This is a genomic window from Methylobacterium sp. E-025, from assembly GCF_022829705.1.
Classification (GTDB): Bacteria; Pseudomonadota; Alphaproteobacteria; order Rhizobiales; family Beijerinckiaceae; genus Methylobacterium.
Window position 1 is genome coordinate 1 of the sequence record NZ_JAKSYR010000195.1, and the last position, 55,895, is coordinate 55,895.

At 70.7% G+C, this 55,895-nt stretch carries 49 protein-coding genes, 1 tRNA gene and 2 pseudogenes (1 of these 52 running past the window's edge); 28 read left to right on the forward strand and 24 right to left on the reverse strand.

Annotated elements, in window-relative coordinates:
* Both MKK64_RS27160 and xth read right to left on the reverse strand, forming a co-directional pair.
* Window positions 1-1,050, reverse strand: a 1,050-nt coding sequence (locus tag MKK64_RS27160; protein ID WP_243938835.1) for a DUF2252 domain-containing protein, incomplete at its 3' end; no start/stop codon positions are given.
* A 138-nt stretch (window positions 1,051-1,188) separates the two neighbouring features.
* Window positions 1,189-1,983, reverse strand: coding sequence for an exodeoxyribonuclease III (gene xth / locus MKK64_RS27165; RefSeq protein WP_243938837.1), 795 nt, complete (start codon window positions 1,981-1,983; stop codon window positions 1,189-1,191).
* A gap of 101 nt (window positions 1,984-2,084) precedes the next feature.
* On the opposite strand from xth, the gene MKK64_RS27170 reads away from it, so the two are divergent.
* From MKK64_RS27170 to glpX, 3 genes are all read left to right on the forward strand, one after another.
* Entirely contained in the window at window positions 2,085-2,765 is a 681-nt protein-coding gene (locus MKK64_RS27170; protein ID WP_243938839.1) for a ceramidase domain-containing protein, read from the forward strand.
* Between the two features lie 169 nt (window positions 2,766-2,934).
* Window positions 2,935-4,257, forward strand: coding sequence for a homoserine dehydrogenase (locus MKK64_RS27175; protein ID WP_147726670.1), 1,323 nt, complete (start codon window positions 2,935-2,937; stop codon window positions 4,255-4,257).
* 147 nt (window positions 4,258-4,404) lie between these two features.
* The gene (glpX, locus tag MKK64_RS27180; protein ID WP_243938841.1) at window positions 4,405-5,400 is read left to right on the forward strand and encodes a class II fructose-bisphosphatase; all 996 of its coding nucleotides are present in this window, start codon (window positions 4,405-4,407) and stop codon (window positions 5,398-5,400) included.
* A gap of 58 nt (window positions 5,401-5,458) precedes the next feature.
* Here the strand turns inward: glpX and MKK64_RS27185 are convergent, their stop codons facing one another.
* Window positions 5,459-6,445, reverse strand: coding sequence for a L,D-transpeptidase (locus MKK64_RS27185; RefSeq protein ID WP_243938843.1), 987 nt, complete (start codon window positions 6,443-6,445; stop codon window positions 5,459-5,461).
* Between the two features lie 445 nt (window positions 6,446-6,890).
* On the opposite strand from MKK64_RS27185, the gene MKK64_RS27190 reads away from it, so the two are divergent.
* The 5 genes from MKK64_RS27190 to MKK64_RS27210 all read left to right on the forward strand — a co-directional run bounded on the left by MKK64_RS27190 (window position 6,891) and on the right by MKK64_RS27210 (window position 12,581).
* Window positions 6,891-7,154 carry a hypothetical protein gene (locus MKK64_RS27190; protein ID WP_243938845.1) on the forward strand — a complete coding sequence of 88 codons (264 nt, stop codon included), beginning with the start codon at window positions 6,891-6,893 and terminating at the stop codon, window positions 7,152-7,154.
* Between the two features lie 400 nt (window positions 7,155-7,554).
* Complete coding sequence (locus MKK64_RS27195) at window positions 7,555-8,808, forward strand: MFS transporter (RefSeq protein WP_147728409.1); 1,254 nt, start codon at window positions 7,555-7,557, stop codon at window positions 8,806-8,808.
* A 418-nt stretch (window positions 8,809-9,226) separates the two neighbouring features.
* Window positions 9,227-10,519 carry an MFS transporter gene (locus MKK64_RS27200; RefSeq protein WP_243938846.1) on the forward strand — a complete coding sequence of 431 codons (1,293 nt, stop codon included), beginning with the start codon at window positions 9,227-9,229 and terminating at the stop codon, window positions 10,517-10,519.
* Window positions 10,520-10,529: 10 nt separating this feature from the next.
* Entirely contained in the window at window positions 10,530-11,750 is a 1,221-nt protein-coding gene (locus MKK64_RS27205) for a CaiB/BaiF CoA transferase family protein (protein ID WP_147858916.1), read from the forward strand.
* A gap of 21 nt (window positions 11,751-11,771) precedes the next feature.
* Window positions 11,772-12,581: an enoyl-CoA hydratase/isomerase family protein gene (locus MKK64_RS27210; RefSeq protein ID WP_243938847.1), complete on the forward strand. Its 810-nt coding sequence runs from the start codon at window positions 11,772-11,774 to the stop codon at window positions 12,579-12,581.
* 274 nt (window positions 12,582-12,855) lie between these two features.
* Here MKK64_RS27210 and MKK64_RS27220 read toward each other — a convergent pair whose 3' ends face one another.
* The 3 genes from MKK64_RS27220 to dctP all read right to left on the reverse strand — a co-directional run bounded on the left by MKK64_RS27220 (window position 12,856) and on the right by dctP (window position 16,035).
* Window positions 12,856-14,208: a TRAP transporter large permease gene (locus tag MKK64_RS27220; protein WP_243938850.1), complete on the reverse strand. Its 1,353-nt coding sequence runs from the start codon at window positions 14,206-14,208 to the stop codon at window positions 12,856-12,858.
* The gene (locus tag MKK64_RS27225) at window positions 14,205-14,900 is read right to left on the reverse strand and encodes a TRAP transporter small permease (protein WP_147726681.1); all 696 of its coding nucleotides are present in this window, start codon (window positions 14,898-14,900) and stop codon (window positions 14,205-14,207) included. Before MKK64_RS27225 ends, MKK64_RS27220 begins: the two co-directional genes overlap by 4 nt.
* A gap of 112 nt (window positions 14,901-15,012) precedes the next feature.
* A complete protein-coding gene (gene dctP / locus MKK64_RS27230) occupies window positions 15,013-16,035 on the reverse strand; it encodes a TRAP transporter substrate-binding protein DctP (protein ID WP_147726682.1) in 1,023 nt (340 codons plus the stop codon).
* A gap of 160 nt (window positions 16,036-16,195) precedes the next feature.
* Here dctP and MKK64_RS27235 point away from each other — a divergent pair, with 160 nt between their 5' ends.
* Together MKK64_RS27235 and MKK64_RS27240 are read left to right on the forward strand one after the other, a co-directional pair.
* On the forward strand, window positions 16,196-16,852 hold the full coding sequence (locus MKK64_RS27235) for a GntR family transcriptional regulator (RefSeq protein ID WP_147843307.1): 657 nt from the start codon (window positions 16,196-16,198) through the stop codon (window positions 16,850-16,852).
* A gap of 157 nt (window positions 16,853-17,009) precedes the next feature.
* Entirely contained in the window at window positions 17,010-17,936 is a 927-nt protein-coding gene (locus MKK64_RS27240) for a class I SAM-dependent methyltransferase (protein ID WP_243937582.1), read from the forward strand.
* Between the two features lie 4 nt (window positions 17,937-17,940).
* Here the strand turns inward: MKK64_RS27240 and MKK64_RS27245 are convergent, their stop codons facing one another.
* Window positions 17,941-18,642 carry a GntR family transcriptional regulator gene (locus MKK64_RS27245; RefSeq protein ID WP_147726689.1) on the reverse strand — a complete coding sequence of 234 codons (702 nt, stop codon included), beginning with the start codon at window positions 18,640-18,642 and terminating at the stop codon, window positions 17,941-17,943.
* Between the two features lie 56 nt (window positions 18,643-18,698).
* On the reverse strand, window positions 18,699-21,656 hold the full coding sequence (locus tag MKK64_RS27250) for an FAD-binding and (Fe-S)-binding domain-containing protein (protein ID WP_243938852.1): 2,958 nt from the start codon (window positions 21,654-21,656) through the stop codon (window positions 18,699-18,701).
* 114 nt (window positions 21,657-21,770) lie between these two features.
* On the opposite strand from MKK64_RS27250, the gene MKK64_RS27255 reads away from it, so the two are divergent.
* Window positions 21,771-22,862, forward strand: coding sequence for a threonine aldolase family protein (locus MKK64_RS27255; protein ID WP_243938855.1), 1,092 nt, complete (start codon window positions 21,771-21,773; stop codon window positions 22,860-22,862).
* 136 nt (window positions 22,863-22,998) lie between these two features.
* On the opposite strand, the gene MKK64_RS27260 is transcribed toward MKK64_RS27255, so the two are convergent.
* Complete coding sequence (locus tag MKK64_RS27260) at window positions 22,999-24,417, reverse strand: TadE/TadG family type IV pilus assembly protein (protein ID WP_243938856.1); 1,419 nt, start codon at window positions 24,415-24,417, stop codon at window positions 22,999-23,001.
* 301 nt (window positions 24,418-24,718) lie between these two features.
* Window positions 24,719-24,979: a PepSY domain-containing protein gene (locus MKK64_RS27265; RefSeq protein WP_147729719.1), complete on the reverse strand. Its 261-nt coding sequence runs from the start codon at window positions 24,977-24,979 to the stop codon at window positions 24,719-24,721.
* A gap of 125 nt (window positions 24,980-25,104) precedes the next feature.
* Between MKK64_RS27265 and MKK64_RS27270 the strand changes: the two genes are divergently transcribed.
* The 3 genes and pseudogenes from MKK64_RS27270 (at window position 25,105) to MKK64_RS27280 (ending at window position 27,360) form a co-directional block, all read left to right on the forward strand.
* A complete protein-coding gene (locus MKK64_RS27270) occupies window positions 25,105-26,637 on the forward strand; it encodes a YifB family Mg chelatase-like AAA ATPase (protein WP_243938858.1) in 1,533 nt (510 codons plus the stop codon).
* Window positions 26,638-26,789: 152 nt separating this feature from the next.
* Window positions 26,790-26,933, forward strand: a pseudogene (locus tag MKK64_RS28525) (type II toxin-antitoxin system RelE/ParE family toxin); the annotation flags it as partial.
* Between the two features lie 94 nt (window positions 26,934-27,027).
* Complete coding sequence (locus MKK64_RS27280) at window positions 27,028-27,360, forward strand: DNA-binding protein (RefSeq protein ID WP_147729593.1); 333 nt, start codon at window positions 27,028-27,030, stop codon at window positions 27,358-27,360.
* A 52-nt stretch (window positions 27,361-27,412) separates the two neighbouring features.
* Here the strand turns inward: MKK64_RS27280 and MKK64_RS27285 are convergent, their stop codons facing one another.
* From MKK64_RS27285 to MKK64_RS27305, 5 genes are all read right to left on the reverse strand, one after another.
* Window positions 27,413-28,135 (reverse strand): glutathione S-transferase family protein, encoded by a 723-nt coding sequence (locus tag MKK64_RS27285; protein ID WP_243938860.1) that lies wholly within the window; start codon window positions 28,133-28,135, stop codon window positions 27,413-27,415.
* Between the two features lie 24 nt (window positions 28,136-28,159).
* On the reverse strand, window positions 28,160-28,582 hold the full coding sequence (locus tag MKK64_RS27290) for a hypothetical protein (protein ID WP_147843604.1): 423 nt from the start codon (window positions 28,580-28,582) through the stop codon (window positions 28,160-28,162).
* A 182-nt stretch (window positions 28,583-28,764) separates the two neighbouring features.
* Window positions 28,765-29,151: a hypothetical protein gene (locus MKK64_RS27295; RefSeq protein WP_243938861.1), complete on the reverse strand. Its 387-nt coding sequence runs from the start codon at window positions 29,149-29,151 to the stop codon at window positions 28,765-28,767.
* A 109-nt stretch (window positions 29,152-29,260) separates the two neighbouring features.
* Window positions 29,261-31,132 carry a methylmalonyl-CoA mutase subunit beta gene (locus MKK64_RS27300; RefSeq protein ID WP_243938863.1) on the reverse strand — a complete coding sequence of 624 codons (1,872 nt, stop codon included), beginning with the start codon at window positions 31,130-31,132 and terminating at the stop codon, window positions 29,261-29,263.
* A gap of 112 nt (window positions 31,133-31,244) precedes the next feature.
* The gene (locus MKK64_RS27305; protein WP_147727639.1) at window positions 31,245-32,048 is read right to left on the reverse strand and encodes an undecaprenyl-diphosphate phosphatase; all 804 of its coding nucleotides are present in this window, start codon (window positions 32,046-32,048) and stop codon (window positions 31,245-31,247) included.
* On the opposite strand from MKK64_RS27305, the gene MKK64_RS27310 reads away from it, so the two are divergent.
* The 4 genes from MKK64_RS27310 (at window position 32,032) to MKK64_RS27325 (ending at window position 35,026) form a co-directional block, all read left to right on the forward strand.
* Window positions 32,032-32,232 (forward strand): hypothetical protein, encoded by a 201-nt coding sequence (locus MKK64_RS27310; protein ID WP_243938865.1) that lies wholly within the window; start codon window positions 32,032-32,034, stop codon window positions 32,230-32,232. The two genes, MKK64_RS27305 and MKK64_RS27310, sit on opposite strands and share 17 nt — an antisense overlap.
* Window positions 32,233-32,307: 75 nt before the next feature.
* On the forward strand, window positions 32,308-33,000 hold the full coding sequence (locus MKK64_RS27315) for a glutathione S-transferase family protein (protein WP_147727635.1): 693 nt from the start codon (window positions 32,308-32,310) through the stop codon (window positions 32,998-33,000).
* Between the two features lie 29 nt (window positions 33,001-33,029).
* Window positions 33,030-34,160, forward strand: coding sequence for a tRNA epoxyqueuosine(34) reductase QueG (gene queG / locus MKK64_RS27320; RefSeq protein WP_279593401.1), 1,131 nt, complete (start codon window positions 33,030-33,032; stop codon window positions 34,158-34,160).
* Window positions 34,157-35,026: an SDR family oxidoreductase gene (locus MKK64_RS27325; protein WP_243934971.1), complete on the forward strand. Its 870-nt coding sequence runs from the start codon at window positions 34,157-34,159 to the stop codon at window positions 35,024-35,026. Before queG ends, MKK64_RS27325 begins: the two co-directional genes overlap by 4 nt.
* A gap of 16 nt (window positions 35,027-35,042) precedes the next feature.
* Here the strand turns inward: MKK64_RS27325 and MKK64_RS27330 are convergent, their stop codons facing one another.
* Entirely contained in the window at window positions 35,043-36,107 is a 1,065-nt protein-coding gene (locus tag MKK64_RS27330) for an esterase (RefSeq protein ID WP_243938870.1), read from the reverse strand.
* A 103-nt stretch (window positions 36,108-36,210) separates the two neighbouring features.
* A complete protein-coding gene (locus MKK64_RS27335; RefSeq protein ID WP_147843403.1) occupies window positions 36,211-36,774 on the reverse strand; it encodes a DUF533 domain-containing protein in 564 nt (187 codons plus the stop codon).
* 171 nt (window positions 36,775-36,945) lie between these two features.
* Between MKK64_RS27335 and mdcB the strand changes: the two genes are divergently transcribed.
* Together mdcB and MKK64_RS27345 are read left to right on the forward strand one after the other, a co-directional pair.
* Window positions 36,946-37,815 (forward strand): triphosphoribosyl-dephospho-CoA synthase MdcB, encoded by an 870-nt coding sequence (gene mdcB, locus MKK64_RS27340; RefSeq protein WP_243938872.1) that lies wholly within the window; start codon window positions 36,946-36,948, stop codon window positions 37,813-37,815.
* A complete protein-coding gene (locus tag MKK64_RS27345) occupies window positions 37,812-38,732 on the forward strand; it encodes an acyltransferase domain-containing protein (RefSeq protein ID WP_243938874.1) in 921 nt (306 codons plus the stop codon). Before mdcB ends, MKK64_RS27345 begins: the two co-directional genes overlap by 4 nt.
* Before the next feature lie 126 nt (window positions 38,733-38,858).
* Here MKK64_RS27345 and MKK64_RS27350 read toward each other — a convergent pair whose 3' ends face one another.
* Window positions 38,859-39,218: a hypothetical protein gene (locus MKK64_RS27350; RefSeq protein WP_243938876.1), complete on the reverse strand. Its 360-nt coding sequence runs from the start codon at window positions 39,216-39,218 to the stop codon at window positions 38,859-38,861.
* A gap of 253 nt (window positions 39,219-39,471) precedes the next feature.
* Here MKK64_RS27350 and MKK64_RS27355 point away from each other — a divergent pair, with 253 nt between their 5' ends.
* A complete protein-coding gene (locus MKK64_RS27355; protein WP_147843400.1) occupies window positions 39,472-40,359 on the forward strand; it encodes a transglutaminase-like domain-containing protein in 888 nt (295 codons plus the stop codon).
* Between the two features lie 94 nt (window positions 40,360-40,453).
* Here MKK64_RS27355 and MKK64_RS27360 read toward each other — a convergent pair whose 3' ends face one another.
* Entirely contained in the window at window positions 40,454-41,491 is a 1,038-nt protein-coding gene (locus MKK64_RS27360) for an alpha/beta hydrolase (RefSeq protein ID WP_243938878.1), read from the reverse strand.
* 420 nt (window positions 41,492-41,911) lie between these two features.
* Between MKK64_RS27360 and meaB the strand changes: the two genes are divergently transcribed.
* Window positions 41,912-42,901, forward strand: a complete 990-nt coding sequence (gene meaB / locus MKK64_RS27365; protein WP_147843398.1) for a methylmalonyl Co-A mutase-associated GTPase MeaB — start codon at window positions 41,912-41,914, stop codon at window positions 42,899-42,901.
* Window positions 42,898-43,557, forward strand: a complete 660-nt coding sequence (locus tag MKK64_RS27370; protein ID WP_243938880.1) for a peptidase C15 — start codon at window positions 42,898-42,900, stop codon at window positions 43,555-43,557. The genes meaB and MKK64_RS27370 overlap by 4 nt, the downstream gene beginning before the upstream one ends.
* Before the next feature lie 36 nt (window positions 43,558-43,593).
* Here the strand turns inward: MKK64_RS27370 and MKK64_RS27375 are convergent, their stop codons facing one another.
* Both MKK64_RS27375 and MKK64_RS27380 read right to left on the reverse strand, forming a co-directional pair.
* Entirely contained in the window at window positions 43,594-44,505 is a 912-nt protein-coding gene (locus MKK64_RS27375; RefSeq protein ID WP_243934987.1) for a response regulator transcription factor, read from the reverse strand.
* On the reverse strand, window positions 44,498-47,932 hold the full coding sequence (locus tag MKK64_RS27380; RefSeq protein ID WP_243938882.1) for an ATP-binding protein: 3,435 nt from the start codon (window positions 47,930-47,932) through the stop codon (window positions 44,498-44,500). Before MKK64_RS27380 ends, MKK64_RS27375 begins: the two co-directional genes overlap by 8 nt.
* A 285-nt stretch (window positions 47,933-48,217) precedes the next feature.
* On the opposite strand from MKK64_RS27380, the gene htpG reads away from it, so the two are divergent.
* Window positions 48,218-50,047, forward strand: a complete 1,830-nt coding sequence (gene htpG, locus MKK64_RS27385) for a molecular chaperone HtpG (protein ID WP_243938884.1) — start codon at window positions 48,218-48,220, stop codon at window positions 50,045-50,047.
* Window positions 50,048-50,154: 107 nt separating this feature from the next.
* A tRNA-Ser gene (locus MKK64_RS27390) sits at window positions 50,155-50,244 on the forward strand.
* A gap of 298 nt (window positions 50,245-50,542) precedes the next feature.
* Here the strand turns inward: MKK64_RS27390 and MKK64_RS27395 are convergent.
* Both MKK64_RS27395 and MKK64_RS27400 read right to left on the reverse strand, forming a co-directional pair.
* Window positions 50,543-50,799 (reverse strand): annotated as a pseudogene (locus MKK64_RS27395) (hypothetical protein).
* 64 nt (window positions 50,800-50,863) lie between these two features.
* Window positions 50,864-51,082 carry a hypothetical protein gene (locus MKK64_RS27400; protein WP_243938886.1) on the reverse strand — a complete coding sequence of 73 codons (219 nt, stop codon included), beginning with the start codon at window positions 51,080-51,082 and terminating at the stop codon, window positions 50,864-50,866.
* A gap of 373 nt (window positions 51,083-51,455) precedes the next feature.
* Between MKK64_RS27400 and MKK64_RS27405 the strand changes: the two genes are divergently transcribed.
* Both MKK64_RS27405 and MKK64_RS27410 read left to right on the forward strand, forming a co-directional pair.
* On the forward strand, window positions 51,456-51,818 hold the full coding sequence (locus tag MKK64_RS27405; RefSeq protein ID WP_243938888.1) for a hypothetical protein: 363 nt from the start codon (window positions 51,456-51,458) through the stop codon (window positions 51,816-51,818).
* A gap of 100 nt (window positions 51,819-51,918) precedes the next feature.
* A complete protein-coding gene (locus tag MKK64_RS27410; RefSeq protein ID WP_243938890.1) occupies window positions 51,919-52,890 on the forward strand; it encodes an alpha/beta fold hydrolase in 972 nt (323 codons plus the stop codon).
* 14 nt (window positions 52,891-52,904) lie between these two features.
* On the opposite strand, the gene MKK64_RS27415 is transcribed toward MKK64_RS27410, so the two are convergent.
* Window positions 52,905-53,912, reverse strand: a complete 1,008-nt coding sequence (locus MKK64_RS27415) for a dienelactone hydrolase family protein (protein WP_243938892.1) — start codon at window positions 53,910-53,912, stop codon at window positions 52,905-52,907.
* Between the two features lie 416 nt (window positions 53,913-54,328).
* Between MKK64_RS27415 and MKK64_RS27420 the strand changes: the two genes are divergently transcribed.
* A protein-coding gene (locus MKK64_RS27420; protein ID WP_243938894.1) for a DUF3320 domain-containing protein crosses the window boundary here: on the forward strand, window positions 54,329-55,895 show its start. It continues 4,376 nt past the right edge of the window; the window shows 1,567 of its 5,943 coding nt (coding positions 1-1,567); its start codon is at window positions 54,329-54,331; the stop codon falls past the right edge of the window.

The window sequence follows — 55,895 nt, forward strand, 5'->3', positions numbered from 1 at the left end:
GAGCACGTCCTGGTCCGAGTTGCCGCAGAGCAGCGCCACGTAGGCGCGGGTCCCGACGCTGCCGACCCCGACGACGCGGTGGGCGACGTCGACCACGTGGTAGCGGCTCAGCATGAACCGGCGCTCGCGCGGCAGCGTCTCGGCGTAGTGCTCGAGCCCGGTGATCACCGACTCGCGGGTGTCGTCGTCGACGCGCGTGAGGATCGGGGCGTCCTCGCGGAAGCGCCAGCCTCCGTCGACGCGGCGCTCGCCGACGCGGGCGAGCAGGCTCTGGTTGTTCTTCTTGCGCGCCTTCTCCACCGCCTTGCGCACGACGGCCTGGGACGCCTCGTCGATGCGGACGCCGGAAAAATCGAGCTCGTCGGCGCGGGTGGCCTGCTGCCAGACGTCGAGGGACCCCTGCGGCGCGAGGTCCAGCATCGTGTGCTGGTAGCCGCCGACGGCGGCCATCACCGCCTGCCGGCGCTGGTCGGCGGGCACCCCGTCCTCGCGGGCCGCGACCTCGATGCTGGCGACGAGGCGCTTCAGGTCCCACTCCCAGGGGCCGATCGTGACCTCGTCGAAATCGTTGAGATCGAGCACGACGTCGCCCTGCGGCGTCCCGAACAGGCCGAAATTCGAGATGTGCGCGTCGCCGTTCATCACCACCATGATCTCGCTGCGCGGGCTGTGCGCGAGATCCCAGGCCATGACGTGGGCCGCCCCGCGCAGGAAGGCGAAGGGCGAGCTCGCCATGCGGGCGACGCGCAGCGGCACCAGCTCGGGCTGCCGCCCCTCGTGGGCGCCCGCGATCAGGTCGACCGGATCGGGCCGGTCGGCGGGCAGGTCGAGGGCGGCGTGAGCTGCGTGGTCCACCACCTCGCGCAGACGCTTGCCGGCGGCGCGGCGCTTGTCCCAGGGCTCGCCGCCTGCGCGGAGATCGATGTGCGGGTAGTCGGCCAGCGGCTCCAGGACGCCGGCTTCGGCGGCCTCGTCCGCGGCCGCGTGGTCCTGGCCGGTCTCGGCGCCGGCGGACGCGTCCTCGCCGTGGATGGGGTTCGGTCGTTCCATGGCTGCCTGCGACTCCGATCGACCGGGGACAACCTTGACCGCATAAGTTCGTTGCGGCGGCGGGGATTATGTCGCCATCGAATCCGTAGGGCGTAGCGCGGAAGGGTTACGATATCGGACGCCGGGCCGATCCGGCCTTCACGTCAGCTCCACCGTCACGGGCACGTGGTCCGAGGGCTTCTCCAATCCGCGCAGGTGCTTCTGCACCGAGGCCGCGACCAGGCGGTCGGCGGCCTGGGGCGAGAGCAGCAGGTGGTCGATGCGGATGCCGAAGTTCCGCGACCAGGCGGCAGCCTGGTAGTCCCAGAAGCTGTAGAGGCCGGGGCGCGGGTCGCAGGCGCGGACCGCGTCGGTCAGCCCTTCGGCCAGCAGCGCGCGGAACGCCGCGCGCGTCGTCGGCAGGTAGAGCGCGTCGTCGGCCCAGGCTGCGGGCTCGGCCGCATCCTCCGGCTCGGGAATGACGTTGTAGTCGCCGGCCAGCACCAGGGCGGTCTCCTCGCGCATCCGCGCGCGGGCATGCAGGCGCAGGCGCTCGAGGAAGGCGATCTTGTAGGGGTATTTCGGGCTCGCCACCGGGTTGCCGTTCGGCAGGTAGATCGAGGCCACCCGAACCGGCGCGACGCCGTCCCCGGCGACCAGCGCCTCGACGTAGCGGGACTGCTCGTCCTCGGCGTCGCCCGGAAGCGCGCGCAGAACGGTGTCCGGATCGTAGGTCAGCGGCGCGCGCACCAGCAGCGCGACCCCGTTATAGGCCTTCTGGCCCACGGCCTCGACCGCGTAGCCCGCCGCCTCGATCTCGGCGCGCGGAAACGCCTCCTCCTGGCACTTCAGCTCCTGCAGGCAGACCACGTCCGGCTTGGCCTCGTCGAGGAAGGCGAGCAGGTGCCCGACCCGCTGCTTGATCGAATTGACGTTCCACGTGGTGATGCGCATCGCTGGCGTCCTGGAGAGCGGAGCCCGTCATCGGGCCTTCGCACCGCCCTGACAAGCGGAAGGCCGGACGCATCGTCGTCCGTCCCGCAACGAGGTCGCCGGTGGACTGGTTCGAGCCGATCGCCGGCTATTGCGAGCGCGGGAGCGCGGCGTTCTGGGCCGAGCCGGTCAACGCCGTCTCCAACGCCGCCTTCCTCGTCGCCGGCACCGTCGCGTTCCGGCGTACCCGCGCGGTGGACGATCGGCCCGCCGCCGCTCTCGCGCTCCTGACGGCAATCGTCGGCGTCGGATCCTTCCTGTTCCACACCCTCGCCGTGCGCTGGGCGATGCTCGCCGACGTGGTGCCGATCGCCGTGTTCATCCACGCCTACTTCTTCCTGGCGATGGTGCGGTTCCTGCGATTCGGGCTCGTGGCGGCGGCGGCGGCGACCCTGGCGTTCGCGGGCTTCGGCTTCGGGCTCGTCCCCGCCCTCGATGCCGCCGCCGGGCGCTCGGTCGAGGCCCTCACCAACGGCTCGGTCGACTACCTGCCGGCCGTGCTGGCGCTCCTCGGCGTCGCGCTCGGGCTGCGATGTCTCGGCGACCCGTCGCCGACCGGCGAGCGGCTCGTTGCGCTGGCGCTCCTGTTCGGCGTCTCACTCGCCCTGCGCACGATGGACCGCAGCGTCTGCGCGCGCGTGCCCGTCGGCACCCACTTCCTCTGGCACCTGCTGAATGCCGGCATCCTCTTCGGCCTGGTCGTCGCCGCCGTGCGGCATCGGGCGGCGTCGCGCCGCCGGTGACGGGGGGCGCCCGGAGACGACCGCGCGACCGGCCGATTTCTTGCGCCTCCCGGCAAATCGAGGCAGAAGGACGCCGCCGCAGCCGATGGGGCGCGCGGCGTACCCCGCGCCCGTCCGCGCTGGCCGACAGGCCGCCGACGGCGCAGGGCAGAAGGCTACGAAAACCAGCATGTCCCAGAGCTTCCGCCTCGGTGTCGCCGGTCTCGGCACGGTCGGTGCCGCCGTCGTCCGCATGATCGCGCGCCGCTCGGCGGCGCTCGCCGCCGCCACCGGCCGCGACATCCGCGTCGTCGCGGTCTCCTCCCGCGACCGGACGCGCGACCGCGGTTTCGACGTCGCCGGGCTGCACTGGTTCGACGACCCGGTGGAGATGGCGCGCTCGGCCGAGGTCGACTGCGTGGTCGAGCTGATCGGCGGTTCGGAAGGGCCGGCCAAGGCGGTCGTCGAGGCGGCGCTCGCCGCCGGCAAGCCGGTCGTGACCGCGAACAAGGCGCTGCTCGCCCTGCACGGCGCGGCGCTGGCGACGTCCGCCGAGACCGCGGGCGTGGCCCTGGCCTACGAGGCGGCGGTCGCCGGCGGCATCCCGGTGATCAAGGCGCTGCGCGAGGGGCTGGCCGGCAACGCGGTGAGCCGCGTCTACGGGATCATGAACGGCACCTGCAACTACATCCTCACCCGGATGGAGCGCGAGGGCCTGACCTTCGAGGCCTGCCTCAAGGACGCGCAGGCGCTGGGCTACGCCGAGGCCGACCCGACCTTCGACGTCGAGGGCTTCGACACCGCCCACAAGCTCGCGATCCTGACGAGCCTCGCCTTCGGCACCGCGATCGACGCCGAGGGCGTCTCGGTCGAGGGCATCTCCGGCGTGAAGCCGCTGGACCTGCTGATGGCCGAGGAGCTCGGCTACCGGATCAAGCTGCTCGGCGTCGCGCAGGCGACGGAGGCCGGGATCGAGCAGCGCGTGCACCCGACCATGGTGCCGAAATCCTCCAGCATCGCCCAGGTGATGGGCGTGACGAACGCGGTGACGATCGACGCGGACGCCGTCGGCGAGCTGACCCTGATCGGCCCGGGCGCCGGCGGCGAGGCCACGGCGTCGGCGGTCGTCGCCGACATCGCCGACCTCGCCGCCGGCCTGACCCGCCCGACCTTCGGCTGCCCGACCGCGCAGCTGCGCCCCGCCGAGCGGGTCGAGATGCAGCGCCACGAGGGCGGCTATTACATCCGCCTCACGGTCCACAACCGGCCCGGCGTCGCGGCGGGCGTGGCCACCCGCATGGCCGAGCGCGAGATCTCATTGGAGAGCATCCTGCAGCGCCGCACCGGGGAGACGGCGGAGAGCGATCCGCACGGGCGCTCCGGGCAGCCGGTGCCGCTGGTGCTGATCACCTACGCCGCGACGGAGGGCAACATCCGCGCGGCGCTCGACGCCATCGCCGCCGACGGGCTGCTGGCCGAGGCGCCGCAGCTCATCCGGATCGAGCGGGAATAAGCCTCCTCGGCACTCGAAGGATAGGCACTATCGTTCCTCTTCGCTGGAAATTCGGAAACCTGAGTTATTTTCGTGCATCCTGCCTGCGCTAAGCTGTAGGAGCAGGGCACCGAAAACGTTCGGGCCGCGGGAAGGGCTTGGGAAACGATGGACGAGGCGCTCATGCAGGGCTCGCGGAGCGTCGTCGCGCGCACGCTCACCCTCGAACTCGCGCGCGTGACCGAACGCGCTGCCATCGCCGCGGCGGCCCTGCGCGGGCAGGGCAACGAGAAGGCCGCCGACCAGGCCGCCGTCGACGCGATGCGGGCCGAGCTGAACGCGCTGCCGATCGACGGCACCGTGGTGATCGGCGAGGGCGAGCGCGACCAGGCGCCGATGCTGTTCATCGGCGAGCGCCTCGGCAGCGGCGGCGGGCCGCGCGTCGACCTCGCGGTCGATCCGCTGGAGGGTACGACCCTGTGCGCCAAGGACATGCCGGGCGCCATCGCGATCATGGCGATGGCCGAGCGCGGCTCGCTCCTCGCCGCCCCCGACGTCTACATGCAGAAGATCGCGATCGGCCCGGGCTATCCGCCGGGGGTCGTCGACCTCGACGCCAGCCCCGCCGACAACATCGCTGCGCTCGCCCGCGCCAAGGGCGTGCCGGCCTCGCAGATCGTGGCGATCGTCCTCGACCGGCCGCGCCATGCCGACCTCGTCGCCGCGATCCGCGCGGCGGGCGCCGGGGTCCGCCTGATCTCGGACGGCGACATCGCCGGCATCATCTTCACCAACTCGCCCCACGAGACCGGCGTCGACATCTATCTCGGGACCGGCGCGGCGCCCGAGGGCGTGATCGCGGCCGGCGCGCTGCGCTGCATCGGCGGCCAGATGCAGGGCCGGCTGATCCTCGACACGCCCGAGAAGCGCCGGCGGGCGCAGGACATGGGCATCGGCGACCCGAACCGGAAATACGAGCTCACCGACCTCGCCCGGGGCGACGTCATCGTGGCGGCGACCGGCGTCACCGACGGCGCGCTGCTGCGCGGCGTGCGCTTCAGGCCCGGCGTGATCGAGACCGAGACCGTGGTCTATCGCTCGGCCACGGGCACGGTGCGGCGCATCCTCGGCGAGCACCGCCGCACGGAGCGCAACGTCGACTGAGCATGCGCGAACGCCGTCCGCGGAGTCTCCCCCTGCGGACGGCGCGGTCGTTCCCCGCTCAGTTCAGGACGACGACCTTGGTGCCGACGTTGACGCGGCTGAACAGATCGATCGCATCCTGATTGATCATGCGGATGCAGCCCGACGAGACGCTCTTGCCGATCGAGTTCGGATCGAGGGTGCCGTGGATGCGGAACAGCGTGTCCTTGTTGCCCTGCCACAGGTACATGGCCCGGGCGCCGAGCGGGTTGCGGTTGCCGCCGGGAACGCCGACGCCGCTCGGCAGCGTGTCGACCTCGCGGGCGAGGTGCGGCGTCCGGGCGATCATCTCCTTGGGCGGGTACCAGTCGGGCCAGGCCTGCTTCAGGTTCACCGTGGCGGTGCCCGACCACGAGAAGCCCTGCTTGCCCACGCCGACGCCGTAGCGCCGCGCCCGGCCGTCGGCCTGGACGAGGGTGAGCTGGTGCGCCCGCGGGTCGACGATGATCGTGCCGGGCTCGTAGGGCCCGGTATAGGCGATCTCCTGGCGCAGGAACGCCGGGTTGGTCTTCTTCCAGTTGAACGCCGCCACCGGGAACGCGTCGTCGGCGATCGCGGCATAGGCCTTGTCGTAGCTGATCGGGCCGTTGTCGATCGGCCGGTTGATCGCGGCGGCCATGGCCGGGGAGAGCTGGTTGGCGCCGGGCTTCGGTCCGACGGTGAGCGGCGCGGCGGGCGCGTCGGCCGGGCTCTCGGCCAGCGTCTCGGGCGGGCGCTCGGCGAGCTGCTGGCGCTCGGGGGCGAGGCGGCGCTCGGACGTCGCCGCGCGATCGGGAACGGCGCGGCCGAACTCGACGCGGCCGGCATAGGGCTCGTAGCGGCCGGCGCGGAGGCGGTAGAGCGCGCCGGTCTGGTCCTGGAACAGGCGGTCGTCGTCGCCGACGCCGTCGATGGCGCTCGAGGCGAGGGTGGCCCGTCCCTGGGCGTGACCGGGCGCGGTCGCGGACAGGCTCGCGAGGCTGGTCATCGCGCCGACGAGCAGAAGGCTTCGCAGGGTATTCGACATGGCGGTTCGAAACGTCCTTGATCCGAGGTCCCCGGGTCGGCGCGGGGCCGGCACGGAACCTTGAGTCACGCGGTCGTGCAGCGGCGGCCGCGATCCGGTGGTGACGATCCAAGGCTTAGCAAGTCCCGGCCCGTCGCGTCATCCTCCGCAGCGTCCCGGACGCCGTTTCATCGCGTGCCGTCGATTCCTTGCAACGGTCGGCGCAGAGCGCGCGCTCGTCTATCGAGAATCTGCCGGGTCGCGAGATCTGCAGTGCAGAGCCGGTGCGTGGCCGGAACGGGAGGCGAGAGCTGGATCGCAGCATCCGGGCGCCCGTCGGCACCCGCCCTTTACCATGCCCGATCGTTCCCGGCAGAGCGGGGACAAGTTGCGGAGACGCGATTGATTTGTCGCCCGTCTTGGCGCCAACAGTATCGCAGATCACACCATCTTCGGACATCGACCCGTGTCATCCGCTTCGAACTTGCGCGCGCGCCTCGCGGCGTCGCTCCTGGCGCTCGCCTGCGTCGTCGCGGTCCCGGCCGTCGCGCGGGACGCCGCGAAGCGTCCGGAGCGCCCGCCCCCGGTCCAGACCGTCGAGCCGGACGCGTCCGAGCCGAAGGCCGCCTGGACGGCGGGGACCGCGCCGCCGGATTGCACGCGTGCCCGCCGCAAGTTGTGGCAGCCCGAGCAGGGCTGGATCGTGAAGGCCATCACCACCTGCCATTGAGGCTGCGATCCGGCATCCGATCTCGGAGACGTGATCGGTTGATCCGTGGGCCATGCACCCGCACGGGATGCCCGTGGATTGGGCGGATTCCGGCGATCGCATCCTGCCCAGGCATCGTTGCCTTGAAACCCGGCATCGGGTGCTCGCGGGACGGCCGCATCCCGTCCCGTCGCCGGGCCCATTGCACCCCGAAGGTCCGACCCTCCGGAGCGCCGGTTCGTCAGGCCGGGGGCATCCGGCGACGCGTCCGCGTCTGGCACGGTTGCTGCTTGGGGTGGTGCGCTGCGCCATGCGCGGCACGCTGGGCAACGAAGCCTCGCAATGCGGACGGTGTGAGTCCGGTTCCTCCGGCATGAGCGGCTGCGCCCGAGCGCCCGCCTGATCAAGACGAGCACCCACGATGGCCTCCTTCAAGACCGTGATGAAGTCGGGACATCCCCCGACGCTGTTCGCCGCCTTCCTCTACTTCGACTTCTGCTTCGCGATCTGGGTCCTCAACGGCGCCATGGGGCCGTTCATCACTGAGACCTACAAGCTCTCGCCGGCCCAGACCGGGTTCATGATCTCGCTGCCGATCCTCGCCGGCGCGATCATGCGCTTCCCGCTCGGGGTGCTCGCCCAGTACATCGGCCGGAAGAACGCCGCCATCACCGAGATGAGCGTCATCATGCTGGCGATGGCCTACGGGTTCTTCTTCATCTCCAGCTACAACGACGTGCTCGCCATGGGCGTGCTGCTCGGCATCGCCGGCGCCTCGTTCGGCGTGGCCCTGTCGCTCGGCTCGGGCTGGTTCCCGCCGGAGCACAAGGGGCTCGCGATGGGCATCGCCGGCGCCGGCAATTCCGGCACCGTGCTCGCCGTGCTGTTCGCGCCGCCGCTCGCCCAGGCCTACGGCTGGCAGGCGGTCTACGGCTTCGCCGGCTGCGTCATGGCGATCCCGCTCATCGTGATGATCGTCCTCGCCAAGGAGCCCCCGGATCTCGAGCACCAGTCCTTCAAGGACCACATCTCGTGCCTGTTCACCAAGGACGGCTGGGCCTTCTCGCTGATCTACGTCATCACCTTCGGCGGCTTCATCGGCCTGTCGAACTTCCTGCCGACGTTCTTCTACGAGCAGTTCGCGGTGACCAAGGTCGAGGCCGGCCGTCTCACCATGCTCGCCGCCTTCATGGGCTCGGGCATCCGCATCCTCGGCGGCTACTTCGCCGACCGGCTCGGCGGCATCGCCGTGCTCTCGGTCGTCCTGCTCGCCTCGATCGCCTCGTTCCTGGCGCTGACCGCGACGCCGTCGCTGGCCGCGACCACGATCCTGTTCATGCTCTGCTTCGCCGCGCTCGGCGCCGGCAACGGTGCGCTGTTCCAGCTCGTGCCGCTGCGCTACCCCACCAACACCGCGGTGTCGGGCTCGATGATCGGCGAGATCGGGGCGCTCGGCGGCGCGATCCTGCCGAACGTCATGGGCTTCTCGAAGCAGTATACCGGCGCCTTCGCCACCGGCTTCGTCGTCTACGCCGTCTTCGCCGGGATCGTGCTCGGCTGCCTGTTCCTGTGGCAGCGCAAGTGGGTCGGCACCTGGGTCGGCCCGCGCGGCAAGGTGCTCGATCCGTCGGCCACCCCGGCCGCGAACGACGGCATGCGCGCCGCCACGGCCTGAACCCTCTACCATCGTCACGGATTAGCACGGGGGCTTCGGCCCCCGTTTTTCGTTTCGCCACCAGCCGACGACGAGAAGGGCGAGCGGGGACGGCGAGACGCGACCGTCGCGGTCGCTGCCTCAGCCCGGCGCGAGGGACGCGCAGTCCGGTGCCGTGCTCGGCCCGCCACGGGTGCGATCGACCCGCCCCCGCCTCGCTCGCGCTGCCCGAGCCATCCCGGCGCCGCCGTCGGCCGACGTCGCGGTGGATTGCGCCTGCGGAAAAAACCAGGTCTTTGTCACCGACGGTTGCACTCCGGCATCGGCCGAGCGTACTGAATACCTAATGCGAAACGTCGCATCCGGTCGCGAGGCCAGGGTGCCGGCGAGGACCGCCACAAGGCGGCTGCGACAAAAATCCTGCCGGAGGATCGACGCCATGATCAAGCGCCTGAGCGCCACGAATAGCGTGCTGTTCCTGCTCTGCCTGATGTACTTCATCACCTATCTCGACCGCGTGAACATCGCCACCGCGGGCGCCGTGATCATCAAGGATCTCGGCATGTCGAATACTCAGTTCGGCCTGATCCTTTCGGCCTTCGCCTACCCCTACGCGATCTTCCAGGTGATCGGCGGCTCGGTCGGCGACAAGTTCGGCGCGCGGCGCACGCTCCTAGTCTGCGGCCTGATCTGGGCCACGGCGACGATCCTCACCGGGTTCGTCGGCGGCCTCGTCAGCCTGTTCCTCGCCCGCGTGCTGCTGGGCTTCGGCGAGGGCGCGACCTTCCCGACCGCCACCCGCGCCATGCAGAACTGGACCGCGCCCGGACGGCGCGGCTTCGCGCAGGGCATCACCCACGCCTTCGCACGGCTCGGCAACGCGGTCGCGCCGCCGATCGTCGCCTTCCTGATCTACCATTTCGGCTGGCGCTCGAGCTTCGTCATCCTCGGCGCGATCAGCTTCGTCTGGGTCGTGGTCTGGTACCTGTACTTCCGCGACGACCCGTCCGACCACAAGTCGATCACCCAAGCCGAGCTCGACCAGCTGCCGCCCCCGCGCAAGGTCGGCGCCAAGCAGTCGGTGCCGTGGGGCGCGCTGACCAAGCGCATCCTGCCCGTCACGATCACCTATTTCTGCTACGGCTGGACCCTGTGGCTGTTCCTCGGCTGGCTGCCGAGCTTCTTTAAGCAGAGCTACGGCCTCGACCTGAAGAACTCGGCGCTGTTCGCCTCGGGCGTGTTCTTCGCCGGCGTCGTCGGCGACACGCTGGGCGGCGTGCTCTCCGACCGGATCTTCGAGAAGACCGGCAACCTCAAGCTCGCGCGCCTCTCGATCGTCGTGATCGGCTTTCTCGGCGCGGCAGCGAGCCTGACCGGCGTGTTCTTCACCCGCGACCTCACCTACGTCGCGCTGCTGCTGTCCTCGGGCTTCTTCTTCGCCGAGCTGGTGATCGGGCCGATCTGGTCGGTGCCGATGGACATCGCGCCGAAGTTCGCCGGCACCGCGAGCGGGCTGATGAACACCGGGTCGGCGGTGGCGGCGATCGTCTCGCCGATCGTGTTCGGGCTCATCGTCGACGCGACCGGCGACTGGACGCTGCCGTTCGCGGGCTCGATCGGCCTGTGCCTGCTCGGCGCGGCCACCGCCTTCACCATGCATCCCGAGCGGCCCTTCGTGGAGCCGGCCGAGGCCGGTCTCGTCCCGCCGGGGGCGACCCTTCCGGCGCGCTGAGAGGATGCCGATGACGGAGACCCGACGCGAAGGCCCGCTCGCGGGCGTCAAGGTGGTTGAGCTCGCCCACATCATGGCGGGCCCGGTCTGCGGCCTGATGCTCGGCGACATGGGCGCCGAGGTGATCAAGGTCGAGAAGATCCCGGGCGGGGACGACACCCGCCGCTCGGTGCCGCCCGCGATCGAGGGCGAGAGCGCCGCCTACATGATGATGAACCGCGGCAAGCGCGGCCTCGCCCTCGACCTTAAGAGCGAGGCCGGCAAGGCGGTGCTGCACCGCCTGCTCGCCGATGCCGACGTGCTGATCGAGAACTACCGCGCCGGCACGATGGAGAAGCTGGGCTTGAGCTACGAGGCCCTCCGCGAACGCTACCCCGCCCTGGTCTACTGCTCGCTCTCCGGCTTCGGCCGCTCCGGCCCCTACGCCGAGCGCGCCGGGTTCGATCTCGTCGCGCAGGGGATGAGCGGGCTGATGAGCGTCACCGGCGCCGGGCCGGGCGAGCCGCCGATGAAGTGCGGGCCGCCGGTCACCGACATCACCGCCGGCATCCTCGCGGCGATGGGGGTGCTCGCCGCCTACACGCACCGGCTCAAGACCGGCCTCGGCCAGGTGGTCGACACCTCGCTGTTCGAGGCCGGCATCACCCTGACCTACTGGCAGTCGGCGATCGCCATGGCGACCGGGATCGCGCCGGGGCCGATGGGCTCGGCCCATCCGCTGAATGCCCCCTACGAGGCGTTCGAGACCGAAGACGGCTGGATCACCATCGGTGCGGCCAACCAGACCAACTGGCTGCGCCTGCTCGACGTGCTCGGCGCCGCGGAACTCGCCGCCGACCCGCGCTTCGCCCTCAACGCCGGCCGCATGGAGCATCGGATCGCCCTCGCCGAGGCGCTGGCGCCGTTCTTCCGCAGCGCCACCTCCGAGGCGTGGCTCGCGCGCCTGGAGGCGGGCGGCGTGCCGGCCGGGCCGGTGCTCGACGTCAACCAGATGCACCGCGACCCGCACACGCTGGCCCGCGAGATGGTGGTCCCGGTCGATCATCCCCGCGCCGGGACGATGACGACGCTCGGGCTGCCGGTGAAGTTCTCGGCGACGCCGGGTAAGGTCCACGGCCCGGCACCGCTCTTCGGCGAGCACTCGCGCGCGATCCTGCGCGGGGCCGGCTACGACGCGGCGGCGATCGACGGCTTGATCGCGGCGGGCGTCGTGGGTGAGACAACGGCGTGACGATTGGAGAGGACTTCCACCATGAGCGACGCCGCCCCGACCGATGAGCTGCTGGTCTCCCAGGACAGCGCGATCGCCCGCATCGTCCTCAACCGGCCCCACGCCCGCAACGCGCTGACCTTCGCGATGTACGAGGGCCTGGTCACGCAGTGCCTGCGGATACAGGAGGACGCCTCGGTCAAGGCGCTGGTGATCACCGGTGCCGGCGAGAAGGCGTTCGCCGCCGGCACCGACATCGCCCAGTTCCGCAGCTTCGAGACCGCCGAGGACGCGCTCGGCTACGAGCGCTTCATGGACCGGGTGCTCGGCACGCTGGAGCGGATGCGGGTGCCGACCATCGCGGCGATCGCGGGCGCCTGCACCGGCGGCGGGGCGGCGATCGCCGCCGCCTGCGACCTGCGCATCGCCACGCGCGACGCCCGCTTCGGCTTCCCGATCGCCCGCACGCTCGGCAACTGCCTGTCGCAGGGCAACCTCAAGCGCCTGTCGGACCTGATCGGCCCGGCGCGGGTCAAGGACATCATCTTCACCGCCCGCCTCGTCGGCGCCGAGGAGGCGCTCGCCATCGGCCTCGTCGGCGAGGTGGTGGCCGATGCCGCCGCCCTGGCCGCGCGCGCGACGGAGCTGGCGACGCTCCTGACCGGCCACGCCCCGCTGACGATGCAGGCCACCAAGGAAGGCCTGCGGCGGCTCGCCGAGGAGGCCGCCGCCCCCGAGGGCGAGCCGCAGCCCGGCGACGACCTGATCCTCAGCTGCTACATGAGCCGCGACTTTCGCGAGGGCATGGAGGCGTTCCTCGCCAAGCGCACGCCGGACTGGCAGGGGCGCTGATCCGCTTTCCCGCACGGGCGATCGAACCTCGCTCGATCCGCATTGGGTCGCCCGTTCGCCACGCATCCCCTCGCTCCGCCTGCGGGGAGAGGGCCGCAACGACCTCGTCGTCGGCGCGGCGAGGCGGCAGCCGAAGGTGAGGGGGCTTCGACGAAGGAGCTTCGTTCGTCCCCACCCCCTCACCCTCGCTACGGCTTCGCCTCCGCTTCCCGCAGGCACGACGAGGTGCCTTCGGGCCTCTCCCCGCGTGCGGGGAGAGGGGAGAAGGGCCGCGCTACCGCGTCGACGGCAGCAGCAGGTCCGGCAGCCACAGGGCGATGCCCGGCACGAGGCACAGGATCAGGATCGCGACCGCCATCAGCACCACGAAGGGGAGCGTGCCCCAGATGATGTCCGAGAGCGGGATGTCGGGGGCGATGTTCTTGATGACGAAGATGTTGAGCCCCACCGGCGGGTGGATCAGGCCCATCTCCATGGTGATCGTCATCACCACGCCGAACCAGACGAGGTCGAAGCCCGCGGCCTTCAGCGGCGGCAGGATGATCGGCGCCGTCATCAGGATGATCGAGACTGGCGGCAGGAAGAAGCCGAGCCCGATCACCAGCCCGAGGATCGTGACCAGCAGCACCCAGGGCGAGAGCTGCATCGCCACGATCGCGGCGGCGGCCGACTGCGAGATGTGCAGGTAGCTCATCACGTAGGCGTAGAGCAGCGACATGCCGATGATCAGCATCAGCATGGTCGATTCGCGCAGGGTCGCGGTGAGGATCGGGCTGACGTCCCGCGGGCGCCAGACGCCGTAGATCGCCGCGATCAGGCCGAGCGCCAGGAGGCCGCCGAGGCCCGCGGTCTCGGAGGGCGTCGCGTAGCCGCCGTAGAGCGCGACCATCACGCCGGTGAGCAGCACGACGAAGGGCAGCACCCGCGGCAGCGTCTCGAACCGCTGGCGCATGCTGTAGGTGTCCTCGGCGAGGATCGGCGACTGGACGCCGCCCCGCTCGTAGGCGGCCTTCGCGGTGGCGTACTCGGCGCGGAAGCGGAACATCGCCCACGCCGCGAACAGCCCGACCAGCAGCAGCCCCGGCCCGATGCCGGCCAGGAACAGGCGCCCGAGCGACTGCTCGGCGGCCACCGCGTAGAGAATCATGGTGATCGACGGCGGCAGCAGGATGCCGAGCGTGCCGCCGGCCGCGATGATGCTGGCGGCGAAGCCCGGCGAGTAGCCGCGCTTGCGCATCTCGGGGATGCCGGCCGAGCCGATCGCCGAGCAGGTCGCGGGCGAGGACCCCGCCATGGCGGCGAACAGCGCGCAGGCGAAGACGTTGGCGATGCCGAGCCCCCCGGGGATGCGGTGCATCCAGGCATGCATCGCCGAGTACAGGTCCTGCCCCGCCTTCGAGCGCCCGATCGCGGCGCCCTTCAGGATGAAGAGCGGGATCGAGAGCAGGGTGATCGAGGCCATCTCCTCGTAGACGTTCTGCGCCACGGTATCGAGCGAGGCCGACGGCATGAAGAAGAACATGAACGCCAGCGCGACGAAGCCGAGCGCGAAGGCGATGGGGATGCCGGCCAGCATCGCCGAGAGGGTGGCTCCGGCATAGAGGAAGCCGATCGCGGCGGTGCTCATCGGGTGATCCTCGCGGTGTCGACGGTGTCGCCCATCGGGTCGGTGCCGCGCGGCGTCGCGTCGGGCCGCTCGTGCATGTCCTTGTTCAGGTCGGCGCCGACGCCGATCTTCGGCGCGACCCAGCCGGCGGAGTTCGGGCCGTAGGTCAGGGCCTGGACGATCTGCACGGCGAACTGGATGCCGAGCAGGCTCATGCCGACGGCCATCAGCGCGTAGGGGATGGCGAGCGGCGGGCCCCAGCTCGATTGCGAGACCTGGCCGTCGACCCAGGCCTCGTGGAACAGCGTCCAGCTCTTCCAGGCGAAGAACACCACGAAGACGAAGCTGATCACGTCAGCCATGAGCAGGCGGGCGCGGTTGACCTTGGGCGACAGGAACCCGGTCAGCGCCTCGATCGCCACGTGGCCGCGCTTGGCCTGGACCGCGGCGGCCGAGAAGAAGGTCGCGCCGACGATCAGGAACACGGCCATCTCGTCCTGCCAGTCGGTCGGCTCGTGCAGGACGTAGCGGATCACCACGCTGTAGCTCAGCACGAGGCAGGCGCCGACGAGCGCCAGCCCGCCGAGCACCATGATCACCCCGTTCAGGCGCTTCATCGCGCGATCCATGACGCCGAGCGCGCCGGGGATCCGGGGCTCGGCGACCGCCTTCGTCTCGGAGGCGGCCGAGGCCGCGTCGAAGGCGTGGCTCATCGTGTGTGCTCCCGATGCCGACGCCTCGGGAGCGTTCCGCGGCACCGGCCGCGGCGCGCATTCGCGCTTGCCGGCCGTTGGCCGGATGGCCAGGACTGCGCTTGCATCGCGCTCATGCGACCTGCTCCGCGAGCTTCAGGAGCTCGGCGCACTGCGCGTTCTTGGAGGCGTAGTCCTTCCACGCCGTGTCGCGGGCGATGTCGCGCCACTGCCCCATGGTCTTCTCGTCGAGGTTCTGCACCTTGGCGCCGGCCTTCGCGAAGACCTGCTCGACATGGGTGTCGTCGGCCTTGGCGCCGTCCTGGCCGAAGGATTCGAGCTCGGCGCCGACGGTCATGATCAGGTCCTGCTGGTCCTTCGGCAGGCCGCTGAAGATCGACTTCGACATCATGATCGGCTCGAGCATGAACCAGTACGAGCGCTCGCGGCCGGAGGTGAGCGCCTTCGACAGCTCCTCGAGGCGGAACGAGATCAGGCTGGTGGAGGAGGTGATGACCGCGTCGCACGCGCCGGTCTGCATCGCGGCGTAGGATTCGCTCGACGGGATCGAGAGGGTGGCCGCCCCCGCCTGCTTCATCATCAGGTCCATCTCGCGCGAGCCGCCGCGGACCTTGAGGCCCTTGGCGTCGGCCGGCGCGTAGAGCGGGCGCTCGCGGCTGGCGACGCCGCCCGCCTGCCAGACCCAGGAGACGAGGATGATGCCCTTGGCGTCGAGGATCTCGGTGAGCTTGCGGCCGACCGGCGCCGCCTTCCAGGCGACGCCCTGCGCGTAGGAGGTCACCAGCCCCGGCATCAGACCGATGTTCAGCTCGGGGATCTCGCCGCCGGCGTAGGGCGACGGGTAGAGCGACATGTCGAGCGCGCCTTTGCGCATCGCGCCGAACTGGGCGTTGGTCTTCATCAGCGACGAGCCGGGATAGACCTGCACCTCCAGCGCGCCCTTTGAGCGCTCGCCGACGGCCTTCGCGAGCTTCCGGCACATGCGGTCGCGGAAGTCGCCTTCGTCAATGGTGCCGCCCGGGAACTGATGCGAGAGCTTCAGCACGGTCGCGGCCTGGGCCGCGCCGAGGCCGAAGCGCAGCAGGGCCGGCGCGGCGAGGCCGCCGGCGAGGAGGGCGCGTCGGGTCGGCATCATGATGTTTCTCCCGCGTCGCACAATCGCGACTGTATTGTTTTGCGCCGCACAATATACGGGATGCAACGCTTGGTATACATTGAAGGGGCTCTTGTATATTTTGTCAACGCCCCTGCATAATGAGCGGAGAGAAAACGTTGCGCCCGGGAGGGGTTCGGCGATGAGCCAGGCACAGCGCCTGCGGCAGACCATCGAGGACGAGATCGTGGCCGGCCGCTTGGCCGTCGGCGCGCGCCTCGACGAGGTGGTTCTCGCCGAGCGGTTCGGGGTGTCCCGGACGCCGATCCGCGAGGCGCTGCTGCAACTGGCGGTCACCGGGCTCGTCGAGACCAAGCCGCGCAAGGGCACCATCGTCAGCGCGCCGGAGCCGCAGCTCCTGCTGGCGATGTTCGAGACCATGGCCGAGCTGGAGGCGGCCTGCGGCCGCTTCGCGGCCCGGCGCCTGACGCCGGACCACGAGGCTGCGCTGAAGGCGGCGCTCGCGGCCTGCGAGACCGCCGCCGCGGCCGGCGACACCGAAGGCTACTACGCGGAGAACCACGTCTTCCACGCGGTGGTCTACGGCGCCTGCGGCAACGCCTTCCTCGCCGAGCAGGCGCGCCTGCTCAGCCGGCGGCTCGCGCCCTATCGCCGCCTGCAGCTTCGGACGCGGCATCGGCTCGGTCAGTCGCTGGCGGAGCATGACAGCATCGTCGCGGCGATCGTCGGCGGCGACGACGCGGCGGCGGCCGAACGGCTGCGGACGCACGTGGTGGTGCAGGGCGACCGCTTCTCAGACCTGGTCGCCGGCCTGCGCTCCCTCGGCAACGCCGCCTGAGCCACCGACCGGACGGAACCATCCGGCTCGGGCGGGCAGCGGGAATTGCATTTACCGCGATTGCGATCGGAGCGGGCGTCTACGCAGAACAACTCAACCACAGATTGTTTTTGATGGTACGATCCTTCGTCCTGGGGCGTGCGGGTCGGAGTCGTCGATGCTCAAGCACTTGGTGAAGACCGCGGGCCGGAAGGCGGGTCTCGACATCTTCCGGGCGAGCACCGATCCGTTCCGGTGGAGCCACACCGTCCACGATTACTATCCGGTCGCCCCGCAGGCACGCTGGCAGCCGCAGACCCTTCCGCACAGCCGCCTGCGAACGGTGCTCGACCAGGGCCGCCCGGATTACGAGCGCTTCGTGTCGGCGCTGGAGGACCACGCGGCGCTGATCCACGGGGTCGCCCACGCGCCCGACATCGCCAACCCGACCGCGCCGTGCTGGAACAACACCTGGTTCACGGCGCTCGATGCGGCGGCCCTCGTCACCTTCCTCGCCTGGAAACGGCCGGCGCGCTACGTCGAGATCGGTTCGGGCACCTCGACCTGCTTCGCCCGCTACGCCGTCGAGGCCCTGTCGCTGCCGACGCGGATGACCTCGATCGATCCCAACCCGCGCCGGCACATCGACCAGATCTGCGACCGGGTGATCCGCCAGCCGCTCGAGGTCTGCGACCTTGCGGTCTTCGACGCGCTGCAGGCCGGCGACGTGCTGTTCTTCGACGGGTCGCACCGGGCCTTCGCCAACTCCGACGTGGTGGTGTTCTTCTTCGAGATCCTGCCGCGGCTGGTCCCGGGCGTGATCGTGCACATCCACGACATCTTCATCCCCGACGACTACCCGACCGCCTGGAACTACCGGCTCTACAACGAGCAATACCTGCTCGCCGCGATGCTGATGTGCGGACGGCCGCCGTTCAAGGTCACGGCGCCGATCACCTATCTCTGCCAGGATGCCGGCTTCGGCGAGCGGGTGAAACGGGTGTTCGCGGCGCCCGCCGGCGGCCCGGACATCCCGTTCCACTACCCGAACGACACCGGCCTGCCGGGCGCCTCGTTCTGGTTCGAGATGACGGACGCCGACTAAAGCCTCAGTCGGCGGCGTCCGCCGGCAGGTCGGCGGAGGCCTCGCCGAAATTGGCGGCGATCACCGGCTTCTTGCCGCGGATGTGCTCGCGCATCAGCTGGGAGAGCGCGGTGCCGTCGCGGGCCCGCAGAAGCTGCACCATGCGGTCGTGCTCCTCGATCGCCCGGGTCCACTGCTCGGGCGTCTGGTGCGCGGAGTAGCGCGAGCGCTGGATGCGGCCCGACAGGCTGCGATAGATCCCCGCCAGCGTCGCGTTGCGGCTCGCGGCCATGATCGCCTCGTGGATCTGGCGGTTGAGGCGGAAGTAGCCGGCCTCGTCGGAGGCCTTCCACATCCCGACCATCGCGTCGTGATCCGCCTGGATCGCGGCGATCTCGTCCTCTGTGACGGTGCGGCAGGCGAGGTCGGCGGCCGTCGCCTCGAGGCCGGCGATGACCTCCATCATCTCCTCGATCTCCACCTGGGAGATGCTGGCGACCCGCGCCCCGCGATTGGGCAGCAGCTCGAGGTGGCCTTCGGTGGCCAGGATCTTGATCGCCTCGCGAAGCGGCGTGCGCGAGATGCCGAAGCGTTCGGTGAGCTCGCCCTCGTTGACGCGCGCCTTGGGCTCCATCTCCCCGGATTGAATCAGCGCCCGGATCCGGTCCGCCACCTCGTCGTGAAGATAACGTCGATTGATGCCGAGGCCGGGATCGATCTTGTTCATGCGTTCGATGCAATCGCGGGCGAGCAGGAGGCGCCCCTGTTTAGGCGCCTCCGAAATCAGTGTCGAGGCATCAGGGCTCGGTCCAGGATCCTGATCACATGTTCTGCCTCCAACCCGAGCCCGTCGTGGATCTGGTGGCGGCAGCTGGTGCCGTCCGCGACCACGAGATCGCCGGGGCCGGCCTTGCGCAAGGCCGGAAACAGCGACAGCTCGGCCATCGCCAGCGAGGTGTCGATGGTCTCGGCGCCGTAGCCGAAGGCGCCGGCCATGCCGCAGCAGCTCGATTCGATCGGGCGCACGTCGAGCCCGGGCACGCTGCGCAGCACGCTCTCCACCGCGCCCATCGCGCCGAAGGACTTCTGGTGGCAATGGCCGTGCAGATGCGCGACGCGGCCCCCCTGGTCGGCGAAGTCCGGCGCGATCAGGCCGGCCTTGAGGTCGGCGGCGAGCAGCTCCTCGATCAGCAGGCTCTGCTTGGCCAGCAGGTTCGCGTCCGGCCCGGGCAGCAGGGCGACGAACTCGTCGCGGAAGGTGAGCAGGCAGGATGGTTCGAGGCCGACGACGCGGGCGCCGGCCCTGACGAAGGGCAGGAGCGCGTCGAGCGTCCGTCGCGCCTCGGCCCGCGCCCGGTCGGTCTGGCCCGAGGCGAGCCACGTCCGCCCGCAGCAGAGCGGGCGTTTGCCCTTGGCGGGAAAGACGCGGTGCAGCCGATAGCCGGCGGCGACGAGCACCCGCTCGGCCGCCTCCAGGTTCTCGCGCTCGAAGGCGCGGTTGAAGGTGTCGCCGAACAGGATCACGTCGCGGTGCTCGCCCACCACGTCCTGCGGATGGGCCGGCTCGCCGGTCTCCTTCCAGGGCCTGCGCCAGCGCGGCAGCGAGCGCCGGGCGGAGAGGCCGGCGACCTGCTCGGAGATCCGCGCCAGCGCCGGCACCCGGTCGCGCAGGTTGAGCAGCGGCGCGAGCCGGGCGGCGATGCCGGCGTAGTGCGGCATCGCGCCGATCAGCCGGTCCTTCAGCGGCAGGCCGTGGCGGGCGTGGTAGTGGTGCAGGAACTCGACCTTCATCCGCGCCATGTCGACGCCGGTCGGGCATTCGCGGCGGCAGGCCTTGCACGAGACGCAGAGGTCCATCGTGCGCTTCATCTCGGGCGACGTGAACGCGTCCTTGCCGAGCTGGCCCGAGATCGCCAGCCGCAGGGAGTTCGCCCGTCCGCGGGTCAGGTGCTGCTCCTCGCGCGTGACGCGGTAGGACGGGCACATCGCCCCGCCGGCGAGCTTCCGGCAGGTGCCGTTGTTGTTGCACATCTCGACGGCGCCGCCGAAGCCGCCGGCCTCGGGCCAGTCGAGGGCCGTCGCCTGCGGCTCGCTCACCCGGTAGTCCGGCGCGAACCGCATCAGCGTGCGGTCGTCCATCCTGAGCGGGCGCACGATCTTGCCCGGGTTCAGGCGGTTCTCCGGGTCGAACGCGTCCTTCACCGCGTCGAAGGCGCGGGCGAGGCGCGGCCCGAACAGGGGCGCGATGTATTCCGAGCGCGAGATGCCGTCGCCGTGCTCGCCGGAATACGAGCCCTTGTAGCGGCGCACCAGCTCGGAGGTCTCCTCCGCGATGGCGCGCATCTTGGCGACGTCGCCGCCCAGCTTCATGTCGAGGATCGGGCGGACGTGCAGGCAGCCGACCGAGGCGTGGGCGTACCAGGTGCCCCGCGTGCCGTGCTTGGTGAACACGTCGGTGACGGCGTCGGTGTAGTCGGCGAGGTGCTCGAGCGGCACCGCGCAATCCTCGATGAACGAGACCGGCTTCGCGTCGCCCTTCATCGACATCATGATGTTGAGGCAGGCCTCGCGCACCTCCCATACGGACTTCTGGCGCGACGGCTCGTGGATCTCGACCACTGCGTCGGGGAAGCCGTGGTCGGCCATGCAGGCGTCGAGGCGCTTCAGGTCGCGCTTCAGCCCGGCGAGATCCTCGCCGGCGAACTCCGCGAGCAGAAGGCAGTTCGGCGTGCCGCGGGTGATGTCGGCGAGCGTCGCGCGAAACAGCGGGATGTCGGCGCCGAGCACCAGCACGTTGTTGTCGACGAGCTCCACCGCCACGGGGTCGAGGTCGACGATGTGCCGCGTGGTCTCCATCGCGGCGCGGAACGACGGGAAGTGGCACACCCCCATCACCCGGTGCGCCGGCAGCCGCGACAGCTTCAGCGTCACCGAGGTGGTCGCCGCCAGGGTGCCCTCGGAGCCGACCAGCAGGTGGGCGAGGTTCGGCCGCGCCTCGATCAGGGCATCGAGGTTGTAGCCGCCGACCCGGCGCTGGACCTTCGGGTATTTGTCTCGAATTTCCTGGCGCTCCGATTCGGCAAGCGCGATCATCTTGCGCGCGAGGTCTTCCGCGCGGGCCGAGCCGGTGACGCCGTCGGACGCGTTGCCGGTCAGCCCGAAGCCGAACGCCTCCGCATCGTGGAACAGCGCCTCCATGGCGAGCACGTTGTCGCTCATCTTGCCGAAGCGCAGCGAGCGGGCGCCGCAGGAATTGTTGCCGGCCATGCCGCCGATGGTGCAGCGGGTCGCCGTCGAGGGCTCGACCGGGAAGAACCAGCCGTCGGCCTTCACGCGGGTGTTCAGGCGCTCCAGCACCATCCCCGGCTCGACGGTGACGGTGCCGGACTCGGAGTCGTAGTCGCGGATGCCGTTGAAGTGGCGGGAGCAGTCGACCACCAGCCCGGAGCCGATCGGCTGCCCGTTCTGCGAGGTGCCGCCGCCGCGCATGATCACGGGCACCCCGTGCTCGGCGGCGATCGTCAGGGTCGCGGCGATGTCGGCCGCGCTCCGCGGCAGCACCACGCCGGCCGGCATGATCTGGTAGATCGAGGCATCCGTCGCGTAGCGTCCGCGCGTGAAGGCGTCGAACCGGGCCTCGCCCTGCAACGCCTCGGCGAGACGCCGCGCAAGACCCGCTCCGTTCCGCCCCGCGACGCGTGCGCCCTGTCGTGCACCCTGGGGCGCCGTTCCAACCGCCACCTGCTCGGCCCTCCGTGCGACCGAACGCGGCCGCCTCTCCTAAATGTATTCAAAATTCATTTTTAGGGAAAGATGGCGCGCATCGCCTTCGCGATCCCGCGCGGTCATGGCACTATGGCGCCGCAACCCCGCCCAGAGGCAAGCCTTCCCGTGACGATCGATCTCTACAGCGACACCCAGACGCGGCCGACGCCGGGCATGCGGGAGGCGATGGCGCGCGCGGTGGTGGGCGACGAGCAGTCGGATTCCGACCCGACGACGCGCGAGCTCTGCGACCGGGTCGCGGCGCTGCTCGGCCAGGAGGACGGCGTGTTCATGCCCTCCGGCACGATGTGCAACCTGGTCTCGATCCTGGTGCAGACCCGGGCCGGCGACGAGATCGTGGTCGACGACCAGTCGCACATCTACAACACGGAAGCCGCCGGCTCGGCCGCGATCGGCGGTGTCTCGGTGAGGGCGCTCCCGACGCCGGCAGGCGTCTACACGCCCGAGGCGTTCCGGGCCGCGATCCGTCCGCCGGCGCGCACCGCGCCGCGCAGCGCCCTCGTCTCCATCGAGCAGACCACCAGCTTCTCCGGAGGCTCGGTCTGGGAGCTGGCCGACATGCGGGCGATCCGCGACATCGCCCGCGCGCACGGCCTCAAGGCGCATATCGACGGCGCCCGTCTCCTCAATGCGGTGGCCGCCACCGGCATCCCGGCGAAGGACTACGCCGAGGGGTTCGACAGCGTCTGGCTCGACCTCAGCAAGGGTCTCGGCTGCCCGGTCGGCGCGGTGCTGTGCGGCGCCCGCGACTTCGTCGTCGAGGCGTGGCGCTGGAAGTACCGCCTCGGCGGCGCCATGCGCCAATCCGGCGTGATCGCGGCCGCCGGCCTCTACGCGCTCGACCACCACGTCGATCAGCTGAAGACCGACAACGCGCATATCCGGCTGATCCACGCGGCGATCGCCGACGTGCCCGGCCTGCATTTCGACCCGACGGCCGGGCAATCGAACATCCTGTGCTTCGGCGTCGCCGGCCTCGGCGTCACCGCCTCGGACTTCGCCGAAGCCTGCCTCGCGCACGACGTCCGCATCCGCGCCATCGGCAGCCAGATCCGGGTCACGACCCATCTCGACGTCGACCGCGCCGGCGCCGAGCGGGCCGCCGAGGTGATCCGTGCGACGGCGATTTCGTTCGCCGAGCGCCGGGGGGGCGATCGTTGATGGTCGAACCCTGACGAGTGGTACCTACATCGAGGGTCCGCATTCGACCCTTTGCAAACATCAGAAAGGTCGCTTGCGACTGTCGACGAGGCAAAGGCCTACGGTCGGGTTGGATAGATCTCTGGCAGCCAGTGTTCTATTGTGTAAGGACGACCTTGCCGTTGACGGGCCCGACACCCTTGGGCACCGGCACGCTCGTCGCGTCGTAGTTTGCGTTCAGATACAGTGTTGGACCGTCGTAGAGGTCGAGGAGCTGCACGACGATGACCGTGTAGGCCGACTGATCGCTCACGGCCGCGCTGCCGTCGATGATGAGCCGACCGGCTGGCAGGTAGATCGTGCCCAGCATCGTGCGGGCATTGTTGCTGATGATACGGTACTCGCGCAGCGGCTTCGAGGGGGGAGATGGCGGGGGCGGGGGTGAGCCTTTCGGGCCCGGTGGTGGTGGAACCGGCGCGGACACGCTCGGCTGCTCTGTCATCAGGAAGCCCGCCAGGGGGCCGCTCACCGGCGCCGACAGGCTGATCGTGGTGTTGGCATCGAACCGCAGACCAGCGGCGTCGCCCATGAAATAGAACCCGACATTCTGACCCGACATGCTGGCTTGCTGATCCACGATCAGCGGACCGTCCTTGATGATGTAGACGCCCGGGTTGAGCGTGACCTTGGCCGTTCCGGTGATGTGCAGGCCGCCGCAATACGTGCTGGGATCAAGCGTCGTGCTGGCCGTCACCGCAACGTTGCCGGCTGCTGGTCCTCCCGGTCCCTTTCCTGGGCCAGGGCCGGCCGCCGAACTCACCGTCACGCAGCCCCCGGGGGGCGGTGCGGTCACGATGCTGGCCAAAGGATCGTTGATCGCAGGGCAACCCGGGGTCACAGGCGGCGCGAAGTTGGCGCGGGCTGTGCTCGATCCACCGACGCTGCAGATCCTGTCAGCCTTGGCGATGGCGTTGTCGTCACCCTGAATGGCCTTGGCATCTTTGGAGTTGGCATAAAGGGAGCAAGACGTCGCCGACGGGTTCGCGTTCTTCTCCAGATGCAGGCTACCCGTAGCAGCGGGATCGAGGGTGAGCAGGCACAGGCGCATCTTGCCCATGACCGTCGCGGTCGAGCGGGCTGTGATCGGCACCACCTTCACGCCGACGAAGGCTCCGAAGGTGAGCTTGAAATTGTCGGTCGCGCTGGCTGAGACGCCGGTCTTGTCACTGGTGACCGAAACCTGCACGGTCAGGGGCCGATCAGGCGGGGAGGGTGCATTTTCGATGATGATCCGCTGAACGATGCTGGCCACCGCAGTCGAATTCGATGGCGCGAGCTTCAGGGCATTACCTGCCGCGAGCGTGGCATTGTCGACGGCGCTCTGCAATTGGCTACGGCGATAGGCTATGCGGCTGTAATCGATGCCGCCGCCAACCAAGCCAAGGAGGACCACGCTGGTCAACGCGAAGATCAGAGCGACTGCACCGCGGCGATCCGCATGGAAGCGTTGCCAGGTCTGCAGCGCGCGCTGCCAGTAGGGGACACGGTACGCGTGGGTGCGGCTTTGCCGAGCCATTCAGGTACCGTTTGCGAGCGCGTTCCCCCGAACGCCCACACAGCAGCACACACACGTTAAAGATGCATTGGCTCTTGGTCTTCAGCGCCTCGGCCTCTGCGACGTGCCCAGTCCCGAACCTCGCCTACACCTCGACGGCAGGCTTGGATTGAAGGCAAAACGTCCGCTTCGGGGCAAACGGCCGGGGTCCGGTTGCCACTCTTCTCGGAGGTTTGGCTACAGGTACCAAGCGTCGGATTTCGACCCCTGGCAGGGTGGGCGCCGGTCGGCAGAGCCGCACGGCGCCCGCATCGTCCCTGCGCTACTCGGCCTTGCGCTTGACGATGGCGAGGGTCTTCGGATCGAGCTTCAGGTCGAACTGCTTGCCGGAGCCGTCGACGGCATCGTCGACCTCGATCATGCCGTCGTCCAGCTCGATCTCCTTCCACTGGGTGAAGCCTTCCTGCTTCAGCATCGCCTCGACCTTGGCCTGCTGGTCCGGCGGCAGCTTCTCGTCGGCCCGCGCCGCACCGGATAGGCCGGCAGCGAGGACGAGGGCGAGGACGGTGGAAGTCGGGCGCATGGCGGTTTCCCTTCGTGGTTGTCGACCGGCGGAGAACAGCCGCGCGAGGAGCCGGTTCCTGAGGTTGTCAGGCTCATAGGCGCCGCCTAGGCTTACTTTCCCGTAAGCCGAAGGCTCCTCACGTCATGGTCACCCGCGTCGCCACCGTCGCCTTCGAGGGCATCGAGGCGCGTGCCGTCGACGTCCAGGTGCAGATCATCCCCGGCGCGGTGAACTTCACCGTGGTCGGCCTCGCCGACAAGGCGGTAGGCGAATCGCGCGAGCGCGTGCGCGGCGCGCTGATCGCCTCGGGGCTGGCGATGCCGGCCAAGCGCATCACCGTGAACCTCGCCCCCGCGGATCTGCCCAAGGAGGGCTCGCACTACGACCTGCCGATCGCGCTGGGCGTGATGGCGGCGATCGGCGCGCTGCCGGCCGACGCGCTCGCCGGCTACTGCGTGCTGGGCGAGCTGGCGCTCGACGGCACGATCACCGCGGTCAACGGCGTGCTGCCGGCGGCGATGGCGGCGGCTGCGCGCGGGCTCGGGCTGATCTGCCCGGCCGCAACCGGGCCCGAGGCGGCCTGGGCCGGCGGCGACCTCGACGTGCTGGCGCCGCGCTCGCTCATCCAGCTCGCCAACCACTTCAAGGGCACGCAGGTGATGGCCCGGCCGGTGCCGGCGGTCGCCGCTCCCGGGGCGCCCCTGCCGGACCTCCGCGACATCAAGGGCCAGGAGGGCGCCAAGCGCGCACTGGAGATCGCGGCCGCCGGCGGCCACAACCTCTTGTTCAACGGGCCGCCCGGGGCGGGCAAGTCGATGCTCGCCGCGCGCCTGCCCTCGATCCTGCCGCCGCTGACGCCGCGCGAGCTGCTCGCGGTCTCGATGATCCAGTCGGTGGCCGGGGAGCTGAAGGAGGGGCGGCTGTCGGACCGGCGCCCGTTCCGGCAGCCGCACCATTCGGCCTCGATGGCGGCGCTCGTCGGCGGCGGGATCAACGCGCGACCGGGCGAGGCCTCCCTGGCCCATGGCGGCGTGCTGTTCCTCGACGAGCTTCCCGAGTTCACGCCGCAGGTCCTCGATTCGCTGCGCCAGCCGATGGAGACCGGCGAGATCATGATCGCGCGGGCCAACCACCGCGTCACCTACCCGGCCCGCTTCCAGCTGGTCGCCGCGATGAACCCGTGCCGGTGCGGGCAGGCGCTGGAGCCGGGCTATGCCTGCCGACGTGGCCCGAACGAACGTTGCATGGCGCAGTACGGCGCCCGCATCTCCGGGCCGTTGCTCGACCGGATCGACCTGCGCATCGAGGTCGCGGCGGTGACCGCCGCCGACCTGATCCTGCCGCCGCCGGCCGAGGGCTCGCGCGAGGCCGCCTCGCGGGTCGCGGCAGCGCGCGACCGCCAGACCGCGCGCTACGACGCCGCGGGCTTGGCCGCGGGCACCACCAATGCGACCTGCCCGGCCAGCCTGATCGAGCGGGTCGCCGCCCCAGATGCCGACGGCGCCGCGCTGATCCGCACCGCCGCCGAGAGCATGCGGCTGACCGCCCGCGGCTTCCACCGGACGCTGCGCGTCGCCCGCACGCTCGCCGACCTCGACGGCGAGCCCACGGTTCGCCGCCTCCACCTCGCCGAAGCGCTGTCGTATCGCGGGCGGGGGGAGAAGGCGGCCTCGTGAGACGGGCAACGCTGACGAGCGGAACGATGTCGCCTTGTATGGTACCCTATATGGTACTATCCTGAGTGAAGATCCTAGAATTCATCGACGATTCCCATCGATCGCCGTTCGCCGACTGGTTCGGCAGGCTCGATCCGTTCGCTGCGGCCAAGGTGACGATCGCGCTGGCACGGATCGAGAAGGGCAATCTCTCCCATGTCGAATCCGTCGGCTCGGGGGTGCAGGAATACCGGCTCGATTTCGGTCCGGGCTACCGATTGTATTTCGGCAGAGACGGCGAAACATTGATCATTCTGCTCTGCGGCGGCACGAAGCGCTGTCAGCAAGCCGACATCGATCGGGCGATCGAGAATTGGGTCGCCACAAGCACCGCAAGGCGCAAGGACGCTGATGCCGCTCACGCGAAGTTTCAAGGACACTGTGAAGGCGCGTGCCGCGCGCGATCCGGCCTTTCGGGAGGCCCTGCTGACGGAGGCGGTCGAGAGCTTCCTTGCCGGCGAGATCGACGTCGGCAAGACGGTGTTGCGCGACTACATCCACGCGACCATCGGGTTCGAGCGCCTTGCCACCGAAACCGGCTCCTCGACGAAGAGCTTGATGCGGATGCTCAGCGCCGCCGGAAACCCGACGGCCAGCAACTTGTTCTCGATCCTTGGCACCGTTCAGAAGGAAGCCGGCCTGCGTCTCACGGTGACGGCGGGGCGGTCGACCGCGTCCAGCTGATCGCAGTCCTCGCGTCGGCGCCCCAAGATCGCTCAGGGCCGCCGCCCCGGCGTCATCCGTCGAGCGCGGCGTAGCGGCGGAAGATGCCCTGCTCGTTGAACGGGATCCGGCGCGGGCTCGCGAGGTAGGCCGCGATCCGCGGGCGCACCGCGACCGTCGCGTGCAGCGCGGCCACGCGCGGATGGTCGGGGAGCCGCGCCGCCATCGCCTTCGGGAAGGCGTAGCGCAGCCCGTCGATCAGCTGGAACAGCGACAGGTCGGCGTAGCTCAGGCGATCGCCGACGAGGTGGGTGCCGTCGTTGCGGGTGAGCACGTGCTCGAACCACGCCAAGAACTCGGGGATGCGGTCGGCGCGGAAATGCGCGGCGCGGCGCGCGGCTTCGGTCGTCTGGGCCTCGTAGGCGAGGCCGGCCGCGATCGGGTGGTGGGTGTCGTGCGCCTCGGCCACCATGTCGGCGATGGTGAGCTGGATCTGGTGCGTCCAGATCCGCTCGCCCTCGGCCGCTCCGGCCAACCCGAGCCGCGGGCTGAGATAGAGCAGGATCGCCGCCGTCTGCCCGACGACCACGTCGCCGTCGCGCAGGAAGGGCGGTGCGAAGGCCGGGCGCGGCTCGTCGAGATTCTCCAGGATCCGCGTCAGCGCCGGCAGGCCGAGACCGTCGGTCTCCGCCTCGCGGGCGACGTCGACGTAGGCCGCGCCGGCCTCTTCCAGGGCGAGGCGCACGAACTCGCCGCGGCCCTGCAGCATCGGCCAGTAATAGAGCTCGTAGGGCATCGCCGCGCCGTCACGCGCGCGGCGTCACTCGCCCGGGGCCTCGTCGGCGGCGGCCTTGTCGGCCGGCGGCTCGGCGCTGGCGACAGTCTTGCGCTCCAGCATCGGCTGGAGGCGGAGCGCGAGCTGCTGGTCGAGATGGCGGGCGTAGGCGCCCTTGAAGAACTTGGCGCCGGTGCCGCCGCCGTAGAGGCGATCATGCGCCGCGATCATCGCGTCGACCTCGGGACGGCAGAGAAAGCCGATCACGCCGGCGGCTTGGAACCAGCGACCGGCGCGGGCGTGGTTCATCGCGCCCGGGTTGGCCATCACCGTCTCGGCGAAGCAATCGGTCGCGGCCTGCTGCAGCGGCGCCAGCACCTTGTCCGCCTCGGGCTTCGAACGCTCGCGCGCCGTGGCCGGCGCGAGGGCGAGGAGGAATGCGAGCGCACCGAGCAGCGGGGTCTTCATGGCGCGGGAAGCCTCGAACGAGTGATCGATCGAGGCGAGTATTCCCCAGGGATTTTGTCGGGAACAGGGCCGTCCGCGCCGCAGCGCACGCGCCGGGCGCGATCCTGCGCCATCGTCGCTTCCGCGTCACAGCAGCGCCCCCGCCACCGCCGCTTCGACCGCCGGTTTCGCCTGGGAGCGTCCTAGCCGCGGCGCTCGGCGTTCCAGCGACCGCTGCATTCGGGGCCGCCCTGGGTCGACCAGGTGCCGGCGCCGGTCCCCTGGCGGCCGAGGCGCCCGACGACGTTGGCGGTCGCCGACCCGTTCGAGATCGTCGCGCGCACCGACCCGTTGGTCGCGACCCGGCCGCTGATCGCGAAATCGCCGCCGGGATAGCTGGCCTCGCCGCGCTGGATCCGCACGCCGTAGCGATAGGCCCGGTCGCAGATGCCGGATTCGGTGATGACCTCGATGCTCCAGTTGCCGTCGTAGCGGTCGGGGATCTGGACCTTCTTCCGGGCCGCGTCGGCGGGGCTGAGGCCGGCGGCTGCGAGGATGAGGAAGGCGGAGGCCAGCGTCAGTGCTTTCATCGGATCCCGATCGGGCGAGCGTGTCGAGTGCCCGGCACGCACCGCGCGGGCGTGCAGGCATGTCCGCTTCGAAACACGCGACGGCCGGATCGGTTGCCGATTTCCCCGCTCAGGCGCGGGCGGCCCGCCTCAGGGCGTCGTTCAGCAGCGTCAGGAGGTCGCCGCCGGCATGGAGGAAGCCGTGGACGCCCGCCGCCGCGAGCGGTTCGGCGAGATCCGCCCCCGGCTTGCCCGCGAGGTAGATCGTCCCGGCGCCGGCCGCCGCCAGGGCCTTCGCCGCGGAGACGGCGCGGGCTTCGTAAACGGCGTCGGAGGAGCACAGGCAGGCGAGCGCCGCACCCGAGACCTTGAACGCCTCGGCGAGGCTCGCATCGTCGGGGAACCCGTCGTTGCTCAGCGCCTCGATGCCGCCGGCGGCGAAGGCGTTGGCGGCGAAGGTCGAGCGGGCGTTGAACACCGCGACCGGGCCGAGATTGGCCAAGAACACCTGCGGGCGCTTCCCGGTCTTGTCGAGGAAGCCGTCGGAGGCGTCGCGCAGGGCCTCGTAGGGCTCGGCGAGCCGCTGTGACGGCAGGGCGTCGCAGGCGACCGCCGTTCCGCTGCCGAAGCTCGCCGCCGGGGGGGCGGCGACGGGCGCCACGTCGAGCACCGCGACCGGCTTCTCGGCGAGGTAGGGGAATTCGGTGGCGCCGGTCAGCGCCTCGCGCCGCGTCGCGACGTTCTTCGCCCGCGTCTCCCGGGTGATCTCGATCCGGCGCTGGAGCTTGCCGACGCTGAGCGAGGCGACGATGCCGCCCTCGCGCTCGATCGCCCGGAACGCCTCCCAGCCGGCCTCGGCCAGCTGCGCGGTCAGGCTCTCGAAGCCGCCGGCGCCGGCGGCCGGATCGGCGACGCGGGCGAGGTTCGATTCCTCGATCAGCACGATCTGGCTGTTGCGCGCCACCCGCCGGGCGAAGGCGTCAGGGAGACCCAGCGCCTGGGTGTAGGGCAGGGCGGTGACGGCGTCGGCGCCGCCGAGCCCGGCCCCGGTCGCCGCCATCGCGGTCCGCAGGATGTTCACGAAGGGGTCGCGCCGGGTCATCATCCGCCACGCGGTCTCGGCCTGGAGCCGCAGCGGCTTCGGAGCGAGCCCGCAGGCCTGCTCGATGCGGGCCCAGAGCCGGCGCATCGCCCGAAACTTCGCGATGGTGAGGAACTCGTCCGCGTCGGTCACGAGCAGGATCCCGACCGCGTCGCGGGCCCGTTCCAGCGACACCCCTTCCGCCTCCAGCGCCCGGAGATAGGTCACGGCCGTGGCGAGCACCGCGCCCAGCTCGGCCGCCTCGCCGGCGCCGGCCTCGTGATAGGGCCGCCCGTCGGCCAGGAGCGCGCGCCCGGTGAAGCCGGCGGCGTCGAAGTCCTTCACCGCCTGCCCGAGCTTCGGCGCGATCTCGGACCACACCGCCCCGAGGCTGCCCGAGGCGGCGAGCGTGCCCACCGGATCGATACCGAGGTTGAGGTCGCAGGCCGACAGGTCCTCGCCGCGCGCCTTCGCCAGCTCGACCACGAGGCGGGCCGCCTCCAGCCCGAGCGGGCCGGCGTCGACGCGCAACCCGATCAGCGGCAGCATCACGCCGGCGAGCGCGGCTTCCAGCTCTTCGACCGTGCGTGCGGTCAGGCCGTAGCCGTGGGCCGCCGGCGCGCCGGAGAACACCAGGGTCAGCGCATCGGCGCCGCCTTCGAGGTCGGCCAGCGCCTGCCGGTTCGCCTGCTCGATCTCGGGATGGTCGACCCGCTGGGCGATGCGCCACGGGCCGGCCGCGCGGACCGGCTGCGGCACGGGCTCGGCCGCCTCGTAGAGCGGCTCGATGCGCAGGCCGTCCGCCGTCTTGGAGACGAGGCGCTTCTCGTAGTCGGCGCCCTTCAGAACGCCCTCGACGAGGCCGAGCCAGCGCGCGCGGGTCGCGGGCTCGAAGAGGTCGGCAAGCGGTCTGTCTTCCATCGCGGAGGGCCTTCAAACGGTGCCGGGATGCGGGTCTTTCGCCCGCTCTCCCCATCCGTCTGCCCTCGCACGGCCCCGCTGGCGAGGCAATCGACGGCGGCGATCGTATTTTTTATCCAAAGATGATCAGGCCGGCGAAGCCCGCCGAGCCGACGATGATGCGCCACCACGCGAACAGCCAGAAGCCGTGGCGGGAGACGTAGTCGAGCACCGTCCGCACCACGACGAGGGCCGAGACGAAGGCCACCACGAAGCCGATGACGATCAGCCCGACGTCGTCGCCGTTGAGGTTCTTGTAGTTGTCGAGCAGGTCCTTGGCGAAGGCGCCGGCCATGGTCGGCATCGCGAGGTAGAACGAGAACTCGGTGGCGGAGCGCTTGTCGGCGCCCATCAGCATCGCGCCGACGATGGTGGCGCCGGAGCGCGACACGCCCGGGATCATCGCCAGGCACTGGAAGATGCCGATCTTCAGGTCCATCGGCAGGGTGAAGTCGTAGACGTCGGTCTTCTTCACCTCGAGATCGGTGTCGTCCAGGACGAGCAGCACGAGCCCGCCCGCGACCAGGGTCGCGCAGACGATCCACGGATTGAACAGGTAGGCCTTGATCACCTTCGAGAACAGGCCGCCGATGATCGCCGCCGGCAGGAAGGCGAGGAGGATGCCCAGCACGAACCGGCGCGCCTGCGGGTCGTTCGGCAGGGCGAACGCGATGCCGAGCAGCCGGCGGAAATACACCGCCAGGATCGCCAGGATCGCGCCGAGCTGGATCAGCACCTCGAAGGTGTTGTTGGGCGAGTGGAACCCGATGAAGTGCCCGACCAGGAGCTGGTGCCCGGTGGAGGAGACCGGGATGAACTCGGTCGCGCCCTCGACGACCGCGAGCACGACCGCCTTCGCGATGCTCATCGCATCCATCATCGCAGATCTCGCATCATCGCTGGTCTCGACCGTTCGCGCCGCGCCGGCCGGCGACCGGCCTGAGGAAATGGAATCGCCGCCCGCGGCGCGACGCCCACAGGCTTCGCCGACGATGGTGAACGAGCGGTTACCGCGTTCCGTGCGGCGTGTTAATGAGGCGGCAACGATCGAGCAATCATGATCATCCCACGCTCGGTCCCGCGGGTGTCCCGTGCGGCGCGTCCCGCCGGCCCTTTTCAGTCCGACAACGGCCTCGATGGCGACGCTCTATCACTTTCCCTTCTGCGCCAACTCGCGCTTCATCCGCCTCGTCCTGGCCGAGATGGGCCTGGAGCCGAGCCTCGTCGAGGAGCGGCCCTGGGACAGGCGCGACGAGTTCCTGCTGATCAACCCGGCCGGCACCACGCCGGTGCTGATGGAGCAGGGCGGCCTGGTCGTGCCCGGCGGCGGCATCATCGCGGAATACCTCGACGAGACCCGCGGCCTCGGCCTCACCGGGCGCCGGCTGATGCCGGACCATCCGGCCGAGCGGGTCGAGGTGCGCCGGCTGATGGACTGGTTCCTGGTCAAGTTCGAGGCGGAGGTGACCGGCTACCTCGTGACCGAGAAGATCGCCAAGCGCTTCATGACCAGCGCCACCGGCGGCGGCCCGCCGGACATGAACGCGATCCGCGCCGCCCGCACCAACGTCCGCTACCACCTGAAGTACATCGGCTACCTGATGGCGCGGCGCCGCTGGATCGCCGGCGACCACCTGACCTATGCCGACCTCGCCGCCGCGGCGCACCTGAGCTGCGTCGACTACCTCGGCGACGTGCCGTGGGACGAGGACGAGACCGCGCGCGACTGGTACGCCCGGGTGAAATCGCGGCCCTCCTTCCGCGCGCTGCTCGCCGACCGGGTCGCGGGCATGCCGCCGGCCGGGCATTACGCGGACCTGGATTTCTGACCGACCGCCGCATCTTCGCAGGCCGGGACCTGCGCCGCCTCGTCGAGGTCCGCGCCCGCCACCTGGGCTTCTGCGACCTGCAGGTCACCCGCCCGGAGGCGGTGCCGGAATTGCCCGGACGCCTCGCCGCGTGGCTGGGCGAGGGCGCCCACGGCACGATGGGCTGGATGGAAGACCGCGCCGACCAGCGTGCATCGCCCAAAACCCTGTGGCCGGGGGTGCGCAGCATCATCGTGCTCGCCACGAACTACGGACCGGAGACCGACCCGCTCGATCTGCTCGCGAAGAAGGATCGCGGCGCGATCGCGGCCTACGCCCAGCGCCGCGACTATCACGAGGTGGTGAAGGGCCGGCTGAAGGAGCTCGGCGGCTACCTCTCGGCCAAGGGCGACGTGCGGGTGAAGGTGTTCTGCGACACCGCCCCGGTGATGGAGAAGCCCCTGGCCGCGGCGGCCGGCCTCGGCTGGCAGGGCAAGCACACGGTGCTGCTGTCGCGCGATCACGGCAACTGGCTGCTGCTCGGCGCGATCTACACCTCGGCCGACTTGGAGCCGGACGCGCCCGAGCCCGACCATTGCGGCTCGTGCCGCGCCTGCCTCGACATCTGCCCGACCAACGCCTTCCCGGGCCCCTACCGGCTCGATGCGCGCCGCTGCATCTCCTACCTGACGATCGAGCATGCCGGCCCGATCGCCGCGGAGTTCCGCACCGCCATCGGCAACCGGGTGTTCGGCTGCGACGACTGCCTCGCCGTTTGCCCCTGGAACAAGTTCGCCCGCGTCGCGCAGGACGCGCGCATGGCCGCCGATCCCGGCCTCGACGCGCCGCCGCTGGCCGAGCTCGCCGCCCTCGACGACGCCGCCTTCCGCAGGCGCTTCGCCGGGACGCCGGTGAAGCGCACCGGCCGCGACCGCTTCCTGCGCAACGTCCTCATCGCCGTCGGCAACTCGGGAGACCCGGCGCTGGCGTCCTCCGCCGTGCAGAACCTCGCGGACCCGGCCGCGATCGTGCGGGGCATGGCGGTCTGGGCCTGCGGCAGGCTTCTCGGCGCCGCGGCCTGCCGTCCCCTTTACGAACGCCACGGGCTCGGCGAGACCGATCCGGACGTTCGGGCCGAGTGGCGTGCCGCGCTCGACCCGCCCGCGGAGATGCCATCATGACCCTGTTCGTCTTCGGCCTCGGCTTCTCGGCCCGGCGTTTCTCGGAATGCGCGCGCGGCCGGTTTCCCCAGATCGTCGCGACGGTGACCGAGCCGGACAAGGCCCGCGCGATCGAAGCGGAGACCGGGCTGTCGATGAGGGCCTTCGGCCCCGAGGCCGACGACCCGCGCATCCCCGCCGACCTCGCGGCGGCCGACGCGCTGCTCGTCTCGGTCCCGCCCGACCGCGACGGCGACCCGGTGCTGCGGCGGTTCCGCGACGACATCGCCCGGAGCCGGATCGGCTGGATCGGCTACCTCTCGACGATCGGCGTCTACGGCGACCAGGGCGGCGCCTGGATCGACGAGACCGCGCCGGCGACTCCGAAGAGCGCGCGCTCGCAAGGGCGGCTGGCCGTCGAGAACGCGTGGCGGGCGCTCGGCGCCGAGACCGGCAAGGCGGTGCAGGTGTTCCGGCTGTCGGGCATCTACGGCCCGGGCCGCAACCCGATCGTGAAGCTGCGCGACGGCCGATCCCAGCGCATCGTCAAGGCGGGGCAGGTCTTCAACCGCATCCACATCGACGACATCGCCACGACGCTGCTCGCCTCGCTCGACCGGCCGCGCAACGGCGCGGTCTACAACGTCACCGACGACGAGCCGGCGCCACCCCAGACCGTCACGGAATACGCCGCGGCGCTCACCGGCCTGCCCCTCCCGCCGGAGGTCGACTTCGAGACCGCCGACCTCTCGCCGATGGCACGCAGCTTCTACGGCGAGAACAAGCGCGTGCGGAACCGCCTGATCCGCGCGGAACTCGGCGTCGACCTCGCCTTCCCGACCTATCGCGAGGGGCTGCAGGCCTTGAAGGACGAGGCGGCCGGCTGACGGAGCCGGCCCACCGTCACGGGCGCGGCGGCACGTGCGCGTCGAGCCAGGCGGCCAGCCATGCGGCCACGTCGAGGCTGTTCCTGTCCTGCATCAGCATGTGCGAGTTGCCCGCCATGCCGACGTCGGGCAGCAGGACCAGCTCCGCCATGCCGCCGGCCTTGTTGGCGGCCTCGACGAAGGCGCGGCAGAGCTTCAGCCGCGTGGCCCAGCGCGGCACGCGCTCGACGTAGTCGCCCCACAGCACGAGGATCGGCAGGTCCCTGTAGGGTGCCAGGTCGTCCTTGGCGGGATCGGGGCAGGCGGCCGGCTCGATCGCCACGAGGCCGCGGATGCCGGCGCGATCGAGCGCGGCGGTCTGGAACGGGTAGATGCCCGATTGCGAGTGGCTGATCAGGATCGCGCCGTCGAGCCCGGTTTTCTCGATCGTCTTGGCCAGCTCGGACAAGGCCGGCACGGTCGGGTTCGGGGTCGGCAGGGTCGCGGCCCAGTCGGCGACCATCTGCTTCCAGAACTCGGCCTGCGCCTCCAGCGGGAACTGCATCCCGGGAAACACCTCCGGATATTTCGGGCCGAAGCGGAAGATCGCCCAGGCCGGCTCCTGGCCGGCCGACACCACCGGCGGCAGCGTCTCGGGCGCCGCCTGGCCGGTCTTCACCGCGTTGATCCTGGACGGGTCCACCGCCGAGCGGCCGCGACCGGCCTGGTCGATCACGTAGGTCGGGAACCCGGCGCGGACGAAGAACTCGTCCCAGCCCATGCGCCCGTCCGGCGTCGTCTCCCAGGTCTTGCCCGTGAGGCAGCAGCCGTGGATCAGGACGATCGCCGGGCGCTTGGCCTCCACCGGGATCTGGTAGCGCACGTAGACCTGGTCGACGCTGATCGTGCCCGAGGGTGCGTAGGCCGGCAGCGTCGAGAGGGTGTCGGAGGCGACGCTGCGACCGCCGACGAAGAAGCTGCCCTGCCGGGCGATCGTCAGCGGCCCTGCGGGCTCGGCCGCCGCGGCGGGCGGGGCGAGCAGGCTCCCGATCAGGGCGATGGCGGCGAGACGCCGCGGCGGCGTCGTGTTGTCCTCGGACATGCGGTTCCCGGTTCCCCGCGGCGCCGTCTTCCGTGGCGCCGCAGCCGGAACCTAGCACCGCCGCGCCCGCCGGCATCAACCGGAAGGTGCGGCGGCGCGACGATCAGGCCGAGAGTTCACGCTCGACGCGGGCCGCGGCCTCGGCCGGCACGTCGAGCGCCTCGGCCAGCATCTTGAGGAACTGGCGCTCCTGCATCGTGTCGAGGTCGATCGCCAGGGCCGCGGCGGCGTAGATCCGGGCGGCGGCGTCGGAATCGTCGACCGCGTCGGCGATCTCGTCGATCTCGGCCGGGTTGGCGAGCTCGCGCTCGAGCCAGGCGCGCCCGTCGCGATCGATGCCGGCCGCCGCGACGGCCTCGTCGAGCCGGCGCCGCTCGGCCGCGTCGACCAGGCCGTCGGCCACGGTCGCCGCCACCATCGCGCGCAGCATCAGGCGCGCCTCGTCTTCCGGCACGTCCTGGAACGCCGCCGTCTGCGCCTCGTCCGGCTTGCCGCCGCGCAGCGCCCGGAAGGCGAGGCCGCCGATCAGCGCGAGGCCGCCCAGGGCCGCGCCAGCCAGGGCTCCGCCGCGCGCCTTGACGAGGGCGTCGACGATCGACTTCGCGTCGACGGACTTCTTGGGATCGACGGGCAATTTGGCGTCGGCGGTTTTGTTCAGATCGGGCATCGCGGGCTACTCCGAACGCGGGCGGGGATCGGACCGGCAACGACCGGACGGGGCCAAGGTTCATCGGCATCTTCCGTCGCGCCGGTGGCGGTTGCCGGATTCGGGCGCGGCGGCGATAGAGGGCGGCACCAGCCGATGGCGCTCCTTCCCCGTCCCCTAAGCCGAGAGGCCATGACGACAGCCGCACGATCCAAGAGCCCGAGCCTGCCTCTGCGGGACGCCGAGCGCGCCAGGCGCATCGCGGCCGTGGCGGCAACCGCGTTGCGGCTCGAGCTCGACACCTACCCCAAGCCCGGCCTCGTCAGCCGCGTCGACAGCGGCAGCCATGCCGACATGGACGCCGCCACCTTCGCAGCGAGCACGGCGGTGATCGAGCCCTACCTCGCCGACCTCGCGGCCGCCGGCGCCCAGGAGGCGACGATGCCGGCGCTGCGCCGCATCGGCATCGCGGCCGAGGCGGCGATGCGCGCGGCGACCGGGGGCGTGAACACCCATCGCGGCGCGATCTTCGGCCTCGGGCTGCTCTGCGCGGCCGCCGGGTCGTTCACCGGCGAGACGATCCCCGCCGGCGGGCTCGGCGGCCGGATCCGCCAACGCTACGGCGACGCCATCCTCGACGGCCCGGTCCTGCTGCGCGCCCCCGGAGCCGAGGCCCGGCGCCGCCACGGGGTCGGCGGCGCGCCGCACGAGGCGGCCTCCGGCTTCCCCCACCTCTACGGGGTCGGCCTACCGGCCCTCGACCGCGGCCGGCGCCTGCGGCCGGACGATCCGGAGGCGGCGCGTGTCGAGGCCTGCCTCGCGCTCATCGCCACCTTGGAGGACACGAACCTGCTGCATCGCGGCGGCGAGGCCGGCTACGCCTTCGCCCGCGACGCCGCCGCCGGCTTCATCACGGCCGGCGGCGTCGGCCGGTCGGATTGGCGCGCCGCGGCGGAGGACCTCCACCGCGCCTTCGTCGCGCGCAACCTCAGCCCCGGCGGCGCGGCCGACCTGCTGGCGATGACGCTGTTCGTGGACGCGATCGAGGCGCCGCGCCCATGACGCTGGCGATCCTCTGCTCGGGGCAGGGCGCCCAGCATCCCGGAATGTTCGATCTCACCGCCGACCTGCCGGCGGCGCAGGCCGTGTTCACCGCGGCGCGGCCGCTGCTCGGGGCCGACCCGCGCGACCTCGCACGCGCCGGCGGCGACGCCCTGAACGAGAACCGCACCGGGCAGATCCTGTGCTGCGTCGCGGCGCTCGCCGCCTGGACCCTCGTCTCGGAGGCGGCGCCCGGCCGCCGGATCGTCGCCGGCTACAGCATCGGCGACTTGGCCGCCTGGGGCTGCGCCGGACGCTTCTCGGCCGAGACCGTGCTGGCGCTCGCCGCGGCCCGAGCCGAGGCGATGGATGCGGCCTCCGGCTCGGGGTACGGCCTCGCCGGCATCCGCGGCCTGCCGCAGGCGCGGGTCGCGGCGATGGCGACCGCGCAGGGCTGCCACCTCGCGATCCGGAACGCGCCCGACAGCGTCGTGATCGGCGGAGCGGTCGGCGGATTGGAGGCCGTCCGCCGCGACGCCCTCGCGGCCGGCGCGCAGCGCGCGGTGCTGCTTCCGGTGCGGACGCCGTCGCACACCCCGCTCCTCGCGGACGCCGCCGCCCGCTTCCGCAAAACCCTGCGCGAGGCTCTTCCTGACAAGCCGGCGCGCACGGCGCCCCGTCTGGTCAGCGGGCTCGACGGCAGCACCGTGTTCGATGCCGCGGCCGGGCTCGACAAGCTCGCGCGCCAGATCGCCACCACGATCGATTGGGCGGCCTGCCTCGACGCCTGCCGGGAATACGGCGCCACCACCGTGCTCGAGCTCGGCCCCGGCCACGCGCTCGCGACGATGGCCGCCGTGGCGCTCCCCGACGCGCGGGTGCGGGCGCTGGAGGATTTCCGTTCCGCGGCGGGCGTGACGGAGTGGCTCCCGGCCTAGGGAACGCTGCGCCCGAAGCGCTCTCCCTCCCCCCGCGGAGGGGGGAGGGGGGACGTGAAGCTGGGCGCCGGAGCGTTCAGTGGGCCCGGCAGCCCGGTGCCTGGCGGGCCAGCGCGCCCGAACCCGTCACGAATCGAGGGCGTCGGCCTCGTCGATGTCGAGGAGGAAGACGATGTCGGCTTCGTCCTCGTCGTCCTCGCCCTCGCCCTCTTCGGTGGTGGCGTCGTTGGCGGCGGCGTGTCGCGGATCGTCCTCGAAGTCGCCCTCGCCGTCGTCCTCCGCCAGCGCGTCCTCGAAGATCTCGATCTCGTCCTCGCTGGCGGCGCGGATCTTGAGCTCCGAGGTGCCGTTCCAGAGCGGCGCGCCGTCGCTCGTCATCTTCTGGATGTCTTCCTTGAAGCCGTCGCAGGTGAAGAGGTCGCGCGCGGTCTCCTCGTCGCCGTTGATGACCGCCACGGCTTTGCCCTCGATCTCGAGCGTGAACATCGCTGACTTCCCTCTGGTTACCGTGGTTGCGGAAGGCCCCGCATCCGGGCCGTTCGCGCCTGCGCCGCAAGAAAGCTTTGGAACTTCCGCGCACCGCTCTCAATCCGGTCGCGGGGATGCTGTAGGGGGGAACGGTACACCCGCCAACCCCGAATTATCGCGCCGTCCGAGCCCTCCGCGGTCCGCCTCCTGCTTGGACCCGGCGACGGCATGGCGTGGCCGGCGCCGGCCCAGGAAAGAAGGATCATCCCGGATGCGGATCAGGCTCGGCTGCGAGATGCGCTACGCCTTCCCCTATCCCGTGCCGATGGTGGTGATGCTCAACCTGCATCCCTCCTGCGCCGACGCCCTCGAGGCCCCCGATGCGATCGTCACCCATCCCGAGGTGCCGGTCGAGACGTACCGGGACAGCTTCGGCAACCTGTGCGGCCGCCTGATCGCGCCGGCCGGCGCGTTCACCATCGGCACCGACGGGGTCGTCGCCGACGACGGGTTGCCCGATCCCGCCGAGCGGGACGCCGAGCAGCACCGCGTCGAGGACCTGCCGGCCGAGACCCTGCTGTTCCTGCTGCCGAGCCGCTACTGCGAATCCGACCTGCTCGCCGAGGAGGCCTGGCGGCTGTTCGGCGACGTGCCGCCCGGCTGGGCCCGGGTGCAGGCGGTATGCGACTTCGTCCACGCCCACCTCGCCTTCGGCTACGAGTTCGCCCACCGCGACCGCACCGCGCTCGACGCCTACCAGGGCGGGCGTGGGGTCTGCCGCGACTTCACCCATCTCGCGGTGGCGTTCTGCCGGGCGCTGAACCTGCCGACCCGGTACTGCACCGGCTACATCAGCTTCATCGGCGAGCCCGAGCCGCATCCGGCGGGCGACTTCTGCGCCTGGATGGAGGTCTATCTCGGCGGGCGCTGGCACGTGTTCGACCCGCGCAACAACGCGCCGCGCATCGGCCGGGTGATGGTCGCCTACGGGCGCGACGCCGCCGACGTGCCGCTGACCCACACGTTCGGCCCGAACCCGCTGGTCGGCTTCCGGGTCTGGGCCGACGCCGTCGCGGTGATCGACCACCTCGACGCGGAGGCCGCCGAGGAGCCGGAGGAGCCGCTGCCGCCGCAGACCATGACGACCCGGATGGGGTGAGGAGCGTTCATTCTTGGTCGTATGGGTCGGGACCCATGAGGCCCGGCGGACGCCCGCCGCCCCGCGGTCGCGGGGGCCGGATCACGATCCGGGCTCAGGCCCCGCTGCCGCCGCGCGAGATCGCGCGCTTGACCACGCCCTGCACCTCGGGGTTCGAGAGGAACAGGTCGTGGTTGATCAGGCCGCCGCCGTAATCCGAGGCGTCGGCGACGCGCACGCCCAGCGCCTCCAGGCGGTCGCGGTCGGCGGCGCCGGCGCGCACGACGCCGCCGGCGATGGCGCCGGAGAGCTCGAGCGCGCGGTCGTTGGTCGACGAGATCACCGTGATCTTGTGCACGTCCGCGCCGAGCTTGGCGACGCTGCCCGTGAACAGGTCGATGTCGATGTCGGGGGCGGCGAGCACCACGGCACCGATCCGACTCATCGCCGCGTCGCCGGCCTCGGCGCGCAGCATCCGCAGGGTCTCCAGCGTCAGCAGCGTGCCCATCGAGTGGGCGACGATGTTGATCCTGCCCGCGCTCTGGGTCGCCGCGAGGGCCTTCAGCAGGTCCTCGAACGCGTCGCGCGACCACAGCGCGCTCTCGCGGTCGTAGCCGTAATCGAAGGTCGCGGCGGCCGACGGCCAGGTGAACAGGCCGGAGACGCCGCGGAAGCGGATGCCGTCCGAGAGCCGGGCCGCGCTGACGGCGGCCGACTCGAACGATTCGCGGTAGCCGTGGACGTAGATCAGCACGTCGCGGCCGAGGGCGGCCTCCGCGAAGGCGTTGGCCGCGCCGGGGCCGGTCTCGACCTTCGGCACCGCGCCGATGGTCCAGTCGCCGGAGATCACCGACGAGACCTTGCCGAGCAGCGACCGGTCGGGCGGGGACAGCCGCACCTCGGCGAAGCTCAGGCCGCGTCCGCGCTCGGCGTTGAAGTAGGGGGGCTTGGGCGGGCTGCCGACGGGCTTGCGCGTGGTGGCGACGAGCAGGACCGGCATCACGTCGAGGGCCGACTGCCTCTCGGGCAGCGCGACCGTCCCGGTCGAGAGGCTGTCCGTGACGCAGCCGCCGAGGGACGGCGCCAGCACGGCGGCCCCCCCGAGGGCACCGAGTCGGACGAAGGCGCGGCGGGTCGGAGGCTGGCGCAGCATGATCTCGGGTCTGTCCGGCACGAGGGGAGACGGCGATGTGTCCGGCTCCGAGACCTAGCCTGTGCCGCAGGATCATGACCATGGCAGGGCGTAAGCGTGACCGTTCGTCCGGTGGATTGCGGGCATCCGGCGCGGCGGCCGGGAGCCTCCTCCTGAACGGCGGCGGCGTACGGCGGTCGGAAGGGCAGGGGGATGTCTAGGGCAGGGGGGTGCCTCACGATCGGAAAAGGACCCGCCGTGTTCACAGCGCGAAACCCTTTCGATCGCCAGGTCGTCACCGGCGCGTCGCGCGATCGGCCTGGCCACCGCCGCCTCCGTCCTGTCCGGCACCGGCGGCGCTGATGCCGGGATCGCGATCGGCGCGGGCCGACCCGGTCCGTGCCCCTCGACGAACGCCGCCCGCCCCGGCATGAAGGGCGGATGACGCCTCCTTCCCTCGACATCGATGCGCTCCGCACGCGGCTGCTCGCCGGCGACCGGGCCGCGCTCGCCCGCGCCATCACCCTCGCCGAGTCGAAGCGGGCCGATCACCGGGCGCTGGCGCGGGACCTGATCGACGCGGTTCTGCCGCAGACCGGGCAGGCGATCCGCGTCGGCATCACCGGGGTGCCCGGGGTCGGCAAGTCGACGACGATCGACGCGCTCGGCGCCAACCTGACGGCCGCCGGCCACAAGGTGGCGGTGCTGGCGGTCGACCCGTCCTCGACGCGCACCGGCGGCTCGATCCTCGGCGACAAGACCCGGATGGCCCGCCTCGCCCTCGATCCCAACGCCTTCATCCGTCCGTCGCCCTCGTCGGGTACGCTCGGCGGCGTCGCGGCCAAGACCCGCGAGACCATGCTGCTGTGCGAGGCGGCCGGGTTCGACGTGATCCTGGTCGAGACGGTGGGCGTCGGCCAGTCCGAGACGGCGGTTGCGGACCTGACCGACTTCTTCCTGGTGCTGATGCTGCCGGGTGCCGGCGACGAGCTGCAGGGCATCAAGAAGGGCATCCTCGAGCTCGCCGACATGATCGCGGTCAACAAGGCCGACGACGGCGAGGCGGAGCGGCGCGCCAACGCCGCGGCCGGCGAGTACCGCGCGGCGCTCCACATCCTGACGCCGGCCTCCGCCACCTGGACGCCGCCGGTGGTCACCATCTCGGGCTTCCACAACCTGCGCCTCGACGCGATGTGGGACCGCGTCGTCGACCACCGCCAGAAGCTCACCGCCACCGGCGAGATCGCGAGGAAGCGCCGCGAGCAGGACGTGAAGTGGATGTGGGCGCTCGTCCACGAGCGCCTGCACCAGCGCCTCGTCGGCACGCCGGAGGTGCGCAAGCAGACGGCGGAGGCGGAAGGCCGCGTCGCGCAGGGCGAAGCCTCGCCGGCCGCGGGCGCGGCCGCCATCGCCGAGCTGATCGGGCTTTGAGCCTGGCGGCTTCCAGCGGATCGCCGGTTCTTCTGATCACCGGGTTCGGCCCGTTTCCCGGCATGCCGCGCAACCCGAGCGCGGCGCTGGCGCGCCGCCTCGAAAGGTCGAGCCGCCTCAGGTCGGCCCTCGGTCGCGCCCTGCGGGTGCGGGTGCTGGACACCACCTACGACGCGATCGGCACGCAGCTCGTGCCGACGCTGGCGCAGGCGCCCGCGGCGGTGCTGATGCTCGGCGTCGCCTCGCGGGCCAAGCGCATCCGCGTGGAGGCGCGGGCCTGCAACCGGGCGAGCCGGTTCTACCCCGATGCGTCGGGGCGCCCGTCCGCCCACCTCACCCTCGATCCGGACGGGCCGCCGGCCCGCCGTGCCTTCGTCGCGCCCCAGGCTCTTGCGATCATGCGCCGGCACGGGCTGGCGGCGGGGCGCTCGCGCGATGCCGGGCGCTACCTCTGCAACGCCAGCTACTTCCGCGCCCTGGCCGAGCCCTGCCCGGTGCTGTTCGTCCACATCCCGCCGGCGGCAGCGGTGAGGCGGCCCCGCGACGCGGCGCACCCGCGGCACGGCCGACCCGATCCCGCGGCGCAGGCGCGGGCGCTCACGGAGGTGGCCTTGTTCCTTTGCGTTCGGGGACGGGCGGCCGCCTCGAAGCGGTGATGCTGCTTCGAATGTCTCACGTCGCCGCCGCGTCGCTCACCCCAGATCCTGCAGGTGCCGCGCCGCGATTACCGAGGCGGCGGTGCGGTTCTCGACGCCGAGCTTGGCGTAGATGCCCTCCAGGTGCTTCGTCACCGTGCGCGGGCTCAGCCCCAGGATCTCGCCGATGTCGCGGCTCGACTTGCCGCGCGAGAGCCAGAGCAGCACCTCCGCCTCGCGGCCGGTGACGCGAAGCCGATCGCGCAGGCGGTCCAGGCCCGCGGCGGTGTCGTCGCGCGAGAGGCGCAGCAGGATCTCGTCGCCGGTCCGGCCGATGAAGCTGAGGACGTGGGCGCGGCCCTCGCGGTCGCGCAGGCTCAAGGGCGCCGCCGCGCCGCCGTCCAGGGCGTCGCGCAGCCAGGCGCGGCTCGTCGCCGGCAGGGCGAGCGACGCGCCGGGATCGGCCGCGAGGTCGGCGAGCAGGCGCGCGGCCTGCGGCGTGCACCAGGCCACCGCGCCGGCCGCGTCCACGGCGAACAGCGTGCGGCCCGCGGTGTCGAGGGCCGCACGCGCGCTCTGGGCGGCGCGGGCGCTCGCCAGGTGGACGCGGATGCGGGCGAGGATCTCGTCCGGCGCGATCGGCTTGGTCACGTAGTCGACGCCGCCGGCGCCCAACCCCTTCACGATGTGCTCGGTCTCGGTGAGCCCGGTCATGAAGATCACCGGCACGTGCGCGACCTGCGGCTTCGCCTTGAGGCGGCGGCAGGTCTCGAACCCGTCCATGCCCGGCATCATCGCGTCGAGCAGGATCACGTCGGGGGTGATCTCGTCGACCAGCGCCAGGGCGAGGTCGCCCGCCACCGCCACGAGCACGGTGGCCCCGGAGCGCTCGATCGCCTCGGTGAGGAAGCTCAGGGTGTCGGGGGAATCGTCGACGACGAGGACGATGTCGCGCTGCGGCTCAGGCATCCGAGGCGAGGCCTTCCCGATCCACCGTCCGCTCCACGGCCTGCTCGGACATCTCCTGGAGGATGCGCAGGTAGCGCCGCATGTCGAAATCCGCCACGAGGCCGCGCATCTCCGCCACGAAGGCGCCCGGCACGCGCGCATCCTGCGCCATCTCGGCGAGCTTGGCCTCGATGCCGCGGATGTGACCGATCCGGCCGAGGCGCAGCAGGTCGCCGACCTGCTCCGGCGACGGCCCGGCGGTCGCCTCCGGCGGCGGCGTGCCCGGGGCCGGCGGCGGCTCGGGCTCGGGTTCCTGCGTGCCCGTCCATTCCAGGCCGAGCAGCTGCGTGATCCGCTCGAGGAAGTCGCGCAGGTCGAAGGGCTTCGCGATGATCGCGTCGTGCGGGGCGTCGTCGCCGCGGATCGGGCTGATCTCGTGGACGTTGGCCGACATCATCGCGATCCGCCCGGAAAACCCGGTCTCGCGCAGCCGCTTGGCGACCGCCCAGCCCGAGAGCCCCGGCATCGCGATGTCGAGGAGCAGCAGGTCGGGCCGATCCGCCTGCGCCGCGGCGAGGCATGCCGCCCCGTCGGCGGCCTCGATCACGACGAGGCCCTCCGGCTCGAGGATCTCGCGCATCAGCGCGCGGTGGCCGGCATCGTCGTCGGCGACCAGCACCGTCCGCCGGGCGCCGCCGTAGGCCCGGGCCGGGACGGCCAGCGGAAGCGGCGTCGGCGCGGGGCGCGAGACCGAGGCCAGCATCAGGCGGAAGCGGAAGGCGGTGCCGCGGCCGAGCTCGCTCGTCACCGAGATCTCGCCGCCCATCACCTGCGCCAGCAGGTTGGCGATGGTGAGCCCGAGCCCGGTCCCCGGCGTGCCGGCGGCGGCCGGCGTCGCGCCGCGCTCGAACGGCTCGAAGATCCGCTCGAGGTCGGCCTCGGGGATGCCGGGCCCGGTGTCGCGGATCGTGAACACCGCCACCTGGCTGCGGTAGCTGAGGTCGAGCGCGACGTGGCCGCTCTGCGTGAACTTGATCGCGTTCGAGAGCAGGTTGAGCAGCACCTGCCGCAGGCGCTTCTCGTCGGTGGCGACCACCGCGGGCAGGATCTCGGGCCGGGTGAAGCGGAAGTCGAGGCCCGCGGCCTGCGCCTGCAGCCGCACCATGTCGACGATCTGGTCGAGCACGTCGGCGATGCGGATCTCGTCGCGGTGGATCTGCAGGCGGCCCGCCTCCATCCGCGAGATGTCGAGGAGGCCGTCGATCAGGCCCGACAGGTGCTGCGCGCTGCGCCGGATCACCCGGATGCCGTTCTGGCGCGCGGGCGGGATCGCGACGTCGCCTTCGAGCAGCTGGGCGTAGCCGAGCACCGCGCTGAGCGGCGTGCGCAGCTCGTGGCTGATGCCGACGACGTAGCGGCTCTTGGCGAGGTTGGCGGCTTCCGCCGTCTCCTTGGCCGCCTGGAGCTTGGCGTCGGTGACCTTGTGCGCCTCGATCTCGGCCTCGAGCAGCGCGGTCTGGCGCCGGGTCTCGGCCTGCGCGACGCGGCGGCTCTCGTGGGCCAGCACGAACAGCCAGGCGACGACGCCGAGGATGACGATCAGGATGAAGAACACGCTAGTCAGCGCCGCCCGCAACGCCGCGCGGTGCTCGGGATGCTCCAGCGTCGCCCCGGCATGGACGATGCCGAGGATCAGGCCGACCACGGCGACCAGCGTCAGCATCAGCGCGAGGTAGCGCCCGAGCGGCGCGCCGATCCAGGCCGCGGTGCGTGCCGGCACGATCCGGCCGAGCGCGCCTTGCGCCTGCGCCTCCAGCTTGCCGTGCGGCTTGCACAGGTCTCCGCAGCGGGCGTCGAGCGAGCAGCACAGCGAGCAGATCGGCCCGTCATAGGCCGGGCAATGGGCCATGTCCTCGCCCTCGAACGGCAGCTCGCAGACCCGGCAGACGATCTCGCAGTCCCCCCAGTCGGCCTTCGGCGTCCGGGCGAGGTAGTAGCGCCCGCCCGTCCCCCAGGCGATCAGCGGCGCCGCCGCGAACGCGACGCCGAGCGCCAGCAGCGGCGCGAACGGTTGCAGGGCGTGCCCGAGCAGGCCGGCATGGGCGAGGTAGCCGGCGAGCAGCGCCAGCGTCATCGCCCCGGTGCCCACCGGGTTGACGGCGTAGAGGTGCGCGCGCTTGAACTCGATGCCGGGCGGCGACAGGCCGAGCGGCTTGTTGACCGCGAGATCCGACGCCAGCGCCCCGACCCAGGCCGAGACCACGACCGCGTAGAGCGGCAGCGTGCTGGCGATGGTCTTGTCGATGCCGAGCTCCATCAAGAGCAGCGCGATGGCGACGTTGAACACCAGCCACACGACGCGGCCGGGATGGCTGTGGGTGAGCCGCGAGAAGAAGTTCGACCACGCGATCGAGCCGGCATAGGCGTTGGTCAGGTTGATCTTGAGCTGCGAGACCACGACGAAGCCGGTCATCAGGAGCAGCGCGGCCTCCCGCGAGGGCGTGACGTAGCCGAAGGCGACCGCGTACATCCGCGTGGGCTCGGCGGCGTTCTCCGGCGCGACGCCGTGCGTCATCGCCAGCACCGCGAGGAAGGCGCCGAGCAGGATCTTGAGCATCCCCGGCACGATCCAGCCGGCGCCGGCCGCCAGCACCGCCGCCCACCAGCGCCGGTCGATCCGCCCCGCCTGCCGCCCCTTCGCCTCCGGCACGAAGCGCAGGAAGTCGACCTGCTCGCCGACCTGCGCCAGCAGCGCCAGCAGCACGCCGACGGCGAGGCCGAAGCGGGCCGCGTCGAGCCCGGTGCCCGCGCCCGGGGCGAGGCCGGGGAAGGCAAGCAGCGCCGCGAGCGGCGCGTCGCCCTTCCAGGCGATGCAGGCCAGCGGTAGCAGGTTGAGGCCGATCCACAAGGGTTGGGTCCCGATCTGGAACCGGCTGATCAGGCGGATGCCGTAGACGACGAGCGGGATCACGATCGCGGCGCAGGCGAGATAGCCGATCCACAGCGGCAGGCCGAAGCAGAGCTGCAGCGCCAAGGCCATGATCGCGGCTTCGATGGCGAAGAACAGGAACGTGAAGCTCGCATAGATCAGCGAGGTCACGGTCGAGCCGAGATAGCCGAAGCCGGCCCCGCGGGTGAGCAGGTCCATGTCGACGCCGTAGCGGGCGGCGTAGATCGTGATCGGCGCGGCGGTGGCGAAGATCAGCACGCCGACGACGAGGACGGCGGCCAGCGTGTTGGGGAAGCCGGTGGCCAGGACAAGCGTGCCGCCGATCGCCTCCAGCGCCAGGAACGAGAGCGAGCCGAGCGCCGTCTGCGCCACCTGGAACGCGGACCAGCGCCGCGCCTTCTTGGCGGTGAAGCGCAGCGCGTAATCCTCCAGCGTCTCGTCGGCGACGAGGCGGTTGTAGTCCCGGCGGATCGGGATGATGTGCTGGCGCCCGCTCATGGCGTGGTGGTCGGTCCCGAATCGTCCCCGGACGGCGTGGCCCGCGGACCGTGCGGCATCGATAGGCCGGATCGGCGCGGGATACGCAAAAATCGTGCGCCGCCCGCGCGGTTCGCGGGGGGCCGACAGCATTGAATTCGCGGGGCCGCGACGGCATATCGCCACCGCATCCGCGCCCCGGGTCCTGCGGGATCGGGCGCCGCGCGGACCTGTCCTGATGCGCTGCCCGACGACGAACCGACGTCCACTTCGTCCGGCGGCGCCTTGTGAAGTGGAGCGACGAACGTGAGCGAGACGGTGGAGCGGCACGAATTCGGTGCCGAAGTCGGGCGGCTGCTGGATCTCGTGGTCCACGCCCTCTATTCCGACCGCGAGATCTTCCTGCGGGAACTGGTGGCCAACGCCGCCGACGCGATGGATCGCCGCCGGTTCGAGGCGCTGACCTCGGCGGCGAGCGCGCTGCCCGCCGACGCGAAGGTGCGGATCACCCCCGACAAGCCGGCGCGCACGCTCACGGTCTCGGATGCCGGCATCGGCATGAGCAAGGAGGACCTCGCCTCCAACCTCGGCACCATCGCGCGCTCGGGCACGCGGGCCTTCTCGCAGACGCTGGCGGAGGCCAAGCCCGACGAGAAGCCGAGCCTGATCGGCCAGTTCGGCGTCGGCTTCTACTCGGCCTTCATGGTCGCCGACCGGGTCACCGTCACCTCGCGCCGCGCGGGCACCGACGAGGCCTGGACCTGGGCCTCGGAGGGCCAGGGCAGCTACACGCTCGAGCCGGCGACCCGCGAGGAACCCGGCACCACGATCGTGATGCACCTGAAGGAGGACGCCGACGAGTACCTGGAGAGCTACCGGCTCGACCATCTCGTGCGCAAATGGGCCGACTTCATCACCGTGCCGATCGCCATCGTCGAGGACGGCAAGGAGGAATCGGCCAACCAGGGCACCGCGCTCTGGCGCAAGCCGAAATCCGAGATCACGCCGGAGCAGTACGAGGAGTTCTACCGCTCGGTCGGGATGAACTTCGACAAGCCGTGGGCGACGCTGCACTGGCGCGCCGAGGGCGCGCTCGAGTTCTCGGCGCTGCTGTTCGTGCCCGGGATGAAGCCGTTCCAGGCGGTCGAGGGCGAGCGCGAGAGCAAGGTTCGCCTGCATGTCCGGCGCATGTTCATCACCGACGACGCCAAGCTGCTGCCGTCCTGGCTGCGCTTCGTGCAGGGCGTGGTCGACACCGAGGACCTGCCGCTCAACGTCTCGCGCGAGATGCTGCAGACCACGCCGGCGCTGGCCAAGATCCGCCGCGCCGTCACCGGCCGGGTGCTCTCCGAGCTGACGAGCCGGGCCAAGGACGCCGAGGGCTACCAGGCCTTTTGGGAGAATTTCGGTCCGGTGGTGAAGGAGGGCATCTACGAGGACCACGAGCGCCGGGCCGAGATCGCGCCGCTGCTGCGCTTCAAGTCCTCCGCGGTCGAGGGCTGGACCGGGCTCGCCGACTACGTCGCTCGGATGAAGGACGGCCAGGAGGCGATCTACTACCTCGTCGCCGACGACGCCGACGCCCTCGCGCGCTCGCCCCAGCTCGAAGGCTTCCGCGCCCGCGGGCTTGAGGTGCTGCTGCTCTCCGACCACGTCGACGCGTTCTGGCCCGAGCAGCTCGCGCGCTTCGAGGAGAAGCCGCTGCGCTCGGTGACGCAGGGCGCCCTCGACCTCTCGAAGTTCGCCGGCGACGGCGAGGCTGCCGAGCCCCCGGCCGGGATCGAGGGCCTCGTCGCGAAGATCAAGGCGGCCTTGTCCGAGGACGTCTCGGACGTGCGCGCCACCGACCGCCTCGTCGACAGCGCGGTGGTGCTGGCCGCCGGCGGCAGCGGCCCCGACCTCCAGATGCAGCGCCTGCTGCGCCGGGCGGGCCGCGCCGCCGGCGGCGGCAAGCCGATCCTGGAGATCAACCCGCGCCACCCGCTGATCCGCGCGCTGGCCGAAGGCCCGGAGGACGCCGTCGCCCCGGCCGCCGGCACCCTCCTCGACCTCGCCCGCATCCAGGACGGCGACACCCCGCGCGACCCGGTCGCCTTCGCCCAGGTCGTCGCGGCGGCGCTCGCCGCGAAAGCCTGAGGCGCATGGCGACCTTCGCCGGCGACGACGATCGAAAGATCGCATTCCGGCTTGTGATCCGGCGGTGCTTCATGCTAGGCACCGCCGGTCTCGACGAGGCACCTCGCGGAGAGGTGGCAGAGCGGTTGATTGTACCGCACTCGAAATGCGGCATGGGTGCAAGCCCATCGGGGGTTCGAATCCCCCCCTCTCCGCCAATCGACCCGTAACGCACACCATAAATTGTGCCTTTTGGCTGCGTTTCTGACCTCTATCGCAGCATAATTTGTCCGGCGAACAGCAGCGCCGTTGATAAATCAGCGTTTTCTCAACCCTCCCAATTCGCTCGTTTGACTGCTTGCCTCCAGCGGATGCGCGCCAGGATAGGGCGCTCGTATCGGGGTCATTATCCGCTACAACCGACAGTTCTGACGATAGCTTGTTGCGGTCGCCCAAACGAAAGGGCCTCGGCGATAAGCCGAGGCCCTTTCCAATGTACGAGGCGTCAGGAGGCAATCAGTACGAGCGAGAGGTCGTTGTCGTCGTAGCGGCCGAGCCAGTCGAGGTCGGCACCGTGTTCGTGGTCGACGCTTTGTTGGCCTGGTGACGACCGACCGCACAACCAGCGGCCGCCCCGGCGATGCCGTGGCCGACCACGTGGCCGGCGAGACCGCCAACCAGGGCACCCCCTTGATGCAACCCTTGGCCTCGGCCTCTCCGAGGCCGGCGACGGCGGTCAGGGCGAGAACGGAAGCGATGGTGAGCGCGCGCATAGCGGATCTCCGAAACAGGATGCCCCAACAAACACTCATCCGAGCGATCCCGTTCGATCACATCTCAGCGGGCGGTGGCTTCGACGATGCGGCGGGAGGCCTCCGACGACGCCCGCACCAAGCTCGGCGTGGTCGTGATCTCGGTCGCCGGCCGGACGGACGCGGTCGGACGCGCCTGCTCGCGGTAGAGCGGCGGCGTGAAGTCGATGCGCTCGCCGGCCATGGCCGAACCGAAAGCCGGAACGACGGCGAGCGCGGCGAGAACGAAGGCGCGCATGGTCATGATCATTTTCCCCTTGATCGCCGGGGTCCGCCCCGGCCTATGACCGTACACTGCGCTGCACTGCACCATGGAGCAAACAGATCTCGTCGATAGCTGGTATCGATGCCGTCAATCCAATCTGCGGTCTCTTGCGCGCTTGATGCATCGCGCTCCGGTTCAGGCGGCGTGCGCCCTCCGCCACGGCATGATCCGCCTCGAAGGTTTCTTCGGCCAGAGAGGATCATTCGGTCCGATCGGCCGTTATCGTATTGCATCGCAATAATTTGAACGGTGCTCCACTCCGAACGGGGACGCCTGAGCCCGGCAACGCTCGCGTTGCGCGCGGCCCGTGTTGCGATGCCGACCGCTGCCCGGCAGCCCACAGGATCTCCCCATGCGCCTCGAACTTTCCCGGGCGGCTTCGGCCGTTCTACTCGGCCTTACCCAGCTTCCGGCTCACGCCAGTTCCTGCGCCGAGCAGATCGGAACGATCGAACGCCGTCTCGATAGCGCCGGTGCCGTCCATATCGCCGGACTACAGGACGGCCATGCCCTCCGCAGCAACCACTCGCCGAAGGCGCTGGCCGCCGCCCCGGCTGGCGAACCCAGCGATGCCACGATGATCTCCACGTCGGCGCACGTCGCGGATGCCCGACACCTCCTCGAGCGGACGGTCGCAGAGGATCGCCAGGGCCATCAGCGTGCGTGCGAAGAAACGATGACCGAAGCCAAAGGCATGATCGGCGCACTGCCGTAGAGCCGCGCAACGACCCCGTGCCGACGGGGTCCTCACCGCATGCCTTCGGAGCGATCCAGCCGATCGTGGAGCATGTCCCGCAATCCAACAGGATCTCCGCATGACACGCCATTCCACCACAAGCCGCTGGCTCGCACCGACGCTGATCGGGTCCGCGGCCGCGCTCGCCGCCTCGGCGCTCTATACGGCCGCGAAGACGCGGGACGCCGAGCACGAGACCCCACCGATCGGCGCGTTTCTCACCGTCGATGGGGTGCGGCTGCACTATGTCGAGCGCGGCCGCGGACCGGCTCTCGTGCTGATCCACGGCAACGGCATGATGATCCAGGACTTTTTGGTCAGCGGCATCGTCGACGACCTCGCCGAGCGGTATCGGGTGATCATCATCGACCGACCCGGCTACGGCTACAGCGATCGCCCACGCGGCCTCTGGACGCCACGCGCCCACGCCACACTGTTCCAGAAGGCGCTCCAGCAGCTCGGCGTCTCGCAGGCCGTCGTGCTCGGACACTCGTGGGGTGCGCTGGTGGCGGTCGCCCTGGCACTTCAGGCTCCGCAACTCGTCCGCAGCCTCGTGCTGGCCTCCGGGTACTACTACCCGACGCTGCGCGCCGACGTGCTGCTCACGTCACCGGTTGCGGTCCCCGGCATCGGTGACCTGATGCGCCATACGGTGTCGCCCGTACTTGGGCGGCTCATGCAGCCCGCCCTGATCAAGGCAATGTTCGCGCCGGCGGACGTTACGGAGCGCTTCGACCGCGAATTCCCGAAGGCGATGATGCTGCGCCCGTTGCAGCTGCGCGCCTCGGCAGAGGACGCTGCGCTGATGACGCCGGTGACGTTCGAGCTCGAGAAGCACTACCGCGACCTCACGCTCCCGGTGGTGATCATCGTCGGCGGCGACGATCAGATCGCCGACGTCGATCGGCAATCGAAACGGTTGCACAGCGAACTGCCGAACAGCGAACTCGTCGTCGTCCCTGGAATGGGCCACATGATCCAGCAACTCGCGCCGCGCGAGGTCGTCGATGCGATCGATCGGGCCGCGGAGCAGATTCGCGACGCTGCATGACGCCGGGAGGGGCCTCAGCGCCCTCCGAAAGCCGCCTCAAGGGCGTCCGTCACGCCCTTGAGGGTCGCGACACGGGCGGCCTCGTCCGACCCGATATGCGGATCCCGCTGCACGCACGGATCTGCATACGTGAACGGCGTGTCCTTCGGCCCCTCGACGATCGCCCCGTCTGCATCCTCATGGAGCGAGCAAGCTCGAACCGTCTGCGCGCCCTTGGCTACCGTTGGCTGGGCCGGGCCCGCGGGGTTGTCGTAGACGTGCTGCGCCCCTGGAAACACGGTAAGGCTGACGTCAGACCCCGCCGCCTTTAACCGCTCCATGTAGGCAGCGCAGGACGCCGCCGGGTTGTAATCGTCGCCGCTGCCTCCGAACATCCGGATCGGGCGGGCGGCGACCGCGGTGTCATCTTGGAAGCGGATTGAACAGTCCGGGTAGACCGGCAGGAACACGGCCGGCGTGATACCGGAGCGGTTCCAGTTCGCGTCGAAGCGCTTGAGGCTGGCATAGAGTGCGGCCTGCCCGCCGCGCGAGAACCCCATCACCGCGACCCGCGCCGGGTCGACCCGGGGGTGCTTCGCTAGAACGCCAAGCGCCCGGTAGATATCGAGGATTAGGTTCGTGCGAGACAGCAGGCTCTGATCGGTGTTGACCGACGTCAGCCCACGACCGGTGAAGCCGTCGAGGGCGAAGGTCGAAATTCCCCGCGAGCCAAGAGCCCGCTGCCAGAACTCGATGTTGCCGCTGAGGCCCCCCGAGCCATGCATCAGAATGACGGTCGGCAGACGGTCCGCGCCCGGTTTGGCGATGCGCAGAACACCTGTGACCGTCACCGGCTTTGCGCCGTCCGATGATCCAGTCAAGAACTGCCGGTCGGTCAGCGTCAGGCTGGCGATCGGATGGACCTCGACGCGGGCGGCGTAGCTGCCGAGATCAGCGACGCCATCGCCCACTGGCTCGGCCGCTGCCCCTGTAAAACTGTACGCCATCAGGCCGGCCGCGAGGAATAGGGACAGTCGCTGCATCAAATTCGCCTCCCAGGGTCGGGCAAACATAGGGACAACCTCCGATGCTTGTCCCGCGTTCGGTGCGCAGCGTGTGTCGCAATTGGCGCTATTGTCAGGAGGAGGGCACAGACAGAACGCCTCAACCGATCGGACACGTCGCACCCTGGACTGACAAGGCCGACAATTCTGACAATAGGTCGGTAAGCCTCAGGGCTACATCCGCGCTGCCATAGCGTTCGACAGTCACCTCTCAGGAAGGGGTCCGCTCCGCCCTGGTAGGGGAGCGACTGAAGCCACGGGTTGGTGAATTCGTCCAAGCATCCGCCAAGCGAGAATCCTAAGGTGCTTGATTGAGGTTAGTACGCCGCGAGTCGGCGGCCTTGCGCTACTTGAGGCTGTCTCCATACAGTCCAGCTCAGGACAAGGGGGAAGCCGTGCAGGACGGTATCCAAATCACGTGCTCGGTCACGGAGCACGTCAGTCTCGCGTACCACGAGAATGCGGTCCCGGTGATCCGCGAGGTGGTGGTCGAGAACATCTCCGAGCAGGAGCTTTCCGATGTCCGCGTGCGGATCGAAAGCCGGCCCGCTGTCGTCCAGCCGCTCACCCTCCGCATCGATCGCATTCCAGCGGGATCGAACCACCACATCGAATTGCCGGACGTTCGGCTCGATGCGGCTTTGCTCGCCAACTTCACCGAGGCAAGCCGTCTTGAACTGACGGTCATCGTCGAGGATGCGACCGGCGAGAAAGCCCGGCATCTCGAAGAGCTTCGGGTCCTGCCGCCTTCGCATTGGGGTGGTGGCCGAAGCGCGCCCGAATTGCTCGCGGCCTTCGTCCGTCCCAACGACCCCGCCGTCGACGTTGTCCTGCGCGATGCTGCGACGAAGCTCGGCGATGCGGGGCGCGAGACCGGCCTGAACGGCTACACGACCGGCAAGAAGTCCCGCGCCTGGGAGTTGGCCGAGGCGATCTGGGCGGCGATCGCGGACCGCCGGATCGCCTACGTTCTGCCGCCGGCAAGCTTCGAGCGGGCCGGGCAGAAGGTGCGCGGCCCGGGCGACGTGATGGAGCGCAAGGTCGGGACCTGCCTCGATCTCTCGCTGCTCTACGCCGCCTGCCTCGAGCAGGCTGGGCTGAACCCGGTGCTGGTGCTCACGGCCGGCCATGCCTTCGTCGGCGTCTGGCTGCAGGACGACGACTTCGCCAGCGCGAGCGTCGACGATATGCAGTTGCTCCGCAAGCGGCGTGATTTGCAGGATCTCGTCTTCGTCGAGACGACCCTGCTCACGCCGGATCCGCCGGCGACTTTCAAAGTCGCGACCACCCAGGGCGGCGTCCAGGTCGAGGACGAGGCCCCCGCGGCGCTGGAAATCGCCATCGACGTCCGGCGCTGCCGTCGGCGCGGGATCCGTCCGATGGATCTCGGCGACGGAAAGCCGACCGGCATCGCGCCTGCGCCGACGATCCCGCTGAACCAGACGCTGTCTGCACCGCCGAGCTTCGACGAGGAAGCGCGCGCGCCGGTCGACGAAGCTCCCGAAACGCCGATCGGCCGCGTGGAACGCTGGAAGCGCAAGCTTCTCGACCTGACGCTTCGCAACAAGCTGCTGAACTTCAAGCCGGGCAAAGGGTCCGTCAGCCTCGAATGCGCTTCGCCCGGTTCGCTAGAAGATGGCCTCGCGGCAGGCACCGAGTATCGCCTGAAGCCGCTCTCGGACGTGCTGACCGGATCGGATGAGCGCAGCGCAGACCTCTACGCGCGTCGTCATCACGACGATGGCCGCCGCAGCTATCTGGAGGCGGCGCTCGAGCGGAAGGAAATCTACACGACCTCGACCGAGGCCGATCTCGACCGTCGCCTGCTTGATCTCTACCGGCTCGCCCGCAACGGCTTCGAGGAGGGCGGGGCCAACATCCTGTTCCTGGCCGTGGGCTTCCTGTCATGGACGAAGAAGGAGGGTGAGGCCGCCTATCGCGCGCCGCTGCTCCTGGTCCCCG

Coding starts and splice junctions, on each gene's coding strand:
- xth (WP_243938837.1), bottom strand. CDS start 1,983: ATGCGCATCACCACGTGGAACGTCAATTCGATCAAGCAGCGGGTCGGG.
- MKK64_RS27175 (WP_147726670.1), top strand. CDS start 2,935: ATGTCCCAGAGCTTCCGCCTCGGTGTCGCCGGTCTCGGCACGGTCGGT.
- glpX (WP_243938841.1), top strand. CDS start 4,405: ATGGACGAGGCGCTCATGCAGGGCTCGCGGAGCGTCGTCGCGCGCACG.
- MKK64_RS27185 (WP_243938843.1), bottom strand. CDS start 6,445: ATGTCGAATACCCTGCGAAGCCTTCTGCTCGTCGGCGCGATGACCAGC.
- MKK64_RS27195 (WP_147728409.1), top strand. CDS start 7,555: ATGGCCTCCTTCAAGACCGTGATGAAGTCGGGACATCCCCCGACGCTG.
- MKK64_RS27200 (WP_243938846.1), top strand. CDS start 9,227: ATGATCAAGCGCCTGAGCGCCACGAATAGCGTGCTGTTCCTGCTCTGC.
- MKK64_RS27205 (WP_147858916.1), top strand. CDS start 10,530: ATGACGGAGACCCGACGCGAAGGCCCGCTCGCGGGCGTCAAGGTGGTT.
- MKK64_RS27210 (WP_243938847.1), top strand. CDS start 11,772: ATGAGCGACGCCGCCCCGACCGATGAGCTGCTGGTCTCCCAGGACAGC.
- MKK64_RS27220 (WP_243938850.1), bottom strand. CDS start 14,208: ATGAGCACCGCCGCGATCGGCTTCCTCTATGCCGGAGCCACCCTCTCG.
- MKK64_RS27225 (WP_147726681.1), bottom strand. CDS start 14,900: ATGAGCCACGCCTTCGACGCGGCCTCGGCCGCCTCCGAGACGAAGGCG.
- dctP (WP_147726682.1), bottom strand. CDS start 16,035: ATGATGCCGACCCGACGCGCCCTCCTCGCCGGCGGCCTCGCCGCGCCG.
- MKK64_RS27235 (WP_147843307.1), top strand. CDS start 16,196: ATGAGCCAGGCACAGCGCCTGCGGCAGACCATCGAGGACGAGATCGTG.
- MKK64_RS27240 (WP_243937582.1), top strand. CDS start 17,010: ATGCTCAAGCACTTGGTGAAGACCGCGGGCCGGAAGGCGGGTCTCGAC.
- MKK64_RS27245 (WP_147726689.1), bottom strand. CDS start 18,642: ATGAACAAGATCGATCCCGGCCTCGGCATCAATCGACGTTATCTTCAC.
- MKK64_RS27255 (WP_243938855.1), top strand. CDS start 21,771: ATGGCGCCGCAACCCCGCCCAGAGGCAAGCCTTCCCGTGACGATCGAT.
- MKK64_RS27260 (WP_243938856.1), bottom strand. CDS start 24,417: ATGGCTCGGCAAAGCCGCACCCACGCGTACCGTGTCCCCTACTGGCAG.
- MKK64_RS27265 (WP_147729719.1), bottom strand. CDS start 24,979: ATGCGCCCGACTTCCACCGTCCTCGCCCTCGTCCTCGCTGCCGGCCTA.
- MKK64_RS27270 (WP_243938858.1), top strand. CDS start 25,105: ATGGTCACCCGCGTCGCCACCGTCGCCTTCGAGGGCATCGAGGCGCGT.
- MKK64_RS27280 (WP_147729593.1), top strand. CDS start 27,028: ATGCCGCTCACGCGAAGTTTCAAGGACACTGTGAAGGCGCGTGCCGCG.
- MKK64_RS27285 (WP_243938860.1), bottom strand. CDS start 28,135: ATGCCCTACGAGCTCTATTACTGGCCGATGCTGCAGGGCCGCGGCGAG.
- MKK64_RS27290 (WP_147843604.1), bottom strand. CDS start 28,582: ATGAAGACCCCGCTGCTCGGTGCGCTCGCATTCCTCCTCGCCCTCGCG.
- MKK64_RS27295 (WP_243938861.1), bottom strand. CDS start 29,151: ATGAAAGCACTGACGCTGGCCTCCGCCTTCCTCATCCTCGCAGCCGCC.
- MKK64_RS27300 (WP_243938863.1), bottom strand. CDS start 31,132: ATGGAAGACAGACCGCTTGCCGACCTCTTCGAGCCCGCGACCCGCGCG.
- MKK64_RS27310 (WP_243938865.1), top strand. CDS start 32,032: ATGCTCATCGCATCCATCATCGCAGATCTCGCATCATCGCTGGTCTCG.
- MKK64_RS27305 (WP_147727639.1), bottom strand. CDS start 32,048: ATGGATGCGATGAGCATCGCGAAGGCGGTCGTGCTCGCGGTCGTCGAG.
- MKK64_RS27315 (WP_147727635.1), top strand. CDS start 32,308: ATGGCGACGCTCTATCACTTTCCCTTCTGCGCCAACTCGCGCTTCATC.
- MKK64_RS27325 (WP_243934971.1), top strand. CDS start 34,157: ATGACCCTGTTCGTCTTCGGCCTCGGCTTCTCGGCCCGGCGTTTCTCG.
- MKK64_RS27330 (WP_243938870.1), bottom strand. CDS start 36,107: ATGTCCGAGGACAACACGACGCCGCCGCGGCGTCTCGCCGCCATCGCC.
- MKK64_RS27335 (WP_147843403.1), bottom strand. CDS start 36,774: ATGCCCGATCTGAACAAAACCGCCGACGCCAAATTGCCCGTCGATCCC.
- mdcB (WP_243938872.1), top strand. CDS start 36,946: ATGACGACAGCCGCACGATCCAAGAGCCCGAGCCTGCCTCTGCGGGAC.
- MKK64_RS27345 (WP_243938874.1), top strand. CDS start 37,812: ATGACGCTGGCGATCCTCTGCTCGGGGCAGGGCGCCCAGCATCCCGGA.
- MKK64_RS27350 (WP_243938876.1), bottom strand. CDS start 39,218: ATGTTCACGCTCGAGATCGAGGGCAAAGCCGTGGCGGTCATCAACGGC.
- MKK64_RS27355 (WP_147843400.1), top strand. CDS start 39,472: ATGCGGATCAGGCTCGGCTGCGAGATGCGCTACGCCTTCCCCTATCCC.
- MKK64_RS27360 (WP_243938878.1), bottom strand. CDS start 41,491: ATGCTGCGCCAGCCTCCGACCCGCCGCGCCTTCGTCCGACTCGGTGCC.
- meaB (WP_147843398.1), top strand. CDS start 41,912: ATGACGCCTCCTTCCCTCGACATCGATGCGCTCCGCACGCGGCTGCTC.
- MKK64_RS27375 (WP_243934987.1), bottom strand. CDS start 44,505: ATGCCTGAGCCGCAGCGCGACATCGTCCTCGTCGTCGACGATTCCCCC.
- MKK64_RS27380 (WP_243938882.1), bottom strand. CDS start 47,932: ATGAGCGGGCGCCAGCACATCATCCCGATCCGCCGGGACTACAACCGC.
- MKK64_RS27400 (WP_243938886.1), bottom strand. CDS start 51,082: ATGACCATGCGCGCCTTCGTTCTCGCCGCGCTCGCCGTCGTTCCGGCT.
- MKK64_RS27405 (WP_243938888.1), top strand. CDS start 51,456: ATGCGCCTCGAACTTTCCCGGGCGGCTTCGGCCGTTCTACTCGGCCTT.
- MKK64_RS27410 (WP_243938890.1), top strand. CDS start 51,919: ATGACACGCCATTCCACCACAAGCCGCTGGCTCGCACCGACGCTGATC.
- MKK64_RS27415 (WP_243938892.1), bottom strand. CDS start 53,912: ATGCAGCGACTGTCCCTATTCCTCGCGGCCGGCCTGATGGCGTACAGT.